The 57,671-nt window shown below is 43.1% G+C and carries 51 protein-coding genes, 3 tRNA genes and 1 pseudogene (2 of these 55 cut by a window edge); 32 read left to right on the forward strand and 23 right to left on the reverse strand.

What is annotated here, in order from left to right:
* Positions 1 to 286, forward strand: partial view of an RNA polymerase-binding protein DksA gene (gene dksA, locus DABAL43B_RS13250; RefSeq protein WP_011514645.1) — the 3' portion only. The gene continues 155 nt to the left of window position 1, outside the view; only the last 286 of its 441 coding nucleotides appear in the window; its start codon lies beyond the left edge, outside the window; the stop codon is at positions 284 to 286.
* Positions 287 to 529: 243 nt separating this feature from the next.
* On the forward strand, positions 530 to 1,543 hold the full coding sequence (gluQRS, locus tag DABAL43B_RS13255) for a tRNA glutamyl-Q(34) synthetase GluQRS (RefSeq protein WP_079692828.1): 1,014 nt from the start codon (positions 530 to 532) through the stop codon (positions 1,541 to 1,543).
* A gap of 75 nt (positions 1,544 to 1,618) precedes the next feature.
* Here the strand turns inward: gluQRS and ftsW are convergent, their stop codons facing one another.
* Both ftsW and murD read right to left on the reverse strand, forming a co-directional pair.
* The gene (gene ftsW, locus DABAL43B_RS13260; RefSeq protein ID WP_227516698.1) at positions 1,619 to 2,815 is read right to left on the reverse strand and encodes a putative lipid II flippase FtsW; all 1,197 of its coding nucleotides are present in this window, start codon (positions 2,813 to 2,815) and stop codon (positions 1,619 to 1,621) included.
* 303 nt (positions 2,816 to 3,118) lie between these two features.
* Entirely contained in the window at positions 3,119 to 4,534 is a 1,416-nt protein-coding gene (murD, locus tag DABAL43B_RS13265) for a UDP-N-acetylmuramoyl-L-alanine--D-glutamate ligase (protein ID WP_079692829.1), read from the reverse strand.
* 927 nt (positions 4,535 to 5,461) lie between these two features.
* On the opposite strand from murD, the gene DABAL43B_RS13270 reads away from it, so the two are divergent.
* The 4 genes from DABAL43B_RS13270 (at position 5,462) to DABAL43B_RS13285 (ending at position 10,087) form a co-directional block, all read left to right on the forward strand.
* Positions 5,462 to 6,961 carry a SulP family inorganic anion transporter gene (locus DABAL43B_RS13270; RefSeq protein WP_079692830.1) on the forward strand — a complete coding sequence of 500 codons (1,500 nt, stop codon included), beginning with the start codon at positions 5,462 to 5,464 and terminating at the stop codon, positions 6,959 to 6,961.
* 149 nt (positions 6,962 to 7,110) lie between these two features.
* Positions 7,111 to 7,965: a universal stress protein gene (locus tag DABAL43B_RS13275; RefSeq protein ID WP_079692831.1), complete on the forward strand. Its 855-nt coding sequence runs from the start codon at positions 7,111 to 7,113 to the stop codon at positions 7,963 to 7,965.
* 430 nt (positions 7,966 to 8,395) lie between these two features.
* The gene (locus DABAL43B_RS13280) at positions 8,396 to 8,734 is read left to right on the forward strand and encodes a P-II family nitrogen regulator (protein WP_011514651.1); all 339 of its coding nucleotides are present in this window, start codon (positions 8,396 to 8,398) and stop codon (positions 8,732 to 8,734) included.
* A 90-nt stretch (positions 8,735 to 8,824) separates the two neighbouring features.
* The gene (locus DABAL43B_RS13285) at positions 8,825 to 10,087 is read left to right on the forward strand and encodes an ammonium transporter (protein ID WP_079692832.1); all 1,263 of its coding nucleotides are present in this window, start codon (positions 8,825 to 8,827) and stop codon (positions 10,085 to 10,087) included.
* Positions 10,088 to 10,240: 153 nt separating this feature from the next.
* Here the strand turns inward: DABAL43B_RS13285 and DABAL43B_RS13290 are convergent, their stop codons facing one another.
* From DABAL43B_RS13290 to DABAL43B_RS13300, 3 genes are all read right to left on the reverse strand, one after another.
* A complete protein-coding gene (locus DABAL43B_RS13290) occupies positions 10,241 to 10,624 on the reverse strand; it encodes a DUF2147 domain-containing protein (RefSeq protein ID WP_079692833.1) in 384 nt (127 codons plus the stop codon).
* A gap of 273 nt (positions 10,625 to 10,897) precedes the next feature.
* The gene (locus DABAL43B_RS13295; protein WP_079692834.1) at positions 10,898 to 11,161 is read right to left on the reverse strand and encodes a hypothetical protein; all 264 of its coding nucleotides are present in this window, start codon (positions 11,159 to 11,161) and stop codon (positions 10,898 to 10,900) included.
* Positions 11,162 to 11,235: 74 nt separating this feature from the next.
* Positions 11,236 to 12,081: a DNA/RNA non-specific endonuclease gene (locus tag DABAL43B_RS13300; RefSeq protein ID WP_227516699.1), complete on the reverse strand. Its 846-nt coding sequence runs from the start codon at positions 12,079 to 12,081 to the stop codon at positions 11,236 to 11,238.
* A gap of 265 nt (positions 12,082 to 12,346) precedes the next feature.
* On the opposite strand from DABAL43B_RS13300, the gene DABAL43B_RS13305 reads away from it, so the two are divergent.
* From DABAL43B_RS13305 to DABAL43B_RS13330, 6 genes and pseudogenes are all read left to right on the forward strand, one after another.
* Positions 12,347 to 12,437: transfer RNA gene (locus DABAL43B_RS13305), tRNA-Ser, on the forward strand.
* 326 nt (positions 12,438 to 12,763) lie between these two features.
* Positions 12,764 to 13,303, forward strand: a complete 540-nt coding sequence (locus tag DABAL43B_RS13310) for a spore coat U domain-containing protein (protein ID WP_079692836.1) — start codon at positions 12,764 to 12,766, stop codon at positions 13,301 to 13,303.
* A gap of 5 nt (positions 13,304 to 13,308) precedes the next feature.
* On the forward strand, positions 13,309 to 14,070 hold the full coding sequence (locus DABAL43B_RS13315; RefSeq protein ID WP_197684660.1) for a molecular chaperone: 762 nt from the start codon (positions 13,309 to 13,311) through the stop codon (positions 14,068 to 14,070).
* Positions 14,021 to 16,522 (forward strand): fimbria/pilus outer membrane usher protein, encoded by a 2,502-nt coding sequence (locus DABAL43B_RS13320; protein WP_079692837.1) that lies wholly within the window; start codon positions 14,021 to 14,023, stop codon positions 16,520 to 16,522. The genes DABAL43B_RS13315 and DABAL43B_RS13320 overlap by 50 nt, the downstream gene beginning before the upstream one ends.
* Positions 16,523 to 16,626: 104 nt before the next feature.
* Positions 16,627 to 17,583 carry a spore coat U domain-containing protein gene (locus DABAL43B_RS13325; protein WP_171996357.1) on the forward strand — a complete coding sequence of 319 codons (957 nt, stop codon included), beginning with the start codon at positions 16,627 to 16,629 and terminating at the stop codon, positions 17,581 to 17,583.
* A gap of 70 nt (positions 17,584 to 17,653) precedes the next feature.
* A pseudogene (locus tag DABAL43B_RS13330) lies at positions 17,654 to 17,806 on the forward strand (IS630 family transposase); the annotation flags it as partial.
* Between the two features lie 194 nt (positions 17,807 to 18,000).
* On the opposite strand, the gene DABAL43B_RS13335 reads toward DABAL43B_RS13330, so the two are convergent.
* Both DABAL43B_RS13335 and DABAL43B_RS13340 read right to left on the reverse strand, forming a co-directional pair.
* Positions 18,001 to 18,861 (reverse strand): sterol desaturase family protein, encoded by an 861-nt coding sequence (locus DABAL43B_RS13335; protein WP_079692839.1) that lies wholly within the window; start codon positions 18,859 to 18,861, stop codon positions 18,001 to 18,003.
* A gap of 190 nt (positions 18,862 to 19,051) precedes the next feature.
* On the reverse strand, positions 19,052 to 20,143 hold the full coding sequence (locus tag DABAL43B_RS13340; RefSeq protein WP_079692840.1) for a hypothetical protein: 1,092 nt from the start codon (positions 20,141 to 20,143) through the stop codon (positions 19,052 to 19,054).
* A 290-nt stretch (positions 20,144 to 20,433) separates the two neighbouring features.
* Between DABAL43B_RS13340 and DABAL43B_RS13345 the strand changes: the two genes are divergently transcribed.
* Together DABAL43B_RS13345 and cls are read left to right on the forward strand one after the other, a co-directional pair.
* Entirely contained in the window at positions 20,434 to 21,228 is a 795-nt protein-coding gene (locus tag DABAL43B_RS13345; protein ID WP_079692841.1) for a YdcF family protein, read from the forward strand.
* A 125-nt stretch (positions 21,229 to 21,353) separates the two neighbouring features.
* Entirely contained in the window at positions 21,354 to 22,793 is a 1,440-nt protein-coding gene (gene cls / locus DABAL43B_RS13350) for a cardiolipin synthase (protein WP_079692842.1), read from the forward strand.
* A 188-nt stretch (positions 22,794 to 22,981) separates the two neighbouring features.
* Here the strand turns inward: cls and DABAL43B_RS13355 are convergent, their stop codons facing one another.
* From DABAL43B_RS13355 to rsmH, 7 genes are all read right to left on the reverse strand, one after another.
* Entirely contained in the window at positions 22,982 to 23,944 is a 963-nt protein-coding gene (locus DABAL43B_RS13355) for a putative RNA methyltransferase (protein ID WP_079692843.1), read from the reverse strand.
* Between the two features lie 303 nt (positions 23,945 to 24,247).
* On the reverse strand, positions 24,248 to 25,366 hold the full coding sequence (gene mraY / locus DABAL43B_RS13360) for a phospho-N-acetylmuramoyl-pentapeptide-transferase (RefSeq protein ID WP_079692844.1): 1,119 nt from the start codon (positions 25,364 to 25,366) through the stop codon (positions 24,248 to 24,250).
* A 3-nt stretch (positions 25,367 to 25,369) separates the two neighbouring features.
* Positions 25,370 to 26,806, reverse strand: coding sequence for a UDP-N-acetylmuramoyl-tripeptide--D-alanyl-D-alanine ligase (locus DABAL43B_RS13365; protein WP_079692845.1), 1,437 nt, complete (start codon positions 26,804 to 26,806; stop codon positions 25,370 to 25,372).
* A gap of 94 nt (positions 26,807 to 26,900) precedes the next feature.
* A complete protein-coding gene (locus DABAL43B_RS13370) occupies positions 26,901 to 28,640 on the reverse strand; it encodes a UDP-N-acetylmuramoyl-L-alanyl-D-glutamate--2,6-diaminopimelate ligase (RefSeq protein ID WP_079692846.1) in 1,740 nt (579 codons plus the stop codon).
* 69 nt (positions 28,641 to 28,709) lie between these two features.
* On the reverse strand, positions 28,710 to 30,818 hold the full coding sequence (locus DABAL43B_RS13375) for a peptidoglycan D,D-transpeptidase FtsI family protein (protein ID WP_079692847.1): 2,109 nt from the start codon (positions 30,816 to 30,818) through the stop codon (positions 28,710 to 28,712).
* On the reverse strand, positions 30,815 to 31,351 hold the full coding sequence (locus DABAL43B_RS13380; protein WP_079692848.1) for a cell division protein FtsL: 537 nt from the start codon (positions 31,349 to 31,351) through the stop codon (positions 30,815 to 30,817). The genes DABAL43B_RS13375 and DABAL43B_RS13380 overlap by 4 nt, the downstream gene beginning before the upstream one ends.
* Positions 31,352 to 31,601: 250 nt before the next feature.
* Entirely contained in the window at positions 31,602 to 32,663 is a 1,062-nt protein-coding gene (gene rsmH, locus DABAL43B_RS13385) for a 16S rRNA (cytosine(1402)-N(4))-methyltransferase RsmH (RefSeq protein ID WP_413771850.1), read from the reverse strand.
* Between the two features lie 380 nt (positions 32,664 to 33,043).
* Here rsmH and gltX point away from each other — a divergent pair, with 380 nt between their 5' ends.
* The 5 genes from gltX to DABAL43B_RS13415 all read left to right on the forward strand — a co-directional run bounded on the left by gltX (position 33,044) and on the right by DABAL43B_RS13415 (position 36,805).
* Positions 33,044 to 34,588, forward strand: coding sequence for a glutamate--tRNA ligase (gltX, locus tag DABAL43B_RS13395; RefSeq protein ID WP_145952575.1), 1,545 nt, complete (start codon positions 33,044 to 33,046; stop codon positions 34,586 to 34,588).
* Positions 34,585 to 35,904 (forward strand): PIN-like domain-containing protein, encoded by a 1,320-nt coding sequence (locus tag DABAL43B_RS13400; protein WP_079692852.1) that lies wholly within the window; start codon positions 34,585 to 34,587, stop codon positions 35,902 to 35,904. Before gltX ends, DABAL43B_RS13400 begins: the two co-directional genes overlap by 4 nt.
* A gap of 103 nt (positions 35,905 to 36,007) precedes the next feature.
* Positions 36,008 to 36,373 (forward strand): hypothetical protein, encoded by a 366-nt coding sequence (locus DABAL43B_RS13405; protein WP_079692853.1) that lies wholly within the window; start codon positions 36,008 to 36,010, stop codon positions 36,371 to 36,373.
* A gap of 122 nt (positions 36,374 to 36,495) precedes the next feature.
* Positions 36,496 to 36,571, forward strand: a tRNA-Ala gene (locus DABAL43B_RS13410).
* A 158-nt stretch (positions 36,572 to 36,729) separates the two neighbouring features.
* Positions 36,730 to 36,805, forward strand: a tRNA-Glu gene (locus DABAL43B_RS13415).
* A gap of 238 nt (positions 36,806 to 37,043) precedes the next feature.
* Here DABAL43B_RS13415 and DABAL43B_RS13420 read toward each other — a convergent pair.
* Together DABAL43B_RS13420 and DABAL43B_RS13425 are read right to left on the reverse strand one after the other, a co-directional pair.
* Complete coding sequence (locus DABAL43B_RS13420) at positions 37,044 to 37,649, reverse strand: hypothetical protein (RefSeq protein ID WP_079692854.1); 606 nt, start codon at positions 37,647 to 37,649, stop codon at positions 37,044 to 37,046.
* Positions 37,650 to 37,731: 82 nt separating this feature from the next.
* Positions 37,732 to 38,031, reverse strand: coding sequence for a peptide-binding protein (locus tag DABAL43B_RS13425; protein WP_079692855.1), 300 nt, complete (start codon positions 38,029 to 38,031; stop codon positions 37,732 to 37,734).
* 318 nt (positions 38,032 to 38,349) lie between these two features.
* Here DABAL43B_RS13425 and DABAL43B_RS13430 point away from each other — a divergent pair, with 318 nt between their 5' ends.
* Together DABAL43B_RS13430 and DABAL43B_RS13435 are read left to right on the forward strand one after the other, a co-directional pair.
* Complete coding sequence (locus DABAL43B_RS13430; protein ID WP_079692856.1) at positions 38,350 to 39,003, forward strand: LysE family translocator; 654 nt, start codon at positions 38,350 to 38,352, stop codon at positions 39,001 to 39,003.
* Between the two features lie 196 nt (positions 39,004 to 39,199).
* A complete protein-coding gene (locus DABAL43B_RS13435) occupies positions 39,200 to 39,493 on the forward strand; it encodes a glutaredoxin family protein (RefSeq protein WP_171996358.1) in 294 nt (97 codons plus the stop codon).
* Positions 39,494 to 39,600: 107 nt separating this feature from the next.
* On the opposite strand, the gene acnA is transcribed toward DABAL43B_RS13435, so the two are convergent.
* Positions 39,601 to 42,408: an aconitate hydratase AcnA gene (acnA, locus tag DABAL43B_RS13440; protein ID WP_079692858.1), complete on the reverse strand. Its 2,808-nt coding sequence runs from the start codon at positions 42,406 to 42,408 to the stop codon at positions 39,601 to 39,603.
* A 294-nt stretch (positions 42,409 to 42,702) separates the two neighbouring features.
* Positions 42,703 to 43,728 carry a DUF3025 domain-containing protein gene (locus DABAL43B_RS13445; protein ID WP_079692859.1) on the reverse strand — a complete coding sequence of 342 codons (1,026 nt, stop codon included), beginning with the start codon at positions 43,726 to 43,728 and terminating at the stop codon, positions 42,703 to 42,705.
* Positions 43,729 to 43,842: 114 nt separating this feature from the next.
* On the opposite strand from DABAL43B_RS13445, the gene DABAL43B_RS13450 reads away from it, so the two are divergent.
* Together DABAL43B_RS13450 and DABAL43B_RS13455 are read left to right on the forward strand one after the other, a co-directional pair.
* Positions 43,843 to 44,568, forward strand: coding sequence for a metal-dependent hydrolase (locus tag DABAL43B_RS13450; RefSeq protein WP_079692860.1), 726 nt, complete (start codon positions 43,843 to 43,845; stop codon positions 44,566 to 44,568).
* A gap of 50 nt (positions 44,569 to 44,618) precedes the next feature.
* Positions 44,619 to 45,179: a YchJ family protein gene (locus DABAL43B_RS13455; RefSeq protein ID WP_079692861.1), complete on the forward strand. Its 561-nt coding sequence runs from the start codon at positions 44,619 to 44,621 to the stop codon at positions 45,177 to 45,179.
* Here the strand turns inward: DABAL43B_RS13455 and DABAL43B_RS13460 are convergent.
* The 5 genes from DABAL43B_RS13460 to DABAL43B_RS13480 form a co-directional block, all read right to left on the reverse strand.
* On the reverse strand, positions 45,176 to 45,640 hold the full coding sequence (locus DABAL43B_RS13460) for a type II toxin-antitoxin system VapC family toxin (RefSeq protein ID WP_079692862.1): 465 nt from the start codon (positions 45,638 to 45,640) through the stop codon (positions 45,176 to 45,178). The genes DABAL43B_RS13455 and DABAL43B_RS13460 overlap by 4 nt on opposite strands.
* Positions 45,641 to 45,642: 2 nt before the next feature.
* Positions 45,643 to 46,809, reverse strand: coding sequence for an AAA family ATPase (locus DABAL43B_RS13465; RefSeq protein WP_079692863.1), 1,167 nt, complete (start codon positions 46,807 to 46,809; stop codon positions 45,643 to 45,645).
* Between the two features lie 73 nt (positions 46,810 to 46,882).
* The gene (locus tag DABAL43B_RS13470) at positions 46,883 to 47,791 is read right to left on the reverse strand and encodes a class II glutamine amidotransferase (protein ID WP_079692864.1); all 909 of its coding nucleotides are present in this window, start codon (positions 47,789 to 47,791) and stop codon (positions 46,883 to 46,885) included.
* Positions 47,792 to 48,052: a DUF2007 domain-containing protein gene (locus DABAL43B_RS13475; protein WP_079692865.1), complete on the reverse strand. Its 261-nt coding sequence runs from the start codon at positions 48,050 to 48,052 to the stop codon at positions 47,792 to 47,794.
* Positions 48,053 to 48,114: 62 nt separating this feature from the next.
* Positions 48,115 to 49,365, reverse strand: a complete 1,251-nt coding sequence (locus tag DABAL43B_RS13480) for a homoserine kinase (protein ID WP_079692866.1) — start codon at positions 49,363 to 49,365, stop codon at positions 48,115 to 48,117.
* Here DABAL43B_RS13480 and DABAL43B_RS14525 point away from each other — a divergent pair.
* From DABAL43B_RS14525 to glmS, 9 genes are all read left to right on the forward strand, one after another.
* Entirely contained in the window at positions 49,364 to 49,492 is a 129-nt protein-coding gene (locus DABAL43B_RS14525) for a hypothetical protein (protein WP_264753824.1), read from the forward strand. The two genes, DABAL43B_RS13480 and DABAL43B_RS14525, sit on opposite strands and share 2 nt — an antisense overlap.
* Before the next feature lie 63 nt (positions 49,493 to 49,555).
* Entirely contained in the window at positions 49,556 to 50,338 is a 783-nt protein-coding gene (gene hisF / locus DABAL43B_RS13485) for an imidazole glycerol phosphate synthase subunit HisF (protein WP_079692867.1), read from the forward strand.
* A 177-nt stretch (positions 50,339 to 50,515) separates the two neighbouring features.
* The gene (gene ribE / locus DABAL43B_RS13490; RefSeq protein ID WP_079692868.1) at positions 50,516 to 51,037 is read left to right on the forward strand and encodes a 6,7-dimethyl-8-ribityllumazine synthase; all 522 of its coding nucleotides are present in this window, start codon (positions 50,516 to 50,518) and stop codon (positions 51,035 to 51,037) included.
* Positions 51,038 to 51,266: 229 nt separating this feature from the next.
* Positions 51,267 to 52,469 carry a transcription antitermination factor NusB gene (gene nusB, locus DABAL43B_RS13495; protein WP_079692869.1) on the forward strand — a complete coding sequence of 401 codons (1,203 nt, stop codon included), beginning with the start codon at positions 51,267 to 51,269 and terminating at the stop codon, positions 52,467 to 52,469.
* A gap of 2 nt (positions 52,470 to 52,471) precedes the next feature.
* A complete protein-coding gene (gene thiL / locus DABAL43B_RS13500; RefSeq protein WP_079692870.1) occupies positions 52,472 to 53,512 on the forward strand; it encodes a thiamine-phosphate kinase in 1,041 nt (346 codons plus the stop codon).
* A 3-nt stretch (positions 53,513 to 53,515) separates the two neighbouring features.
* Complete coding sequence (locus DABAL43B_RS13505; protein WP_079692871.1) at positions 53,516 to 54,106, forward strand: phosphatidylglycerophosphatase A; 591 nt, start codon at positions 53,516 to 53,518, stop codon at positions 54,104 to 54,106.
* 172 nt (positions 54,107 to 54,278) lie between these two features.
* Positions 54,279 to 55,655 carry a bifunctional UDP-N-acetylglucosamine diphosphorylase/glucosamine-1-phosphate N-acetyltransferase GlmU gene (gene glmU, locus DABAL43B_RS13510; protein WP_079692872.1) on the forward strand — a complete coding sequence of 459 codons (1,377 nt, stop codon included), beginning with the start codon at positions 54,279 to 54,281 and terminating at the stop codon, positions 55,653 to 55,655.
* 112 nt (positions 55,656 to 55,767) lie between these two features.
* The gene (locus tag DABAL43B_RS13515; RefSeq protein WP_079692873.1) at positions 55,768 to 56,130 is read left to right on the forward strand and encodes a hypothetical protein; all 363 of its coding nucleotides are present in this window, start codon (positions 55,768 to 55,770) and stop codon (positions 56,128 to 56,130) included.
* Positions 56,131 to 56,284: 154 nt separating this feature from the next.
* On the forward strand, positions 56,285 to 57,671 hold the 5' portion of the coding sequence (gene glmS / locus DABAL43B_RS13520) for a glutamine--fructose-6-phosphate transaminase (isomerizing) (protein ID WP_079692874.1). 458 nt of this gene lie beyond the right edge of the window; the window shows 1,387 of its 1,845 coding nt (coding positions 1–1,387); it begins with the start codon at positions 56,285 to 56,287; its stop codon lies off the right edge, out of view.

Genomic DNA, 57,671 nt, shown 5'->3' on the forward strand with positions numbered 1-57,671 from the left:
GACTTATATCCAAGATGAATCGAGCGCCATGCCAGATATTAATGATCGCGCCACTCAAGAAGAAGAGTTTGCTCTGACTTTGCGTACGCGTGATCGTGAGCGCAAACTCATTCGCAAAATCGACAAGTCTATTTCAGAAATCGAAAATGACGATTATGGTTTTTGCGAGACCTGTGGCGTAGAGATTGGCCTGCGTCGTCTCGAAGCACGCCCAACGGCGACTCAGTGCATCGACTGCAAAACCTTGTCTGAGATCAAAGAACGCCAAAATCAAGGTCATACCTAAACGCGCGCTTACACTAGCTATCAGTAAAACCATAATAAACACGAGCGACCATATATTGGTCGCTCGTTGCGTTTTATAATGGCAATTTCTCATGCCCTTTTATGCTTGTTGACGAGTTACCAACAAAATAGAGCTATTTGATAAATATCTTTTTATCATCATTTTCTTTATTCTATCTATATATCCCTTGGTTCAATAACTGGCTATTCCAAAAACGTCTAACCTCTCTAGATTAAAAACCCTATGCCAAACATCTCTTTGCCAAATACTTCTTTACCAATTAATAAACCTCTACCACAGCCTATCGGTCGTTTTGCGCCTTCACCCACAGGTGAGTTACATCTTGGTTCGTTAACGACAGCGCTTGCCAGCTTTTGTCACATCAAATCTATCGGTGGTAAATGGTTATTACGTATGGAAGACACCGATACGGAACGCTGTGATAGACAATTTACTGAGCAGATTCTTATCGACTTAGAGATGCTTGGGCTAAACTGGGATGGTGATGTTATTTATCAATCTGAGCGCATTGATATTTATAATGATTATGTCTCTTCAGTGCTGCACCCGCTGACTTATGGCTGCCAATGTTCACGTAAGAGCTTGGAACACTACTGGACGCAGCAAGAAGAACAGCACGCAACAGTTATGAACACGGAATTCTTAACAACTGAGTTGCCCTCTATGAAGTCCTGCCAAGTACAACCCAATAGACAGCGCTATCCACGATTCTGTGTTAATGCTGATCTGAGTCATGAACAACATAAGCTACGAATACAGTTACCAGACTATAGCATTGGCTTTAAGGATGGCATTCAAGGCGTACAGTGGGATAATCCACAGCAGACTTTAGGGGATATGGTGGTTCGTCGCCAAGATGGTATGATTAATTATATTTTGGCCGCCAGCCTTGATGATGGCTTACAACAAGTAACCCATATCATGCGCGGTTTGGATATTTTACCAATGACCACGGCTCAAATTAGTATCATGCATGCCGCGCGCTTGCCTGCTATCGAGCATTGGTATCATTTACCGTTGATATGCAATCCTGACGGTCAAAAGCTATCTAAGCAGAATCTTGCCCAGCCTATTGATACGCGTGATCCAAGTAAGCTGATTGCTCATGCTTTACAACTATTACAGCAGCCTGCGGTCGATCATGACACGCCAGTACTCATGCTCAATCAAGCGATTGCACAATGGGATAACGTACCATTACAGGGTATACAATCGTTAAATATGCCTAACATTTAATAAAAAAAGCGCCGCTGCTGCGACGCTTTAATATATTTACTGATTATCAGTTTATGATCAAAATGCTCAAATAGTTTAGTAATAACGACACTGGCTTTTTTCGATCTCAGGGCTTTCTTTGTAAATCTTTAGCAGCACCGCCACCATCACTAAGCTAATCAACATCGATGAACCACCGTAACTAAAGAAAGGCATCGTCAGACCTTTGGTCGGAATCGCACCCATATTCATCGCGGCATTAATAATTGTCTGCGCAATAAACACCACAGCGATACCAAAGGCGGTATAGCTCATGCGCATCTGCCGACGTTTTAGCGCATTATAGCTGATACGCATTGCACTACCGATAATCAACGCCTCAAGCACTAATATCATCGTAACGCCAACAAAGCCCAACTCTTCACCCGTAATCGCTAATAAGAAATCCGTATGCGCCTCTGGTAAATGCGATAATTTTTGTACGCTTTCACCATAACCGACACCAGTAAACTGCCCACGACCAAAGGCAATCAAGCTACGTGCCAGCTGATAATCCGTATCTTGGACATCATCGAAAGGATCCAAAAACGACATCACCCGCACCAATCGGTATTGTACGGTCGCGACCATTAACACCGCCCCACCGACGGCGACCGCACCCAAGGCTATAAATTGCTTGTAGGGTGCACCAGCAATATAGAAGATAGCAAAAACCATTCCAATGATAACCACAAAGGAGCCAAAATCTGGCTGCGCTAACAGCAGTACAGTTATCAGCCCGACCACTAGGGCAATCCTCAAAAAGCCATCCCAACCATTACGAACCTCAAATGAGCGCCGTACCACAAAGTCTGAGACAAACACAATCATCACCAGCTTTGCCAACTCTGCTACCTGAAAGTTAAAACCTCCCAAGCTTAGCCAGCGCTTAGAGCCATTAATGGGCGTACTAAATAAGGTGGCAACCAGCAATGCCCCGGTGATGGCCAATAGCATAAACTGAGTTTCAGTTTTATATAAATTCTTTAGGGACACAACACGATAAGCAATACCTGCGACAGCCAGCCCAATACTCATGTAGAGTAGCTGATTATTGAAGAAATGCAGTTCTGTCATGCCGCGACTGAGCGCAAAAGGAATAGAAGCCGAAGCAACCATCAATAGACTCAGCACCAACATACAGCCGACGCTCGATAATAAAATGGCGCGCGCTGATGGCATAGAAAGAATACCATCTGAACCGGTAGCTTGCTGAGATTGAGAAGATGAACGAAAAATAGAAGAGAGCGCCATAATTTTATATACACTAGCAAACGAAAAAACACGGCGTCTATAGAAACGCCACCGTTTAAAAAATATGAAATAGATTTTATTAAATAACTAACAGTTCAGTATCGACAAATAACACTTTATTCAGTGCTCATAAGCTCACTGGCTGCATTTGTCACAGCCTTCACTGCTTATGTTTGACAGTAGCAGCAATTTATAAGCAAAACAATCATTTATCAAAAAAATGCAGATCGTTGTTACGGTTATAAATTGCGCGTCACATGATGTTGTCATACAGCCTTTTATGATATGACACCTTATATCATCTTACAACACCGCGTCTGATTGTCTGACAAGCTGACTAAAGTGCTCGCCACGATCGACAAATCCACTAAATTGATCAAAGCTGGCACAAGCGGGTGACAATAACACAGCTTGTACTTGCGATAAACTACTTGCAGTCACTTGCTCAATTGTTGCAAAAGCGCCTTCTAATGTCTGGCATTGATGTAGTGTCACATCGTCACTGAGGCCAGCTGCCCGTAAATGCTGCTCAATCTGCCGACTATCCTCACCAATAAAGAGTAATTGACTGACGTATTGATTAATAAAAGGAGCCAATTCGCCAAATTGCTGACCTTTACCTTGACCACCTAAGATTAATAACAGCTTACCGTCTTTTAGGGCATAGACCGCACCTAACCCTTCGACAGCCGCCATGGTTGAGCCAATATTGGTGCCTTTAGAATCATTAAAGTAATCAACACCAGCGACCGTAGCGACGTATTGACAGCGATGCTCAAGCCCTGCGAACTGCTGCAAAGTGTTCAGCATGCTCTCAAGCGGTAAACCTGCGAGCTCACCAAGTGCTAAAGCCGCCTGAGCATTAAGCAAATTATGACGACCTTTAATTCGTAGCTTATCCGCCGATAGTAGACGCTCTGTACCTCGTGCGAGGTAAGTCTGCCCTTCAATATCAGTAATAAGACCATACTGACCTTTATCAGGCGCATGAATACCCGTGCTCAATCGCGGTAAATTATCCGACACCAGTGGACGGGTCAAAGCATCTTCACGATTAATGACCACTGACTTAGCCCCTTGAAAGATACGATGCTTAGCTTGATGATAGCCGAGCATATCACCGTGACGGTCTAAGTGATCAGGCGACATATTAAGAACTGTTGCGACCTGCGCCCCTAAGTTTGTCACAGTCTCTAGCTGAAAACTTGATAGTTCAATAACGGCCAGCTCCATCTCGGTATTCGTCAGCAGACTCAGTGCTGGTACGCCGATATTACCGCCAACTCCCACATTGACACCGGCATCCGCCGCCATTTGACCGACCAATGTAGTCACGGTGCTTTTTGCATTAGAGCCAGTAATCGCGATTATCGGTACGGTACAGGCGTCACAAAACAGCTGAATGTCGCTGACTACCGGAATATTCGCCTCTCTGGCCGCGCTAATGGCTTCGTTATCTAGAGAGATGCCAGGACTGATAATAATCCGTGCCGCTTGTTGCAATAAATCGGTATCTATACCACCGAACTGTCTGATTTCAACAGCGGCAGGCAATTTGTCTGCTAAAGTGGGACTAGCCTGATTATCAGTAATAGCGACTCGATAGCCTTGCTCGGCTAAATAATGTGCTACCGATAACCCCGATTGCCCCAAACCGACCACGACTTGCAAGCCATTACCCTTGTGAATCAAGGTTTCCATTACGGTGTTAGCGGTCATATCTTTTCCTTCTGGTGGACGAGCAAAATGCTATCAAGCAAATAAGCACTGTTTAAGCAGGCATGATATAAACTGCCCTTATGTAAAAACGCACTACATATAGTCAGTTCAAAATAAAAAAGATACGATTGTAATAACGTGCTATTGGCTATAAATTTTTCTTGTTTGCTGTTCGCAAGCGTGACAGAGGCTGCAAAAATTTATAGCCAATAGCACTGTATCGTTTTTAAAATAAATCTACTATACCTTCTGAGTGATACGCGGCAGATGGATAGCATCATAGCGGTATCGCTCAGATTTCGGTACTGGTTTTTCAATACACTTGTTTTTCAATGCACTGGTTTTTCAATGCACTGGTTTTTCAAAACGTTGTGCTATTATGCGCCTGTTTTTATATTGAGTGGCTAATGCTATAATAGCTGGCCTAACAATAACCGCTAATTTGACTGATAATTTAAATCAGCCTTCAATCTAGCATTTTAGTTTAGCATGTTGTCACCCTTATCATGCTATTGTCATCTTTCTTTAGCAACGATTCATATGGTGATAATGGTATGACAGGCAACTACTTGCAGATACTTTTGCGCTTTTGTCTGCCAGATTATTTATCTTCTTCTATCGCAGCACATCATTGCGGGCACGTATTCATCATTTTAAATACTTTTTAGATATTTTCATCATAGTTACTATTGATGATTGTATTTGCGATACCGTTATAAATGTCGCTAGCTATCATTACTACTTATCGGTACTACTTATCGGTACTACTGATTTTTTCGTTTTGAATAACCAATAGCTTTTAATAACTAATGATAACTGTGCCAAGTAGCATTAAAAAATAACCGAGAGCGCTTATCATCGCAACGCAATCATTCTATCACTGAATAATGATTGCTTTTTTTGTCTCTAACCCTATGCAGTTTACTTATGACATCTTTTTTTGGTAGTTTGCGTGAAGAGTGGTTTTCCAATATTCGTGGCGATACATTATCAGGCTTGGTGGTGGCACTGGCTTTGATTCCAGAAGCGATTGCCTTTTCTATCATCGCCGGTGTCGACCCAAAAGTAGGACTGTATGCCTCATTTTGTATCGCCGTTGTGATCAGTTTTGTCGGTGGACGTCCGGGAATGATTTCGGCTGCGACCGGAGCGATGGCACTGGTTATGGTTGATTTGGTCGCCGAGCATGGTCTGCAGTATTTGCTTGCGGCCACCTTATTGTGTGGTGGCATTCAAATCGTTATGGGAATCTTAAAACTCGGTAATTTAATGCGTTTCGTTTCTCGATCCGTAGTCATTGGTTTTGTCAATGCGCTGGCGATTTTGATATTTGCCGCGCAGATACCAGAGCTTAACCCCATGACTGAGCGTGTCGGTATGACTGTCTATATCATGACTGCCGCAGGTTTGGCGATTATCTATTTATTTCCACTGATTCCTAAAATTGGTCGCGTCATTCCTTCACCACTGGTTTGTATTGTGGGATTGACTGCGGTAGCCATGTATATGAATCTTGATATTCGTAACGTGGGTAGCATGGGCGAGCTGCCAGACTCGTTACCGATGTTTTTGTTGCCGGATATTCCGCTTAACTTAAATACTTTGTTTATCATCGCGCCTTATTCCATCGCACTAGCCATTGTAGGTTTATTAGAATCGATGATGACGGCGACCATTGTAGATGAGTTGACCGATACGCCAAGCGATAAAAACCGCGAGTGTCGTGGTCAAGGTATTGCCAACGTGGTCTCAGGATTCTTTGGCGGTATGGCAGGCTGTGCCATGATTGGACAATCGATGATTAACGTCAAGTCTGGTGGGCGTACTCGTTTATCAACGCTCATCGCCGGTGTGGTGCTGCTGATTATGGTGGTATTCTTGAGTGAATGGGTCAGCCTAATACCGATGGCAGCGCTGGTCGCGGTCATGATTATGGTCTCTATCGGTACCTTTAATTGGCAGTCTATTCGTGAATTTAAGACGCATCCAGTGTCATTTAATATCGTTATGCTGGCGACGGTATTAACCACGGTCTTTACCCACAATCTAGCGTACGGCGTCGGTGTTGGTGTGCTGCTATCTGCGTTGGCTTTTGCCAACAAAATCGGTCAATTTTTAACCATATTTAGTGAATATGATGACGATAGCAATACGCGTTACTATTACGTTCAAGGACAAGTATTCTTTGCTTCAACGACACAGTTTTTACAAAGCTTTGATACTAAAGAAGCATTAGACAGCGTGCACATCGATGTCAGCCAAGCGCACTTTTGGGATATCAGTGCGGTTGATACTTTGGACAAATTAGTCATACGTTTGCAGCGCGAAGGTATCGATGTCAAAGTAGTCGGACTCAATAGCGCCAGCCGTACCCTTATTGACCGTTTTTCTATTCATGATCGCCGCGATATTGGGCTACTGGATTAAGAAACGCTGCATTTTGTTATCAAGCTGATATAAACGCCTTGTTTATTGATCAGCAGTTATATTGGTATATAAAATCAGGTCTGATGGTTAAGACAAACGCTTTAACTGTCATCCCTGCATTTTAATTATTGAAATGATGTGATGTCTTTATGAGTAATTTGAAGCCAGATAGCGTGATTGCCTGCTTAGATTGTCCTAATCACGTACAAGCGGTGCTGGATGCGAGTATGTGGGCTTCTATTCGCCTGCAAGCGCCGATTGGACTGCTACATTCAGTACCAAGCTTACAGCAAAAAGCAGCCGTAGATTATTCAGGTTGCCTCAACATTGATGATGAGAACACCTTATTAGATCAATTCACTGCAAAAGAGTACTCCAGTAATTGCGAGCTAAAAGCACAAGGTAAGCTACTTCTGCATCAAGCCACCACCTACTGTGAACAGCAGCGTCATAAACTTAAAACCTATACACTGCATCGGCACGAGAATCTCAATGAAAGCATTGATTACGTCGACGACAAAGCGCAACTAATCGTTATCGGTCATCACGTCACCTGTAAATCGACATTAAGCCAGCTCATACGCTTAAGTCTCTGCCCCATTTTGGTGACTCACGCACCATTTTTGCCCCCTACTAGCGCTTTATTTGCTTTTGATAATAGCCCAACATCGCATAAACTGCTGAATTGGCTTTGTAAAACACCGCTCGTCCGCGCCTTGACGGTTCATATTGTCATGGTCGGCAAAGAGAATTCTGAAAACTGTGATGCGTTACGTGAAGCTTATGCTCGCCTTAAGCAAGCCGGTATCAAATGTAAAAAAACCTTGCTGGACTGCCGCGATGTCACCGCTGCTTTAAACTACTATCAAAGTGAGAACGATATTGGTCTTCTTATGACCGGTGCTTTTGGTCAACCTCGCTTGCTTGAGCTAATTAAAGGTAGTGACACCAAAAAATTACTTGGTAGTACTACCACCCCGTATTTACTCTTTCCTAGAGCCTAAAACCGAGCTTTTATTTCAATACTGAGACCGAATGCTCACTACTATGAATCCCATTTTTCATAGCGGTGAGCATTCGGTCTTTATCTTTTATACCTATTGTATATCCTATAAGCGTTTATCAAATCATCACATGAAATAAAGGCATCGCTGCCCCAAGCGCTTAAAAAGTTGGTTATAATAAAGTTTTCGTTAACACAACGTTAAAGGTTGATTGCCCTTGTTTATGCAGCTTAAGACGAGCTTATCGTTGCCGTATAAACCATATTCTTTGTCATCACCGTGGTTATTTTTGAGCAAACGTGCCCTATCCTACCTCCCCCTTGAGTAGTTTTGGCACAGTTCTTGAATCACTTACGGTAAGCATGACAATAGGATGCTGCATCAAACTGCACCTATTAACCTGCGACATCACCCATATAAGGATTTTTTTATGAAGCTAATCACTGCGATCTTAAAACCATTTAAGCTCGATGATGTGCGTGAAGCGCTTTCTGACATCGGTGTTAAAGGTGTCACCGTCACCGAGGTAAAAGGTTTCGGTCGTCAAAAAGGTCATACCGAGCTCTATCGCGGCGCCGAGTACGTAGTGGACTTTTTACCTAAAGTAAAAGTCGAAGTGGCGGTTATGGATGAGATGGTTGAGCCGGCTATAGAAGCCATTACTCGCATTGCTAGTACCGGAAAAATCGGTGACGGCAAAATATTTGTGACCAATCTTGAGCAAGTCATTCGTATTCGCACGGGTGAGACAGGTCCTGACGCTATCTAAGTGTAAGACCCACCTATAAACGTTGATTTTAAACATCGATCTATAGGTCATATCGATCACTGTATTGCATATATTCAAGGGGGAATAAACATGCAAAATCAAATCTTCGAGCTCCAGTACGCATTAGATACGTTTTATTTCTTAATGTGTGGGGCGCTAATCATGTGGATGGCAGCTGGCTTCACAATGTTAGAGGCAGGGCTGGTTCGCTCAAAAAATACCGTCGAAATCCTAACCAAAAATATCGCCCTCTTTGCCACCGCCTGTACCATGTATATGATATGTGGTTATGCCATTATGTATGATGGCAATCTATTTTTGAGCGGTATTGCAGGTACTGAAACCTTAGTCGCCGACGCTTTAGCAGCCTCAGCCAAAAATGGCTTTGGTGGCGACTCCGTTTACTCAAAAGCATCCGACTTTTTCTTCCAAGTAGTGTTTGTCGCAACCTGTATGTCCATCGTCTCAGGCGCGGTAGCTGAGCGCATGAAGCTGTGGTCTTTCTTAACTTTTGCCGTGGTAATGACGGGAGTTATTTATCCGTTAGAAGGCAGCTGGACGTGGGGCGGCAAAGATGTCTTTGGTTTATTTAATCTAGGCGACTTAGGATTCTCTGATTTTGCTGGCTCAGGTATCGTACACATGGCAGGGGCAACAGCGGCATTGGCAGGAGTACTGCTATTAGGCGCACGTAAGGGTAAATATGGTCCTAAAGGGGAGATACGTGCCATTCCGGGGGCTAACTTACCATTGGCAGCGCTTGGAACATTAATATTATGGATGGGCTGGTTCGGCTTTAACGGTGGATCGGTTCTAAAACTGGCCGATATCACCAGCGCCAACTCCGTTGCCATCGTGTTTTTGAATACCAATGCTGCTGCCGCTGGTGGAGCGATTGGCGCATTGCTCATCGCACGGCTGATTTTTGGTAAAGCTGATTTGACCATGCTCTTAAATGGTGCATTAGCAGGTTTAGTCGCTATTACTGCAGAACCTTTAACCCCCTCAGCGCTGCAAGCCACACTGTTCGGGATGACAGCGGGCGTTATCGTCGTCCTATCGATTCTTATATTAGACAAAATAAAAATCGATGATCCGGTAGGTGCTATTTCTGTCCATGGCGTGGTAGGCTTATTTGGCATACTAATTGTACCATTGACCAATCCAGCGTCGTCCTTAATAGGTCAAATAGCCGGTGCTGCCACCATTTTTACTTGGGTATTTGTGACTAGTTTAATCGTTTGGAGTCTCATCAAATTGGTAATTGGTCTGCGTATCTCTGAAGAAGAGGAATATCAAGGTGCCGATATTACAGAATGTGGCATGGAAGCCTATCCAGAATTTATAAGATAGGCTATTTATATTTTCGCTTTATTAGCTATCAAAGCAGCTGACATAACTAAAAATCCCGCACGACCTTTCGGTCATGCGGGATTTTTTATGCTTTATTAAGGCTGGCTTTTAACTAACAACCAGACTTAATGAGAATACTACATCAACATCAACTTATTTCTTTTTCCACGTTTGGCTACGTGAGAAAGGTCCTAAGTGACCTTTTAGAGCCAAGTTGCTGCCGCTCAAGTTAGCGGTAAGTTTATAAGTTTTGTTTTTTTCAGGATCAGTGATTTTACCACCACTGTATTTACCATTGCCATCAGCTTTTAGACCAGAGATGATTGTCATGCCCACATGCTTCTGACCTTTCTCTGAAACTGTGCTGATTAGCTTACCCGTTAACACACCATTTGACTCAGTGATTTTAACCACGCCTTTTGGTTTGCCTTCATCATAGGTTTGCCAAGTAGTATTGGCTAATGGGTCAGCGGCGAATGCCATGCTTGCTAAACTGATACCAGCGATGGCTAATGTAGTTTTTGCGAATAATTTCATAAATAGACTCCCTTCAATCAATGATTACTAGAAACATTATGTTTCTGATGTCCTATGCTTATCCTTTGCCGACAATCTTTTATTAGAAGCTAAGCTTTTCTTGAGTAATTTTACATTAATTACCACTAGAAGCATTTAGTTACTGATTAGCTTTTCATAAAAAATATAAACAACATAAGCGATGTCTTGACTCATTATAAGCAATTTTAAGAATTTGCCTAGTAATTTTTTTATAGTTTATTATTTCTATAAAATCAAAAGCATATCAAACAGTTACAGGAACGGATTGTCTATAATTTTATCCGATTGGTCATCTTTTTCTTTTGACTTAATGTCTTTATTACTATAAGGACTTCTATTTTCAAATGCTAGCAGAATTTTACTGGTGAGCTCATGCAACTGCTGTGCTTGTTCATATCCAGCATCATCAAATACCAGATTAATGTCACCATAAATAATAATTTTATCTTCTTGGTTTTCGATCACCAGTTCACCGATTTGCATACTTTGGTGATTATTAGCAAATGGGTCAATCATTTAGTTCTCCTATTCATTAACAATGCATTACCTAATTTTTTAAAACAGTGGGAGTTTAGTTACATTTAAACGACTTATGCCTGCAATTGTGCCATAAGCCATTCAAAGATTGCCAATACAAACAACATCCAAGTGGGCTCTTCTTCAGGTGTTTTGGGCGTATCTAGTGCCTCGCCAGCTTTAAGGGGTAAATTAAAAGCTTGGGATTTGGTTTTTGCATCAAGCACCGGTAAAACATCGATACCAATCTTCGCGGTTAACTCGTCAATACTAATGATTTCTATACGCTCTGACTCGTCATTTGGCGCAAAATAAACGCCTGCTTGATTGCTTGCTGGAATATAAACTGCTTTAAAAAAATGACTGGGCACGAGCACACGTTCAGCCAATTGCTTGGTTTTTTTGTCGGTAAATGCTACTCCAGTGACGGTATAAACCTCACCGTATTGTTGGGTCAAATAACGAGTAGCAGATTCAATATTACGCCAAATATAGCGATTATTACGCGGCGATTGTGGGGCGATATTGGCCAAGCTAAAACTATCGTACTGTTGGCTACGATTGGCCATATCGCCATTGGGTGCTAAATGTCCACGGTCATAACCTGAACCTGAATAATCAGATAATTTGGCACGCATAGATTGCGGTAGACGGCTCTCTTCATGAAAGCTGTCTTCGCGATCGATTTGTTTGGCTTGCTGCAAACGTTTACGAGTCAGATATTCCGCTGACCACAGCGGCGTACGCGATACACCAGAATACATGACGGCAAAACCGTCCATACATAGCGCTTGGGTATTGTTACTGAGCTTAGTATTGGTAAATTCGGGATAGACGCCGCCATAAAATGACTGACTACACTGAATAAAGTCATCAGCATGTGCCGATGATATGCTGAGTAAGGCAGTGATTGCCGTCATTGTTATGCTATTTTTAATACTGGATTTACGTTTAAAAATACTGATCATGCAACTTTCAACCATTTATGCCTACTATTATGTATGCGCTATCCTAGCAGGCGTCCACTAATAAAGAAAGATACAGCGCAAGCCGTGACATTCTAAATGGTATCCGCTATACTGAGGCGTTCAAAAATCAGTGTCGTTCAAAAACAGACTAACAGTCAATTATAGCTATTTTCTGGTGAATAATCTGTTCAGTATTAAATCTAGCAGTATCAAAAACGGTGAAGTGGGTGAGTGGCTGAAACCGCACGCCTGGAAAGTGTGTATGCGTTAATAGCGTATCGAGGGTTCGAATCCCTCCTTCACCGCCAATCTTAGTTATCCTCTGTTTGTCCCGCTTTTCCCTAAACCTCCTTCAAACCCTTTAAATATTAAAGCTTATAACTCATATTGGCTTCATATTTTTTCCTAAACTACTTCTTAGTAATCTCCACGATCCATATATTGTGTGGATTTTTTATTCATAAACATAGTGAATAAAATAATCTAATAGACTTAAAGTATTTGAAAAATCAATAATTTACCGCTCATCCCACCAAAAACGTCATTCATCTGTTGATGATAGGTTTGTTAACATCTCTATGTAACCATGTATTCATTAAGTAACAAACATCATTTAGAAACCTAGAGGTATGACATGCTATTTCAAAAATCACTATTGACTGCTACTTTACTTGCCGCTGCTGTTTCTGCTAATGCTGCTGGTACAGCCAACGGTTCTTTTAAGGTAAACCTAAAAATTGATTCGGTCTGTAGTGCTGAAGTCACTAATGATGCTAATGGCGTTAACTTCGGAACTGTTTTAGCGGGTACTAGTGAAGCAACAGTAGGTATAAAGTCATCTGCTACAGCGGTTGTAGTGAAATGTTCGAAAAATGCTCCTTACATTGTTAATCTAACCCCGCTTTCCAATGCCGGTGCTAATACTACTGGTGCTGGTACAATGGCTGGACCGGGAACTGATACTATTAACTACCAGTTGTATTCAAATGCCGGCGCTACTACTGTTTGGGGTAATACTGGAACTCTAGCTGTGGTAGGTAATGGTGTTTCTGGCACAGGAACTGGCTTGTTGGCTATACCCAATACACATACTGTATATTCTAAATTGACCAGCACAACTGATATTCAGCTAGGTAATTACTCTGACACTGTTAAAGTATCTGTAACTTACTAATCCCTATGTCAAATATCTTGTTACGTCGTGTTGCAACATCTGCTGTTATTTCTGGCTTACTACTAGCTAGTAGTAGCGCGATGGCGAGCGGCCTACAGGTCTCTCCCATCTCACTAAGCCTACAAGCTAAAGAAAACGCCAGTGGCTTAACACTGAGTAATACCGGTAACGATGTGGTACATGCGCAAGTACGTGTTTACCAATGGTCGCAGAATGAGCAAGGCGATCAGCTGACTACATCTCGAGGTTTATTGGTCAGTCCGCCAATGCTTGAGCTAAAACCTGGTGAGCAGCAATTGATTCGTGTGATCCGAGCCAAAGCCCCACCACAAGGGGTTGGTGCTGTAGAAGCTAGCTATCGCTTATCAATAGACGAGCTGCCTATCCAATCCCCGACACAAAAGACTGGCCTGCAATTCGCACTGAGCTATTCTTTACCAGTGTTCATCAAACCAGTTGGCGTTACTGAGACTACGCCACGATTGCAATGGCGCTATAGCGCAAAGACAAATGGCGAGCAGATAGACCTGCACGTTAGCAATAATGGCAATGGCCATGCTCAATTGGCATCGCTTAGCTATATCGATGCTGCTGGTAATGATACTGCTATCCACCAAGGCTTGTTGGGGTATGTGTTACCTGGTGCTAGTATGCACTGGACACTGAAAGTTCCACCGTCAGCCTTAATGACGAGCGGTAAAATCAAGGTAATGATCAATGGTACTCAGACTACGCAAGACATCACGTTGGACAACGCCACTCGCTAAGGCACTTTTGCTGCAGAGTTTGGTCGTTTCTAGCAGCCATGCCATTGCTTTAAATGATGTAGCTTCTGAAAACATTACTGCTACGCAAACCGTAGATACTACTTCTAATAACAAACTCTCTCAGCTTGATCTTAATGAAGAAGCGAGCAACACAAGTGGCTTAGACTTATATCTAGACGTTACCCTTAATGGCGCTAGCGCAGGCTTGACGCATTTTGAGTATCGTGACGATCAGCTTTGGGCAAGTGTCACAGTATTGCAGCAGCTAGGTTTTATAGTGCCTCCCGGTACTACAGATCCTGTACCGCTCAATAGTTTCGCTAATATCCAAGTAGACTATAACGCGCGCATGCAGTCTGTTACTATCGTCGCGCCTTTGAGTACCCTCAATTTAACCACTACCGTATTAAATAATCGCGATAGCCGTCGCACTCAAGCCAGCGCATCGCCTGGGGTATTGTTAAATTACAACCTCTATGGCTCAAGGTCGGATAATAACTCAACCAACTTAAGTGCTTTTACAGAACTCCGCGCCTTTAATGCCAAAGGCGTGTTAAGTTCGACCGCGCTAACCACAGGTAACCGATTTTCTAATAACAATGCTAATGCCAGTGCTAATAACGGAGATGACAACCGAGACTGGGACAGTCGTACAGTACGTCTAGATACCAGTTGGAGTCAATCTTTTCCTGATAAGCTCATGACCGTGCGTGCCGGAGATATTCTCACCGGGGCATTGTCATGGACACGCTCTACACGCTTGGGTGGTCTACAGTTTGGTAGCAATTTTGATTTGCAACCTTATATGACTACTACGCCATTACCTTCATTCTTTGGTTCCGCTACCCTGCCTTCAGCGGTAGAGCTTTATGTCAACGGTCTAAAGCAATATAGTGGTGAGGTGCCGGCTGGCCCGTTTGAGCTAAATACCGCCCCTAGCATCAGCGGTGCAGGTAATGCCCAACTGGTATTAACCGATGCATTAGGACAAAGCTCTACGGTTAACTTCTCTCTATATGATACTCATCGCTTACTGCAGCCTGGTCTGGCTGACTGGTCTATAGAACTCGGCACTGTACGTGAAAACTATGGTATAAAATCCTTCGATTACGGTAGCGATATCGCCGTCAGTGGCACTTTACGTTATGGGGTAAATAACCACTTTACCGCAGAAACCCATGCTGAAGCGACTAAAGGTCTTGCTAATGCAGGCGTTGGCGGGACGTGGGTATTAGGCGGTCCAGGCGGTGTCTTATTTGGCTCATTGGCAGGCAGTGAAAGCCAAGGACAAAGCGGTATGCAATATAGTGGCAGCTATTTATGGAATAACAACCGCTTCAATATCGGTCTTAATACCTTAGGTACCAGCGGCAATTATCGTGATGTGGCCACCCAATATGGATCAACCCCCATACGTCAGAGCAATCAAATTTCAACCGGTTATAGCTCCCAGTCTTTAGGTAGTTTCGGATTAAGTTATAATCAGGTGGACTATGCGGAGGAAGATACCGCGCAATTTGCCAGCGCCTATTGGAGCAAATCTTTTGGTCGACGCCTCAGTATAAATGCCAACTATAACCACGATATTAATGACTCGGCGAATAATAGTGCTTCCATTGGTGCCTCGTTTTCACTAGACCGTAATATCTCGTTTAATAGTAGTGTCCAGCATACCGACGATCGCAATGATTTTGTCGCTGATGTTTCACAATCAGCTTCAGGTGCAGGCGGCTTGGGATGGCGCGCACAGGCGCGGCACAGTATCGATAGCAGCATAGATAATAATAACAACAGTGGTGGATTAGCAGAATTAAATTATCTTGGTCGCTACGGTCAGGTACAAGCAGGTCTCAGTAGTTACGATGGCAATTACTCTACCTTTGCCAGTGGCACAGGCTCGCTAGTTATGATGGGCGGCGGCTTATTTGCCGCACGCCAAATCAATGATGGCTTTGCTGTGGTTTCAACTGATGGCGTTGCAGATGTACCAGTGCTGCTACAAAACAATGTTATTGGTACGACTAACAGTCGTGGCTTATTGCTGATATCGCCGTTGAATGCTTACCAAGATAATAAGATTGGTATCGATCCTATGGACTTACCTGCCGACCTGCGTATAGACAAAGTTGCTCTTGAAGCTACACCTACTGACCGAGCTGGTACTTTAGTCAACTTTAAACTCACTCCAGTACGCTCTGCCTCTATTATTTTAACGGACAGCGAAAATCAGCCGATAGAGATTGGTAGTCAAGTGCGTTTGATTACTAAGAAGGATGCGCCGTCGGCTATCGTCGGCTTTGATGGTGAGGTATATTTAGACACGCTTGATGAGCATAATATATTAGAGGTAAGCACCCCTTCTGGTGATATCTGCACTGTTAACTTTGACTATCAAAAGCAGGGCGATGATATTCCACTCATTGGTCCCTTAGTCTGTCAGAAGGTAAAATAATGAAACTATTTCAATGGCATTTTGGCCTTTATTTAATTCCTTTAGTTTTTTTGTTGCCAATAGGTAATGCACAAGCCGAACTTTCTGTAACATGCCAAGCAGGCATGAACACGCCACCGGGAAGTACAGGTATTGTGAACCTCGGTACGCTTACTAATGCAAACGTCAATAATGCAAACGTTACAGGCACACTGAATTATAGTTGCACTAATAGCGGTGAGACTGCTGGATTTGTATCTGTATGCCTAGCGACTGATGGTGGTCAATATGATAATACTGCCGTAGGCGGGCGTTACATGGAGAGACCTGGAAGTTGGTTTGAGTCTAATGCCAGCCGTCGCCTTAATTTTACTATGACCTTACCTGGAGGGACTCTTTGGAGCACTCGTGGGAGGAATGGCTCAGAATACAACTCTGGCTCACTTGCTATCGGCGCCCAGTCGACTGTAACAGGTAGTGTGCCTATTAATATCTCTATGAAAACAGGGAACAACAGGGCCACACAAGGTGCCTATATCAATGACTTTGGAAATGGCAACCATACTGCATTAACCTTTAAAACCAGTGCTATCTCACCCGCTCCGACTGACTGCACAGCAAGTGCAGGCGACCAAGATACAGTTCGCTTTCCGTTTAAAGTTCAGGCTGCAGTTCTGCCTAGCTGTACAATCACCGCTACCTCCAACGTTAACTTAGGACCTCGATCAGCAAGTGAGACCAATATCACCGGCAGTAATAGTAGTGCAATTACAGTCAATTGTACTAATGGTGGCTCTTACTATATTGGTTTAAAACCTTCTAATAACGATCAAAATGGTGAGGGTGTTATGAGCGGACTTACCACTGGCAATACAGACAAGGTACCTTACCAATTGCGTTCTACCAGCGGTATTGCTGGCAAGGTTTGGGGTAACACGGCCACCTCCACCGCAGTAGGAAATGGCGTGGCGGATTTTGGTACTGGCTCAAACAAAACACATGAAGTGTTTGTTACAGTTCCTAATGCCGACTTTAAACCAGACAACTACTCTGACACCGTAACCATCCATGTGAATTATTGAAATAAGCCTGATAACAATTGATGATAAACATTTTTAAAATTTTCCTCATTCAAATACAGCTAGGCACGGTCACAGGCTTTTATTTCTACCACCATACAGTCCTGACTTAAACCCTATCAAGAAAAAATGGGCTCAGGCAAAGTTTCTACGCCAAGGGTGGATGGAGAATAATCTGCCTAAACTATTTTACGATAAGAGTTGTGTCTATTTTATAAAGACTTAAATATAACGATTAACACCCTGTTTATTTGCAGGGTGTTTTTATTTGTGCTTATCTACTACAGCCCACTATTATTATTAAAAAAGCATAAATGACCAACTTGTAAAAGAGTAACAGCAGTCATCGCTAAAGGTATGTTCAAAGGGGATTTTCGTATTGCTACTATGTATCATCACTATAAACTTAGACGCTTTAAATTAGGGAGTAGCTTTATCATGTAGCGTAGCTTTTTTGCGTTGCTTAGCTTGTCGCGCGCTTTGCTCAATCTCTAATGGCGTCAGACCACTTTTCTTCTCTTTAAGATAATTGAGATAAGCGGGTATATGCGTTCCACCTAAATACTTGTCTAAATATGGCAAAAAGCCAGCGTAATTGCCTTTGAACTTGGCATGATGAAAGTCGTGATAGACCGGACCCTCATAGACTGGCAATAAATGTATCGGGTTCCAAGGTATGTCATAACCGATATGACCATCAGCGCCTTCGACCTGACGTAATATCACCCACATATATACGACATAAATATGCGCCCCAATCAGAATCGGACCAACCAAAGTCAATGTCGCAGTCAGCGAATACTCCACCCAATGCATATAGTTGCCATTGATACCGCAGGTATTATGAATGCGATGATGCACACTGTGGATGTGCTTCAATAACCATTTATTCTCATGCATATATCTATGCATCCAGTAATATAAGAAATCATCTAGCAGCACAAAAAAAACCAGTTGTGCGATGATGAGATACCATACCGGCATCTCACCGCTGTGCACACCCGTCAGCTTCAATAGTGGCCAACTGAGCACTAGTAACGATGCTAAAATCACATTATTGACCACGATACGACCAATGGACGGCAGCAGGAACTTTTGCATCTCGAACGGTTTTTGTTGAATCTTATATTTACGTAGTGGCTTAGGATCTAACCAAGCAACGACCGTCCACGGAATAGCAACCACCAAAAAAGCCGCCATGCTAATGGCTAGCGTTGCCATCGGGAACTGCCAAAACCAAGGGTCATTATAGAACCCTTGCCAATATGAGAACACATCCATATGTCACCTCTTCATAGACTATGCGAACGTTTGATTACCCACCCAGTTTACCCAACTGACTGCTAGCGGCCGCATTTGCAGTCTAAGTATCTTTGCCATGAAACCCTGCACCACCAAAAGCTCACGATTTTCCCCACCTTTGAGTATGGTTTTGACGGCGTCACCGATCTTTAGTTCATCTGCGAACTTTTTAAGCGTGGTCCTTGATCAAAGACCCGAACGTTGCCTCACCAATCAAATAGCTTACTTTATGACTGGGTATTAGCCAGTATGGAGTGGCTTCACTACTCGATGCACAATTTGGGAAATCGGGATTCTTGGATGGACCCGCAATAGTTTTTTCTATGATCATAGAAATGTATTGGTCGGTACTGTCTTCCAATGTATTGCCATTTAAGATGACTTCCATACCGGTATCTTTGGCATAGCGGCGAATCGCCTTAACGCTTGAGTTCATAGGTGCATAAGCATCTACACCCACGCCGTTTTCTGAGGTAACGCGGATACCATCAGGTACTCTAGCGACTAGTGAATGGTTGCCTTCAGTGTGACCTGGCGTGTGTACTAGCGCCAAACCTTTACCTAATTGTAAGCTACTCGTAAAAGTGATGACCTTATCAGGATCAACACCATCAATACCGTTCGGACAGTACCATTCCGCTTGTACTGGTAACAGTCCTTGCACGCTTTGCCACTCTTTTTCGTGTACGAGTAATTTGGCATTAGGGAAATATGCCGGTCTATCTGTCGAGTCGGTAGTCGTACCGAGCCATTGGCGCACATCTTGGGTATGGAGGTGGTCGTAACTGATGTAATCGATATCTTCTGGCTTTAGATTTACCTCTTTGAGCGCTTGCGTGACATCACGGGTAATGGGTGCGACCATATTCTCAAGTGGTGACCAGTTTGGCATTCTATCGGTGAGACGCTTAAAAAACGGTGTTTCGCGATCCGCATCGATATCCGAAGGTGAAAACAATAATGTCTTCAACTCTCCTAAGAGGTCATAATATTGAACGATAAAAATTCGATTAAGGATGTGCAGGTAGGGAAATTTATAGGTGCTTTGGGTATAGACACCACTGTAAGCGTACCACGTTGGATAGGGAACTCTGACCATATCCGCACTTTGATAAAACTGTACGCATGGCTCATCCATGAAGCGCTCTCGAAAGGCGGTCGCTTTTGCTCGTGCCGCTTTTAGGCGTTCTTGTGGTAACGGACTTTGACGAACGTCATCAAAATCATGTAAGGCTTTCATGCCCAACTGTTGTAAACTCATAACACACTTCCTTGTGATAGTTATTTAACGTCCATTACATAATGTTACCAACAATATTTTAGAATTGATAGCACAAAGATAAAATATTGCGTTTACTATTGGCGCTGTCAACTAGCGTACTCTATTCGTATTTTCTAACCGTTTTATAAAAAAGGTTAGGTCGATTACGTATCATATTGGCGCTTTGGCTGGTATCGTACTTGTCGGTCCTGAGCTTGGTTTTGATACCACGCATCACAACGAATAGATGCTTATTATCACTATACTTTTACTTAGATTTAGAGCGCTTTATGTTAAAGACTTTAGTCACGGCAGTACGTGTCGTTTTATCCGTTGTCGGTGTGGCTGTAATCGTTGATTGTATTGCTTTGATGACAGTCGGTAAGGTCAACTTTGGTACGGTCGTGCCGCTTTTGATAGGTGTCATCTTCGTCGCCCATGGTATATTTTGGCACGCTATTCGTCACTTTGTGATTCAAAACCGCTGGCTGACACGACTTTGGTATGCCCTGTGGACGATATTTTTTATCTGGCTTATCAGTTTTGGGGTATTTATTTTCTCATTGCAGCAGCAGATTAAACTTAGCAAGCAACCCACGCCTCAAGTCGCTGCCATCATTGTACTAGGTTCAGGTACGGTCGCAGGCAAGCCCACGCCAACACTTGCCAAGCGCTTAGATACAGCCGCGCCGCTTATCGACTCACAGACAGATGCGCTAGTCATAACCAGTGGTGGCGTTGGTTTTGGGCAAACACATAGTGAAGCCAATATTATGGCAACCTATTTGCATGAGACTTATAACATTGCATTCGAGCATATTTTGCAAGAAGGCAAAAGCGCCAGTACAGCAGAGAATCTTATTTATAGCCAAGCGCTATTAGCAGCAAAAGACGTTTCTATGACGGCGCCCATCGCTATCGTGACCAGTGATTTTCATACCATTCGCGCCGCAGCCATTACTCGTCGCCAAGGCTATCAGCAGCCTATCATGCTGGCCAGCCCTACTCCGCTATCTATTCGCTATAACGCTTGGTTTCGAGAGTATTTTGCCTTTGTCAGCGGTTGGCTATTAGGAGAATACTGAATGCCTGTTTTTTCTGTCATATATCAGACATCTGATATTTTATTGATGAAAATGCTTAGTTCAGAATAAGCCAGCATTACCAATAAGCCACATTTGATTTTAAAATAATAATAAAGGACGGCGTTGTGATATTAGATATCTTATTGACCCTACATTTTATCCTGCTGGTACTGATTTCTTTACGGGTCTTATCTCGTCATGATTTGACCTCGCCTGCGAGATTGGCGTGGATTGTCGTCTTATTCGTTTTGCCTTATTTTGGCGTGCTAATTTATTGGATGTTCGGTGAAGTGCATTTGGGTCGTGACTTTACGCAAAAACGTAAAAAAATTATTGATAGGTTAAATGCTCATAACCCAGCAGTTCTGGGTAACGAGATAACATTAGTAAAGGTGATGAAGCCTGAGTATCAAGCGGCTTTTGCCTACTCTGCAAAAGCCACAGGCTTTCAGACCACCGTAGGTAATAACGCTGAGCTAATGGCGGATGCTACTGAGACCCGCAGACGCATGATTGCCGATTTTGACGCAGCGACCGATCATATCCACGTGCTGTATTATATTTGGCTCGTCGATGGCATGGGGATTGATACGGCTCAAGCACTTATCCGAGCTACAAAGCGTGGCGTCACTTGTCGCGCGATGGTCGATGGCATGGGTTCACGTAAGATGGTAGGCTCAAAGATATGGCAGGAAATGATAGACGCTGGCGTACAAGTCAGTGTGGCACTACCGATTAAGAACATTTTTAAAGTATTGTTTTTTAGTCGTATTGACTTGCGTAATCACCGCAAGATTACCGTGATTGATGGCAAGATTGGCTACTCTGGTAGTCGTAATTGTGCCGATCCTGAGTTTCGCGTAAAACCAAAATATGCACCGTGGGTCGATATTATGCTACGCATCGAAGGGCCCATCGTTGGGCAAAATCAGATGCTGTTTGCGAGTGACTGGCTGATTGAAAACCCCGATACCCCACTCGATAGCTTTTTTTACGATAGCACGCCAAAGCTTAATGGCTTTCCCGCCCAAGTTTTTTCAGATGGTCCGACCCAGCGCCACGGTACCACGCCGCAGTTTTTGGGTACATTGATTAGTCAAGCGCAGCACACGCTGATTATCTCTACGCCCTATTTTGTACCGGATTATTCCCTGGTCAGCATCTTATGCGCAACCGCCTATCGCGGGGTTGATGTCACGATGATTTTCCCTCAAAACAACGACTCCTTTATCGTCGCCGCGACCAGTCATAGTTATTATTGGCAATTGCTTGAAGCAGGCGTAAAAATCTATGAGTATAAGCCAGGATTACTACACGCAAAGACCCTCACGGTCGATGGTGAAGTCAGTTTGATTGGCTCGACCAATTTAGATTTGCGTAGCTTTGATTTGAACTATGAAAACAATATTATCTTTAGCGATACCGCGCTCACGGCTGACATTATGCAGCGCCAGTATCAGTATATCGCTGACTCAGATGAAGTCACGCGTGAGGAAGTCAAAAACTGGCCGCTGTCTTATAGGATTTGGAATAACGTCATTGCTACCATGGGGCCAGTTTTATAAACCATGTTTGATAAGTTACAACTTAATGTAGTCAGTCGTAAATAACAGAAACACAAATATTATAACGCACTACTGGGATTCATTTTTCTTGCTTGCTGTGCCTATGCAGACAGAGGCTGCGAATAATTAATCCCAGCAGTGCTGTATTCTTTTAAAAGTGAATCAAATGTAAGATTAGTCTTATGACACTACTTTTTTTGCAAAATATAGACGATAAATCTTGCTTCGGTTACGAATGATTGTGTCGCAACCGTTGTCATTAACGCTTGTCTTTTTTCACTACGCGCGCGATATGCATAAGGCGTCATGGTCAGTAAGTCAGCTAAATCATCCTCTGATAATGTCAGTTCAGTACTGACGCGACAAGTATTTATCAGCGTAAAATATGGGGCTAATTCCTGCAAAAACTTATCAGAATCATGCTCACGGACGTCATCAAATAAAGCGTCACGCATCGTCGCTAAGTGCCCAACATCTGGCTTAGCAATGATTAAATAACCCTCATCGCTTAACACTTCATTAAATGCTTTTGGCAAGATAGGACTAAAAATACTGCTAATCCCCGTCACACTATGCGCGCGTAATGGTAAATTGGCGGCGCTGGTTACTAGGGGATAAATCGCTGCTGTTTTAGAGCTGTCAGCTATTTTAAAGCCATCATGATGTTTTTGCTGATACCAAAGACGAGCTGCTGCTTTGCTGGCTTTGGCAAGCTCTAGCACGGCAGGCTTACTGATGTCTGCAGCAAGGAGGATATCCACGCCAGTTTGTGCCATTGCCTGCGTATAATAGCCTTCCCCGCAACCAATATCTAACCAATGGACAAGCTCTTTATCTTGCTCAGCTATTGGCTCAGTGACCGACTCATTTTGCGCCAGTAATTCAATCATTTTTTGACAAATAAGCGCCTGTAACGGCTGATAATGCGCCGCATTCAAAAAGCGCTTTCGCGCCTCGATGGACGATTGGCTGTCACCGGGGGCTTTGGATTTTTTTTGTTGGACAGGCAGCAGGTTAACATAACCTTGACGTGCTACATCAAATGGATGAGTTGTTTGCTTCGGGTGCAAGCTACCATCACAGCGCCATGTATCTATTGCGGGCTGTAGTGGTGACTGACAAAGGGGACAAATAAATAAGGACACAAGCATCTCAAAGTCATAACAATATGGCTGACATTTTATCAAAGTTCATGCTCAGTAAGTAATAAAAGGCATGAGAAAAGAGAAGATAACATAGCAAACAAAAAAGCCATCTCAATAAATTGAGATGCTTTTTTAATAACCTACCGTCAATTCACTTTAAAAATAAAACAGTGCTGCTGGGATGAATTTTTCGAAGCCTTTGGAACGCTCAGCGTACAGCAAGCGAGGAAGATTTATACCAGCAGAACGCTATTTTAAATGCATCTTTTTTATGTTGAACTGTCTATCATTAATAAGATTCATGCTGTGTTAACGCAGCTTTAACGTCATCAATCCAAGGATAACAAGGATGATGGCGATAATCCAAAACCTTGCGACCACTTGGGTTTCTTTCCAGCCAATCTCTTCAAAGTGGTGATGCAGTGGTGCCATACGAAAGACACGTTTTTTGCGTAGCTTATACGAACCCACTTGTACTATTACCGACAGTGCTTCGGCGACAAAGAGTCCACCCATAATCGCAAAAGCGATTTCTTGACGGGTCATGACAGCAATCGTACCAAGCATCGCGCCTAGTGACAGCGCACCCACATCACCCATAAATACTTGCGCTGGATGAGCATTGAACCATAAGAAGCCAAGCCCTGCGCCAATCATCGCCCCACAGACAATAATTACCTCAGAGTTATAGGCAATATAAGGCACGTGCAAGTAATCAGCAAAGCGTACGTCACCAGAGACATATGCCATCGCGCCTAAACCTGCTGCGACTAAGACCACCGGTAAAATAGCCAAGCCATCCAAGCCATCGGTCAAGTTGACAGCGTTAGAGGCACCATTAATCACAAAATAAGTAAAGATAATAAAACCAATTCCAAACGGTACGGCCGAAAATGGAATCATCCAATCTTTAAAGATAGGTATTAGCAAATCTTGCATTTCGCGAGTCGTAACAATATCCGGCTGTAACGTCGCGATATAATATAAAGAAATGCCGACGAATAATGCGCCCATGGATAGCCAAAAGTATTTTTTGCGAGCGATTAAGCCTTTGGGGTTTTTATATTTAATTTTGAGCCAATCATCCGCCCAGCCTACCGCGCCAAAAATAATCATCACGATGAGCAAAATCCAAACATAAGGATTATTCAAACGTGCCCAGAGTAAGGTCGACACTCCAATCGCACTTAAAATCAGCACCCCACCCATGGTCGGGGTGCCAGTTTTGAGCAAATGCGATTGCGGACCATCATTACGAATCGCCTGACCATACTTTAGCGCTTTCAAGCGCCGAATGACGCGACCACCAAAAATCATACTAAAGGCAAGGGCGGTTATGACCGCCAGCAACGCGCGCAGCGTCAAAGAAGAAACCGCAGAAAACGGGGTATAATACTGACCAAGCCAGCCAAACAACCAAACTAACACCGCCTACTCCTCTACTAGCGCATTGATAAGTGTTTCCATTTCCATGGAACGAGAGCCTTTGAACAACACAGTACAAGGCTGAGCCTGTTGCGCTTGTAAATACGGCTGTAAATACTGTAATAAACTGTCTTTATCAGTAAACGCATGAGCACTGATATCAGAAATCTCTTGCGCACCTGCTACGGTATAAGGTGCATACTCACCCACACAAAGCAGTACATTGATACCCGTGGTAGCGATAGTCCGACCCAAGCTTTGATGCTCGCTAACTGCCGCCTCGCCCAGTTCAGCAATATCGCCTAACACCATCACTTGCGTGCCGGTTTGCGCCGCTAATACTTTAGCAGCCGCGCGTACTGAATGTGGGTTGGCATTATAGGTGTCATCAATCAAGCGATGCATGCCAAGCAGCTGACTATTCAAGCGTCCTTTAGCAGGACGGGCGTTTTCAAGCCCGATGACAATGTCATTAATGTTAATATTTAACGCATGCGCACAAGCAGCAGCCGCCAAGGCGTTATTGACATTATGCTCACCCGCTAATGGCAAATTGATATCATGAACTTGGTTGCCAATATGTAATTTAAACTCACTGCGTTCAGGCTCAACATCTAAATGGCTGGCGCTGACGTCAGTATTACCAAAACCAATCACATGTGAGGTATGCGTTTCTGCAATACGGCGTAACTGATTGGTAAAGTCGTCTTTATCAGGCACAATCGCAAATTGGCTATCATTCAAGGTATGATAAATCTCTGCTTTAGTTTGACAAATACCGTCACGACTACCAAATTCACCCAAATGCGCGGTGCCAATGTTTAGGATACAAGCCACATCAGGTTGGACAATTTCAGCTGTATAAGCAATCTCACCAATATGATTGGCGCCCAATTCCAAGATGGCATAGCGATGATGATCCGATAACTCAAGTAGCATCATCGGCACACCTAAATCATTATTTAAGTTACCACGGGTAATCAATGTCGGTGCCAATCTACCAAAGATGCTACCCAGCATCTCTTTACACGTCGTCTTACCACTTGAGCCGGTGATGGCAATGACCGTTAAGTCTTTATGCTGCTGACGGCGATAAGATGCCAATTGCCCTAACGCTAAGCGCGTATCACTAACGATTAGCTGTGGGATATTAGTAGTGATGGGACGAGAGACGATAGCGGCTATCGCACCTTGTGCGGCGGCCAACTCAATATAATCGTGACCATCGAAATTGTCGCCCGTTAACGCCAAAAAGATATCACCGGGTTTTATCGTACGGGTATCAGTGGCGATGCGAGTGCTCGTAACGTTATTGCTTGATTCTGCTTGCCCTTCACTTAGCTGCCAATGCCCATCAAGTGCCGCTGTTGCTGTGAGCAGATTATCTACCTGCCAAACATACAGCCCTTGCGACTGAATGGCGTTATCCTTATCGGCTGTCATAGTGATTACCTTATATGATGATTGCTTATTTTTTATAATTGAATATCAAAAACTGTTTAGAAACATTAAAAAAACGGCTTATAACCGCTACTATTTATATGCGTTCAGCTTGCGCTAAGGCATTTTGCAAGACAATCCTGTCATCAAAATCATAACGGACATGATTAATCTCTTGATAGGTCTCATGACCCTTGCCAGCGATGACGACGATATCGTCTACGGCTGCTTGACTGACGGCGTATTCGATCGCTGTTTGGCGCGCAGGCTCAATATGGGTGCGTTGATATTGCTCAGCACTCATCCCTGCTTGCATGTCTTGCAATATCATATTTGGGTCTTCAGTACGCGGATTATCCGCTGTCAAAACAACTTTATCCGCGCCTGCCAGCCCCGCTTGTGCCATCAATGGACGCTTGCCGGCATCGCGGTCACCGCCGCAACCAAATACAGCCCAGAGTTGACCTTTACAATGGGTCTTGAGACTGGCAAGGACCTGACTTAAGGCATCTGGCGTATGCGCATAATCCACGATAAAGCAGCCATCATTAGAGGGTACACGCTGCATACGTCCAACCGCACCTTGTAGCTGCGGTACAACGGTGGCAATGCGCTCGATACATTTATAAATATCGCTACCTTTATTGGCATCAAGTGCTACTGCAGCAGCAATAGCCGCCAGCAAATTCGCCACATTAAAGCGCCCAAGTAATGGGCTGATGATATCTAAATTACCCATTCTCTCATTACCAAAATCTGTACGCAGGCTAATTTCAACCCCTTGTAAGCTTGGCGTGATTTCAGCAGCAACAAAGGTCGCGGTTTTCGACGGCTCTAAACTATAGGTCCAAACCGTTAGATCGCTAGCGTGTGCCGTATCAAGCATAATCTGCGCATACTCGTCATCGATATTAATGATGGCGTGGGTCAAATTTGGAAAGTGCGCTTTATCAAACAGTCTAGCTTTGGCCACCGCGTACTCTGCCATATCCGCATGATAATCTAAGTGATCACGACTCAAGTTGGTATAAATCGCTACCAATACTGGCATGCCTTGCAGACGTTGCTGATCCAGACCGTGTGAGCTGGCTTCTAGTGCTAGTAACTGCGCACCTTCTCTACCCATTTGATATAAAAACTGCTGTACCGCTGACGCATCACCAGTGGTATGGCTGGCTTGAACTAAAGCGCCAAGCTTACCATTACCTGCCGTCCCCATCACCGCACTGCTCATGCCGGTTAATTGGGTTAACTGCGCCACCAATTGACTGATGGTCGTTTTGCCATTGGTACCCGTCACCGCCACCACTGTTGGTAATATCGCGGTTTGCTGATACTGCAAACGTGCCTGCACCAAATCGCCCAAAAAATTACGGATATTAGGTACATATAAAACAGGGCAAGAAGGCGATGCAAGCTGCTGATCAGTGGCAAAAGTATTAGTATCGGTCAGGGGAATATTGGCATGTGGTGGTACATTTGCCTTAGCCAGTAAAGCGATAGGATCGATTTCTGATAGGATAAAAGCCGCATTTTTAGCGGCTTGATAAAGATAGTCACGACTTCTTTGACAGTTTGGTGTTTGGCTTTTTAATAAGACAAATACATCGCTCGGCTCTAATTGACGGCTGTCTAAACGGAACTGCTGAAATGGGATTTCGGCAACCAAACTTATGGAGTTTGATGCAGCTAAATTTGATGAATCCTGATTTGATAATTGATTAATAGGTGCTGTTATCATCGCTGCTAAAGCCTGCTGTAGGCTTTGACTGCCACTGGCTTTTAGCTGTTGCAAGGTGACAGTAGTGCTACTTGGCGATGAGGGTGACAGGGTCATTGGCAAATCCTAAACGGTTAAAACAAATCAAATAGTTAAAAACTGAACATTAAAAAAAGACCGCTACGACTACTGAGCTTCGGTTTTTAACGGTTTATCCAAAGGCACATTATATAAACGCAGCGCCTCTTTCATGACATTATGAAAGACGGGTGCCACTGTTAAACCGGCATAAATCTGACCACGTGGGTCTTCGATTAACATAACACCGACTAGCCGTGGATTCGACGCTGGCGCCATACCAGCAAAGACGTTACGATACTGATCGGTATAATAACCACCCTTCGGATTGATACGGCGTGAAGTACCTGTTTTACCGGCAACGCGATAGCCATCAATGGCCGCACCTTTAGCAGTACCACCATTCTCAGTGACACTTTCCATCATCTGGACGATGGCCATTGCCTGTTCGTGCGCCATAATGCGTTTACTTGGCTGCGCTTTGTCATTTTTAGTCAACGTTAGCGGATGCATCACGCCACCTGCCGCCAGCGCTGAGTAAGCTTGCGCTACCTGTGCCAGCGTCACTTGTATACCATAGCCATAACTGACTGTTGCACGTCTTGAGGTTTCTTTTTCTTTTGGTGTGACCACAAGCCCACTACCTTCACCTGGGAACTGCAGCGGTGTTTTTGTCCCAAAGCCAAACTGCTTTTGCATATTGGTAATGCCATCAGGTGGTAGAGACAAAGCAATCTTGGTCGAGGCGACGTTACTAGATTTCTGTAGTAGCGTTGCCATCGTGATCCGCCCGAGATTGTTATGGTCACGAATCGTATAACCACGGACACGGATAGAGCCAGGATTGGTATCGATCAAGGTAGTGGCCGTATATTTCCCTGAATCTAAAGCGGCAGCAACGGTAAATGGCTTCATGACTGAACCGGGTTCAAAGACATCAAGAAGCGCACGGTTACGCTGATTTTCACCGGTCATCTCATTCAGGTTATTGGAGTTAAATGACGGCCATGTCGATAGCGCCAGTACTTCACCGGTTTGTACATCGACCACCATACCCGTTGACCAGCGCGCTTTTTGCAAACGCCCCGCCTTTTCCAGCTCTTTATAAAGCAAATATTGCAGACGTGAATCAATGGTCAACTTCACATCTTTGCCCGGCACTTCTGGCTCAATCTGTTTAATTTCTTTAAGACTGTTTTGTTTGGCATCTTTGAGTACCAAAACTTTACCATCATCGCCCGCCAGCTCTTTTTCATACTGACGTTCGATACCAGCACGCCCCTCGTAACCACCTTCAGGATCGTTGGCATTTTGCCCCATAAAGCCCAGCAGTTGAGAATTGGGTTGCGGCTGCGGATAATAACGCTGAAAGAAGTTTTTCTCATTGACACCAGGAAAATCAAGCGAGCTGACACTTTGGGCAATCTCCGGCGTCACTTTATTCAATAGTGGCAAATAATGCGAGCCTGCACCCGATGGCAGCGCCGCTTTGACCGCTACTTCATCAGTCACATCGATACTATCGTCGATAGCAGTAACTTTTTTTAGCTCAGTAACTGAAATATTGGCAGCAGCAGCTAGGGTGGTCAAATCCATATTATCCAAGCGCTTCTGCATACGTGCGATAAGCTGCGGACTCTCAGGATTGGTAATAATAATGCGCTTAAGCTCATAATACTCGCGGGCATAATCATGCGGGCTAAAAGATACCGTCGCCAGTGGCGCACTGACGGCTAATGGCAGATCGTTGCGATCCGTAATCATGCCACGATAGGAGCTTTGCGTGCGCACACTGGTGATAAGCTCATTGCCCTTATCTTGATAAAACTGAGTGTTGAGAACTTGAATATAGTAAGCACGACCGATGAGCGCTACTAAAATAATAAGCGCTATTGCCCAAATCAGACGAAAGCGGTTTTTATCCTGCTCAACGCCGCCGCGAGAGGAAGCACCAGACGCTTTACCCAAAAACGCTCTTTTACTTTTCAGGTTTTTAACACTGGTATAAGCACCCTGCTCTTCATTGTTTTTTAGGCGACCAAACAGCTTGGCTTTGCGACTGTCGGATGATTTATTATCAGGTTTACTGCTCGTTTGCCCAGACTTTGCAGCACTAGCACGGCGTAGCGGCTTAGTAACCTTGCCGCTGGCTGATTTTTTGCTGGCATTCTTTGCAGCGGTTTTAGCAGTATTGGCGTTGGGCTTTTTATCACTCATTGTCCTGCCTCCGCTAGCTCAGAATCGGTCGCAGAAACCTCAACGGCTACATCACTCGCCGCACCATTAGCAGTATCATTGGCAACATCAGTTTCAATAATATCTGAATCATTGGCTGCTACGACGTCTGAGGTACTGGCATCAGGGTCAACCAGTGCAACAGCGGTTGCAGCACCCGGCTGGATAATCAGCTTGTCTGTGAGGGTTGGTGAAAACATACCCAACTCAGCAACCGCACGACTGGCAATTTGCGGCGTCGCACTAAAAGTCTGCTGCTCAATAAGCAAGCGCTGATGTTCAACTTGTAGCTTGCGCTCTTGTTTTTTCATGTCTTGCAAGGTCTTATAATCCTGATGATATTGCTGAACGCCTTCGGCCGTTTTAATACCACTCCATACAATAGCAGCCGCTAACAATATTAATATGGCCACATAAATATTTGATAACTTAAATTTACGCACAAATAGCTCGCCAACATCGGCATTGGGTGGCGTGGCGGCGCGGCGGCTTGCAGGTTTGTCAGATATTGCCATGACCATCTCAAAAAAGTGAACTACAACATATAAGAAGCGATAACTGGTTATGAGTTCTGTTGTGAGTTATATAAACCTCAGCACTCATCAGCACCATCAATAAAAGTAAAACAATAAAAGTAAAACCAAGCGATAAAATCAGAACCAAAGCAACTGCCGAGCCTAGCAGATAATGCTTACAGCTTTTTAACAGCCGCGTAATCATTAAGACATTCAGTCATATTTAAACCACATAATTTAATAAGGGTTTTTACGATTGAATATCTGTCACATAGTCAATATCTGTACGAGTTGCCATGCGTAACCATGCACTACGCGAGCGTGGGTTATGGCTTATTTCCGATTTACTTGGACCAACGCGCTTTGGCTTACTAAAGTAACGAGGGCGGTTAGGCGGCATCGGCAAATTCTCATCTTCTGGATATTGCCCTTTACTATGACGCTGCAAAAACTGCTTAATACGGCGATCCTCTAACGAATGAAAGCTAATCACTGCCAGCTGTCCGCCTGCTTTTAAAACCGGAATACTTTGCGCTAAAAATTCATCAACATCACCAAGCTCATTATTGATAAAAATTCGCATAGCTTGAAAGCTTTGTGTCGCTGGATGTTTGCCTTTTTGCCATTTTGGATGCGCAACCTTGATTACTTCAGCCAACGCCAAAGTAGAGTCGTAACTGTCCATCTGCTTAATAGCGCGCGCAATACGGCGGCTATGGCGCTCTTCACCAAAATCATAAAGCACATTGGCTAAGGTTTCATCATCAACTGTCTCAAGCCACTGGGCAACCGACTGCCCGCGACTGGTATCCATGCGCATATCAACCGCACCATCGCGCATAAAACTAAAACCACGGCTACCATCGTCAATTTGCGGTGATGAAATACCCAAATCTGCCATCAAACCATCAACTTGCTTAATTCCCATTGCCGCTAAACTGTCGGTCAATGTCGCAAAACTATCATGCACCACTTTTACGCGGCTATCAGTATTTGCTAATTCGCGAGCAACGGCAATCGCTGTCGGATCTTTATCAAAGACAATCAATGTCGCATCATCGGCTAATTGACTAAGTAGCAAGCGGCTATGACCACCGCGCCCAAAAGTTGCATCGACGTAAATACCACTCATTTTTAAGCTATTTTGGCTTTCACTGCTTTGTTCAACATTGTCTGTTTGCTTTGGTAGCGATTTGACACCCAAAACGGCAGCGACTGTTTCTTGCAGTAGCACCGCATCATGGACAAAACTTAATTGATCAGAGGTTGCTTGTTCTGTTACAGACTCTTGAGCAAGCTGATCAACAGACACATTTTCGGCAACAGACGAATGAACCGCTGACTCAGAGTTATCAGTAGCTGAAGAGGCATTTTCTTTAGAATTTGGCGTATTTTTTGGCTTACTATGCGATATGGACACAAACAACTCAGTAAATGACGGTCATTTTGACCGGTAATAGTAAAAAATCAGATGAAAATAAACAAGTTATGACTTACTTGACATTATTATCGCAAGGATACACGGGTAGTCAAGCGCTAGAGGGGCATTTCGTTAAAAATATTCCCGCGCTCTGTTATACTAGCGCTATATTTTACGCTATTTTTCTACTTTGACCGCTATTGTTTCAGTCGTATTTTCATTCATATTTTAATGGTCATTTCCTCTGACAACCACATTCTGAGATTTCTATGATGCAAACCTCCAGCCATAACCAAAATGCTGCAACCAGCAGTCGTCCTGTTCGTACTCGTATCGCGCCTTCACCGACCGGTTTTCCGCACGTTGGCACCGCTTATATCGCCTTATTTAATTTAGCTTTTGCCAAAGCCCATGGCGGCGAATTTATTTTACGTATCGAAGATACTGACCAAACACGCTCAACCGAGCAGTCTGAAAAAATGATTTTGGATGCGCTGCGTTGGGTTGGTCTTGATTGGGCGGAAGGTCCAGATATCGGTGGACCGCACGCGCCTTATCGTCAGAGCGAGCGTAGTGATATTTACAAAAAACACGCCGAACAGCTAATAGATAGCAATCATGCGTTTCGTTGTTTTTGTACTAGCGAAGAATTGGATACGATGCGCGCTGAGCAAATGGCTAATGGCGAAACCCCTCGTTATGATGGTCGCTGTGCTCATTTAGCTGCTGAGAAAACTGAGCAATTAGTCGCTGAAGGGAAACCGCATGTGATTCGTATGCGCGTGCCAACCGAAGGCGTCTGTCAGGTACAAGATATGCTGCGCGGTACGGTCGAGATTCCTTGGACGCAAGTGGATATGCAAGTGCTACTGAAAACCGACGGTATGCCTACTTATCATCTCGCCAACGTCGTCGATGATCACTTAATGGACATCAGCCATGTATTACGCGGTGAAGAGTGGCTGAACTCTGCTCCGAAACATCAGCTACTTTATGAGTATTTTGGGTGGGAGATGCCAGTACTGTGCCATATGCCATTACTGCGTAACCCAGATAAATCAAAACTATCGAAGCGTAAAAACCCAACGTCTATCACCTACTATCGTGATGCTGGCGTACTACCTGAAGCCTTGCTAAATTACCTTGGACGTATGGGCTACTCAATGCCTGACGAAGCTGAAAAGTTTACCTTGGATGAGATGATTGCCAGCTTTGATATTCAGCGTGTATCACTTGGCGGTCCTATCTTTGATATCGAGAAGCTTAATTGGCTCAATGCAGAATGGCTACGTGCGCTAACCCCTGAAGAGCTAAAGAATAAAATCCTCGATTGGGCAAGTAACAGCGATAAATTAACCGCCATCGCCGCCGCTATTCAGCCACGTATTGAGTTGCTGTCTGATGCGGTTAATTGGAGCGGCTTTTATTTTCAAAATCTACCTGATATCAATGCTGAAAGCTTTACGCATAAATCACTAACGGCTGAGCAAATTGTAGAGATGCTACAACTGGCGCTTTGGCAGTTGGAAACCTTACCAACATGGTCGGAAGAAAATATCTACGCCACGCTAAAAGGTCTTGCAGCTCATCTCGATATTAAAATGCGCGACTTTATGGCACCATTCTTTGTCGCTATCGCTGGTAGCACCTCATCAACGCCAGTCATGAACTCTATGGCGATTATCGGTGCAGATATGACACTGATACGTTTGCGTCATGCAATTGATGTATTGGGCGGCTTGGGTAAAAAGAAATTGAAAAAACTAGAGAAACAAGCAGCAGAGTTACCAGATTTTTTGGCTGGTAATAAGCTATGAAAAACATGTTTAGGCAGTATAACTATAGTTTTACAGAGCAAGAATATAGTCATATTTGGGAAAATTCTTTATTTATTTTTGATACAAACATATTACTAAATTTGTATCGATATCAAGACAGTAGCAGAAATGAATTTATAAAAATATTAGAGAGTCTTGAAGACAGAATATGGATACCTCATCATGTGGCACTCGAGTTCAAACGTAACAGATTAATAACGATTAAAAGTAGGACTAATTTACTTATAGAAGCAAAAGAGGCTATAAGTCAGTCACAGAAAACTTTGATCGCAGAATTAAACAAATTACAAATAAAGAAAAAACATTCACCAATTGATGTTGATAACATTAAAGGGAAGTTTAAGATATTGAGCGACGATTTATCAAAAGAGATTGATAATACTATTAGTCAACAACAGAAAATCGACGAACCCGATCCTCTTGAAGAAAAAATAGATACGATTTTTAATAGTAAAGTTGGTAGTGCAAATTATACTCAAGAAAAAATAGATGCTTTATACAAAAATGCTCAAGCTAAATACAAATTAAAAATATCTCCAGGCTATTTGGACGAAAAGAAGGACGAAGTCTGTGTAGACAATCAAATTGTTTACCAGAAAAAATATGCTGACTATCTTATATGGCAACAGATATTAGACCATGTAAAAGAAAAAGAATTAAAGCATATTATCTTTGTAACGGATGATAACAAGGAAGACTGGTGGTTAGAGGTTGCTGTATCTAATAGTAATTCTCAAACGAAGCATCGACAGCCAAAGCCTGAACTCCTTGATGATATGTACAATCATGCCGAAGTCGAAAACTTTCTAATGTATGACGCAGAATTTTTTCTTAAATACTCTAGAGATTACCTAAGAGCAAGTGTTTCAGAAGAAACTTTACAGGAGGCAGGTGAGACAAGACAGCTATTAAACCAAACTATGAACAATCAATTCCAGCGTAATCAAAAAGCAAACTCATATCTGAAAATGCTTCGGGCAAACATTAAGCTTGAACGCTTTAAAGAAAGTCTTGAATTTGAAAATTATGATAGTTTTTCGTCTAATGATAAACACATAATGCACTGTTCAGAGTGTGATAAAAATAGCATGATTCCTGAAGATAAAAGCGATACTGGCTATCAATGTGTTTATTGTCATAATGAATATAGTGAGCTTTTAGAAAGCGATTGTACAATATGTGGTATCACATGGCCTTATGATGATTTACGAAGAGTTGTATGGACTGATGAAGGAGATATCGAGATAATATGTCCACGATGCAGGAGAGATCCTGATTATGTCAAAGATGACTGACTATGTTTAGGTAAAATTATAGTTATAAAAATAGTTCTATTGAAAAAGAAGTATTATGAATTCGATAATCCAAACTACATGAAAATATCTACTGGATGCTAGTATGACCGCCAAAACCGTCACGATAGAAAGTAAAGATTATGTCTTTAACACATTAAAAGAAGCGCAAAGATACTATAATGCAATCGTAAAAGAGCTATACGACGCCAAGCTAACCCTCACGAGCGGTCAAGACTTTGAAGATTTAAAATGGATATATAGCTCTTATTGCAATTATACCAATCATAATTTAGATAAATTAGGCGATTCTGATATCGTTGGCTTTAAAGGTATCAGTACAGTACAACAAAAAGGTGGGCAATATATCCCCACAGAATGTGGTGCCGTTATTTTTTCAGATGGTACTGAAGAAGAATTCTTTACCGATAAAGCCATTAAAGAGATAGCTAGTCAGCAAAACCCACGCTAATTTGGGCTTATTAAGTAACTAAAACAGCTTTAATCACACTTTTTCGCATATTTATGCATTATTTTTAAAATAGCGGTTGACAAGACTGCTGCACTTACATAAAATACGCACACTCTTAGCGAGGGGCTATAGCTCAGTTGGTAGAGCACTTGCATGGCATGCAAGGGGTCAACGGTTCGACTCCGTTTAGCTCCACCATACTATTTATTGCAAAGCTCAGTTCACTGAAACTTTAACATAAATACTCGCTAGTAGGACGATATCAGCACCTAGGCACAGCTTGCTCTATTATTAATAGATAAGCTCTCTGATATTGTGAAGTTCCGTTGTAACCGCTTGGTTATAACACTCTATGCGTCCCCATCGTCTAGAGGCCTAGGACACCGCCCTTTCACGGCGGTAACGGGGGTTCGAATCCCCCTGGGGACGCCACTATTCGGCGTCACTTATTAGCACTTTTGCTTAGCACCTTTAAGCATTAGGTTAGACTAATAAGCGAACAATAAAAAAGCCCAGTCACCATACGGTGACTGGGCTTTTTTATGTCTAGCGTTTCTTATTACAGTCATTTCAATATGATTTGGATGAAAAGAAGGTGAGTTGAAGTACAGCAAGTAGTAGGCTGAGCAAGTCTGCCACCGTATGCAATTTCTATGAAATTAACGATAGACTAACACTGCACCAGAACTCTAATAGCCACTAATTTATCATCTAAGAAGCTTAGGTATAATAAATCATCGCTTGTCTTTTCACGGATTGAATACATCATATTGTAGACTGTTTTTATATCAGTAGACTCAATGCCAACGATATTATCTGAGACCATCACCTTATTTTCATGAATTTCAAACTGTTCAAGGCTTAAGCTTTTAGGATTAAAATTATTGTCGATCAATAATTCATTATATTTAATATGAAGGCCGTTAGGTATACCAATCACTTGCGTGATAGCGCCCTTATTACCTGTGATATCAACCTCCATATTGCCATACTGATAAAAGGCTTCTTCTCCGCTCTCTTCTTCAGTAAAAAAACCACCACACTCAACGTCTCTAAGTTTCTTAAATTCATCGTCGAATGTGGAGATGCTTTTAATCTGCTCTAGACTGAACGCTTTACCAATCTCAATTAGTCTTGTATTTGCGGCAGAAGATTTCTCAGCTTGTATATCACTGTCATGAGTTGTTATATCACTACTACAAGAACAAATTAAGAAGGACATAGCAAACATTAACGTACACTTATTGATCACATTACGACCCTCTAAATCTAACATCCTAAAATCAACCCTTTTGATTACTCAAACATGATACCCCTTACTCTCATCGTTTATATTTGCATCAAAATCAGCCTTGCTGCTAACGATTATAACAAGAAACAAACTCTCTAATGGCCCAACCCCATTGTCTGTACTCTCCTTGATAATACCCTTCTAGATACACCCAGGGGCGGTCTTTATTATCGTAAATGGTTTCTGTGATATAAACTTCACGGTCATTGCGTAGTTTGTTGATAATCTTACCATTAGGTTTATCACGAATATTTAATGGAGTCCCAGTAGGATCCGTTACTTTACAAACCTGCTCGGCATGCGCTACGCCCATTCCCGCAGTGATAGTAAAAATAGATAAGGCAAATATACCAACTAATTGTTTCATCTCAACTTCCTCTTGTCGATAAATGTTCTATACGTTCTTGCTAGAGTAGCAAAAACCCTATGACCTACACTGCATTTTTTACAAGATATTTTAGTTCGATCAACTTCTTATAAAGAGTAAAAGCAAGGTGTGCCTGATGCTTTCTAATATCATTATTGGTGAGATGAGTGACGCGATTATTCATCTCTTCCACTCTTATCCTAATGCTTTTATAAAAACTTAGTGGTGTACTTATCGATTTATAATAATTTTTATTGCAAGGTATAAGTAAACTATAATACGCGAGGTTTTTAACGCTATCACAAGGAAGTATTGGCTATGTTCGGTATTGAGAATTATCTAGGGTTTGTCATGGCGGCTATTTTGTTAAACCTAACACCAGGCACAGATAGCATGTACATCATCACTCGTAGTATGTCCCAAGGACAGACCGCAGGGTTTTATTCAGTACTAGGGATTACTTCAGGTATTTTGGTACATACTTTATTGGCTGCGTTTGGGTTGTCCGTGTTATTAGCCAGCTCGCCACTTGCATTTACGCTAGTGAAATATATTGGTGCGAGCTACTTATGCTATCTAGGCTTTAAGATGCTGACCAGTAAACAGACGCCTTTACTTGCCAGTAATTTACCTGATAAGGAAAAAATGGCGTCTACTCGTCCGTTAGATAGGTGGCAGATATATAAGCAAGGGGTGATCACCAATACCTTCAATCCAAAAGTCGCCTTGTTTTTCTTGGCATTCTTCCCGCAGTTTATCGACCCCAGTTATGCCAATAGTATGCTGTCGTTTTTAGTTCTCGGCCTGACCTTTGCCACAACAGGTTTTATATGGTGCTTGTGTTTGGCATTGTTAGCGTCAAAATTTAGCGAGAACTTACGTAAAAACCCTACTGTGGAAGTGATTTTAAATAAGATAAGTGGAGCGGTGTTTATTGGCTTAGGCATTAAGTTGTTGACTGAAAAGGCTTAATGTTTTCTTACTTGAGCTAAGCTTGTATATAACTCACTTCACTCTATCCTTTTTGAGCAGCGATTAGACTTCATGTTTTAACCCCACTATACTCATTGCCAATGAATCAGCTTAAAAATAGAAATAAATAGGTAGTCCTATGAGTTTTGTGAAAATATTTTCAGGTGTCCTCAGTGTTATTGTATTGATTGGTTGTGTGTATCTCATCAACGCAAGTACCGTAACTCCAGACTCTGTCGCCTGTGACGCCTCTGAAAAAAACGATATTGTTTTGTACGGTGCCGTCTGGTGTGGCTACTGCGAGCAGACAAGACAGTTGCTAGCTTCGAACAATGTCGACTACTGCGAATACGATATTGAACGCTCTGCTGAAGGATTTAGACAATTTGAGAGTCTTGGCGGTGGCGGGGTACCATTGATGTTATTTAATGGCGAATTGATTCAAGGATATAACAAACCTGAGATTGAATTACAGATACGAAATCAGTAATTCGTACCTCATGATTCTAAAGTGACCATTTAAGCACTCATAAAAAAGCCCAATCCCCTATTTCTTACTGGGATTGGGCTTTCTCTTATGCTAAGTCTAATAAGTCATTACGCAGCGTCTTTACTCTCAGCTGCCAATTGACGTAGTACATAGTGCAATACGCCGCCATGACGCACGTATTCGCGCTCTTTTGGTGTCTGTAGCATGACATTAACATCAAAGCTCTCAGTCGAGCCATCGGCGCGTGTCGCAGTGACTTTTGCTGTTTTGCTTTCGCCGTTATCTAAACCAGTGATGCTCAGTACCTCAGAACCGTCTAGTTTGTATGTTTCTGCATTCTCGCCATTTTTAAAGGTCAATGGCAACACACCCATACCAACTAGGTTTGAGCGGTGAATACGCTCAAACGAGCTGGTCAATACCGCTTTTACGCCAAGCAAAATAGTTCCTTTGGCTGCCCAGTCACGGCTAGAGCCAGAGCCATATTCTGCACCGCCAAGTACCACGAGCGGACGCTTGTCTTCTTTATACTTCATTGCCGCGTCATAGATGGCCATTTCTTCGCCATCTTGTAGCGTGGCGCTATCACCATTGAAGTAATAGGTATAACCGCCCTCTTTGCCACCCATCATAGTGTTTTTGATACGGATATTGGCAAAGGTACCGCGAGTCATAACTGCATCGTTACCACGACGTGAGCCATAACTATTGAAATCGGCTTGCATGACGCCGCGCTCTTGCAAGTACTTGCCAGCAGGTGAGGCTGGATCGATGTTACCGGCTGGTGAGATGTGGTCGGTAGTGATTGAGTCACCGAACAGACCTAAGATACGCGCGCCTTCGATATCGAGGATACCTTCTGGCTCCATAGTCATCCCATCAAAGAACGGTGGGTTTTTAATATAAGTAGATTCTTCGCTCCATGGATATAGCTGGCTATCAGCTGAACTAATAGCATTCCATGCTTCACTACCCTTAAACACTTCGCCGTAGTTTTTGCGGAACATATCAGCATCGATGTTATTGGCGATCAACTCATTGATCTCATCCGACGTTGGCCAGATATCTTTTAAGAAGACATCATTACCTTCTTGATCTTGCCCTAACGGATGCGTCGTCAAGTCAATATCGACGGTACCTGCCAGTGCATAAGCGACAACCAATGGTGGTGACGCTAAATAGCTTGCCTTGACATGCGAGTGAATACGACCTTCAAAGTTGCGGTTACCTGACAGTACAGCAGCGGCAACCAGATCACCTTCTTCGATAGCGCCTTCAATCGCTCCTAATAGCGGGCCTGAGTTACCGATACAAGTGGTACAACCATAACCGACTAGATAAAAGCCAATTTTCTCTAGCTCATCCATCAGCTTAGCTTTTTCAAGGTAATCAGTGACAACTTTTGAACCCGGAGCAAGAGAGGTCTTGACCCATGGTTTAGCCGTCAGACCTTTTGCCGCCGCTTTTTTGGCGACTAAGCCTGCGCCAATCATCACTGCTGGGTTTGAGGTATTGGTACAAGAAGTAATGGCGGCGATAACAACGGAACCATCGCGCAATCTATACTCTTCATCTTCAATTTTGACCGTACAATACGTACTGCCTTCAGCACAGAAAGGTTTGGGTTTGGCCGCTAAGGTCTTGGCTTGCTCTTGCTCACCGCCTTCTTGGTCAAAGCGTATTTTTCCAGCAATCTCTGATTTGCGTTCTTTGGTCATTTTCTCTAATGTTTCACCGAATTTTTCATGCATATCAGATAGGTTAATGCGCTGCTGTGGCAAGTTAGGACCAGCAAGCGCTGGCTGAACACAAGACAAATCTAACTCTAGCTTACTTGAGTAGGTCGCAGATGGGGTATCAGCATCGTGCCATAAACCTTGCGCCTTGGCATATTTTTCGACCAGCTCGATTTGGTTTTCTTCACGACCTGATAAGCGCAGATAATCAATCGCCATTCGGTCAATAGGGAAAATACCACAAGTTGCGCCATACTCGGGTGCCATATTAGCAATCGTGGCTCGATCCGCAAGCGGCATGCTGTGTAAGCCTTCGCCATAAAACTCGACAAACTTGCCAACTACGCCATGGGCACGTAGCATCTCAACGACGCGTAATACTAAATCCGTTGCGGTCACACCTTCAGTCAGCTTACCCGTCAGCTCAAAACCAACGACTTGCGGAATCAGCATCGATGATGGTTGACCGAGCATCGCCGCTTCGGCTTCAATACCGCCTACGCCCCAACCGAGGACACCGATACCATTAATCATGGTGGTATGACTATCGGTACCAAATACCGTATCTGGATAAGCCGTTAGCTCACCATCGACATCAGCGGCCATCACAACACGCGCTAAATACTCGAGGTTTACCTGATGCACAATACCGGTCGCTGGTGGTACAACCACGAAGTTTTTAAAGGCATTTTTGCCCCAATGCAAAAACTCATAGCGCTCGTTATTACGCTTAAATTCAATTTTTTCGTTCAGATCCAGCGCATCTTCGCGGCCATAGACGTCAACTTGTACTGAGTGATCGACGACCAATTCACTAGGGATAAATGGATTAATTTGCTCCGCTCTGCCACCAAGCTCAACGACAGCATCACGCATCGCGGCCAAATCGACGACTGAAGGCACGCCTGTAAAATCTTGCAACACCACACGCGCTGGCATAAAGGCAATTTCTTTTGACGCTTCCGCACCAGCATCCCAATTGGCAACGGCTTCGATATGATTTTTACCGACAGACTGACCATCATCTTCGTTACGTAATAGGTTTTCTAAAACGATTTTCATACAGAATGGCAGTTTACTGATGTTCTCATAGGTTTTAGTTAGCGCTGGCAAGCTGTAATAGGCATGTTCCTTGCCATCGACTACAATCGTATCTTTTACATTAAAAATATCACTCATGGTCGCTTCCTTATCGTTGTTATGAATAATTATAAAATTCGTCTTGATAACAGGTGGCTAAATGGGAGCTTTCTTTGGTTATTATAAATTTGATATTTTGTTAACAAGTATTGAATAAAACTAGTGAAAGTAGAATAGTTTGCTTGAATAAGTGGTATAGCATAGACACCGTTAACAATCACTTGCTATAACCATAACAAATAAGCCTAGACTTGTTAACGCTAATTGGTTATTGAATCGTGGCACAATCGTAACCGTAACAATGCTTTAGGCGGTTATTGGCAAGCTATGAGCTTATACTTTCTGACGGCGACCACTACGAAAGACTTGGTTGTCCTCATAAAAGCTAGGATCAGCGTTTTCAGCCCAAAAGTGTGGCACACCCAAAATCGGTAATGGTGACAGTTTGCGCGGCGTCACATCCTCTCGTGATAATAAATCATGCATGTACTCAGCCAGCTGATTATCCAAATATTCTATACGCTCTGACCGCTTTAATTTAAAGAACTCAGCACTGACATAAATAATGACACTGTGAGCGCATAAAGGTTTGCGCGGCTGCAGTAGTTTCTCAAGTAGTGCATGACCGAAAATATAAACTGCTGCCTTAGCATTATTTTTGTCGTCTGCACTTATTTGTTGTGGATTATCCCAAGATGCGCGCGACGTTATCAAGCTTGCTTGCCAGTCGAAACCTATCAGCGCTTCACCGATACTTGGCTCAGCTGTTACCAATATCGCGCCATTTTCATCAAATACAGTAATGGTATCGCGCACGCGCCCACGGCTCGTGCTAATACCTTTTTTAGCAATTTCACACATATGGTAGTAGTTAAGCAGCGCTTTGGTTTTTGGAAAGGTCAGCCAAATGCTACCGTTAAATAAATCATGCAAATTATCACGCGTCGGAATATTGCCAGTGGTCGCGATAAAGCTTTCGTACGCTTCGCCTTCGGGTAGCGCATCTTGGGAGACAAATCTGAGCCTATGTGCGAGATTATTTGGTGTGGGCTTCGTTTGTGATGGCTGTTGTGATTTATTATTTTGCTGCAACATCGCGGTGTTCAGCACCTTGGCGATAATATCAGGCGCAGCAATATCAGCTTGATTATCATGTTCGGCAGCAGTATCTACTTGCTGACATGAGCCACTAAGGCGGCTTATCGTTTTACTGACATAGCTCAATTGATTTAAGTGGCACAACCACGGCGCTTGCCAGTCGATTTTTGCAAAGCTGTCATCAAGTATGCTGTCGCGTACAGACGGACTTACAAGGGAAATTTCAGAATGCAGTGTGGTGGACAAATCAGTGATGGTCATGGGGGCGTTCTCTATTAGACGTAGGGCGTGTCTATGGTATCATGGAGCGCTTTTTTACGGCTAGACAAGCCGCTCGAAATGACGTTTTTACGCGCTATTTATTGATGAGTTTTTATGGCAAATTTTAACACCCACTTAAATGTCGCCTTTATGGTCAGTGGTACGATGAGCCTAACGGTTTATAAAGCGGGATTGATTAATGATTCTGGGTTTTTGATGTGCGTGGCGCTTGGCACCATCGGTGGGCTGTTGCCCGATTTGGATTCTGATAACTCGACGCCCATTAAGCTTGGCTTTAATATTATCTCTTTCATTTTTGCCTTTGGTTTGGTGATGCATTGGCGCAGTGAGCTGAGTTTATTGGCGCTGATAGCATTATGGCTGGCAGGCTATGGCTTTATGCGCTATGTAGTTTTCTCTATTTTTACCAATATGACGGTGCATCGCGGCGTGCTTCACTCCGTACCCTATATGGCGATACTGGGGCTGGGTCTGACCTATATCAGCTATGACGTTTTGCATCTGCCATTAACGGTTAGTTGGTTTTACGGCTTGTTTTTATTTGGTGGCGCGCTGGTGCATTTGGCATTGGATGAGTTATATAGCGTGAATTTATCAAATATGAAAATGAAACGCTCTTCAGGTACAGCGATGAAGTTTTATCAACATAAAGATAAATGGTGGTATCTGCTGCTGTATGCCATCCTTGCGTTATTGGTCTATTTTGCCCCACCTTTTGAGATGTTTTGGGCGCAGCTGCGCGACCCTACGCCGTGGGCACAATTAAAAGTGGGTATATTGCCCGAGATGATAGAAAAAATGCTGTATCAGCCAAAGTAAAATCTCTAAAAATCCAAAGAATACGCTTTAACCGATAAGTAGAGTACTTTATGCAACCTTCTATAAAAACTTGCCCTTGCCAAGTCCATCCGCTATTTACCCCTGTTAGCAGCGCATTGACCTATAGCAATTGCTGTCAGCCATATCATGATAACTTTTATCAGGACGGTACGGATAACAGTGAGGGCGCTCGAGCTGAAAGTGCCGAACGCCTGATGCGCACGCGTTATAGCGCGTTTGTATTGGTAAAGGCAGATTATATCGTAGCGACGACCGTGCCAGCTCAGCAAGCCTTGCTTGATATTGAGGCTATCGAGTCGTGGGCAAAACAGACGGATTGGGCAGGATTAGAAATCGTACGACATACGCCGAAGATAGGTAAGCGTCATGCGCAAGTTGAGTTTAAAGCCTATTTTAATACGCCTGATGGGTTACAGGCGCATCAAGAGTTATCTGCTTTTGTCAAAATAGCAGATAAACCTACTAATAAAAATGCACGCTGGTACTTTCTTGACCCAACAGTAGCGATGACTGTAAGCCAAAAACAACCGTGTATTTGTGGCTCTGGAGAGAAGTTTAAAAGGTGTTGTGGGGTTTATTTAGCTAATTAAAGCGCTTGATAACGCTCGTATAAACCTTCCATTTGATCTATATGTTTGTCGTTAGACAATAACTCAATACCGTTGATTTTGGCGGTAGCAAAGTGAAAAACGTCAAATTTTCGCTTTTCTAAGTTCTTTGGTATGCCTTTACTATCCGCTTCATATTTATCTAAACGGTATAGGTTGGTCGCTAAATCTGTCACGTCTTTACTAATGTCTAACCAAGTAAACTCTTCAACAGCCGCTCTAAATTTATTAAAATCTTCATTTTCATGCTGCCAGCCAAACTTTCTCAAAAACTCATACCTCAGCAATGGCGTGATGACCAGCTCGACATTGTCATCATTGACAAGTGCCAACAAATCAGTCAACCGCTGAATAAGGTCGCTATCATTTTCATCAATGTTTTTACCTTCTAAAAGATAGGTCAAAAAGTTTGAGTCTAGTAACTTCGCAATTTCTGTGTCCATTATTATTGCGTTCCCTGTTTAAGCTCACTAATTCGCTTTTCTAGCAGTTCAGATAGTATTTTTTTTGCGTTTTTTTGCTGCGGTGCGTTATCACGCGACAGCTTCAAACGATTAATATCAATATCAAAGGCATCCTTCAATAAATCTACAAACGCTGCATTATTCGGGTGTTCTATTAGCTCTGTTTTTACTACCCCATCTTCTTTATCGCGATATAGCTCATAGGCTTCACCATGTTGTAATTGGCTAAGTACGATAGCGGAGTGAGTAGTGATATAAAAGGTAGTATTCGGGAATAGACGTTTCAAGGTAGGAATAATAGTCGCTTGCCATTTGGTATGCAGATGACTTTCTATTTCATCGATAAAGACTACGCCTTTGACACGGGCTATATTCTTTTCATTAGTAAAATAGCTATAACCTGCGATGATAGACTGCATGATTTTGAGGATGGAAGCAAAGCCACTTGATAATTCTGACAACTCTGTTTTCTTATTTCTTACATTAATAAAAACGCGATTGCTACCTGATATCTCTAAAAAATCTGGATCAACACGTTCATCTATCTTATTGAGCAGGCTCAATAAAACTGTGATTTCTAATTCTCGATTATCTTCTTTAGCCTGATAAGGATTGGCAGATTGGGCGCGCTGGATAATCCATTCATGAACGTCAATATCCATGTTTGTAGACTGAAAAGCATCTTCACTAACGAATACCCTTTCTAAATACTTATAATACTTTTCTCTTCTCTGTTCATAACTACCAATTTCATTGATACTTCTTCGATCCATATTCATATCGCCGCGCCCTTGAGCACCTATAAATACAGAAGGCATTGTATGATACGGTGTAGATATATCAAAATTCAAACTTGATGCAGAAGAACTTTTATGTATCCAAGGGTTTTTTACTACATTAGATAAATCTAAATCGTATTTATCAGACTTTAACAAGTTGAACAGTTTATTTTCAAAATGAAAATTTGCTATCTCATTTATAAAAAATTCATTATGAATAAACACGGTTGAAAACAAAGCCTCTAGACACTTAGTTTTACCAATGCCATTTTCCCCGATCAGACAATACACTCTTTGCTCAGGCTCAAAGCTAAGATGTACATCACCGACACCTACTAGCTGTTTTATTTGAATGTCATTGCCTAACATGGCTTCACCTAATTTTTATTAAACTATTAATTTCATAGTGGAACAACCAATTTAAAAATACAAGTCAACCATCCTAAACACTCGCCCCAACTGCTCTCGCAACCGCAATCCCTTCCTCAATCGTCAAAAACTTACGCTGGCTTGGGCTGTCTTTAAATAAAATCTCACCATCTTGGAATATCAGGCATTCATTAACGGCTAATTGCTGCCATTTTTCATTTTCAGTCAACGGTACAGTCACTAAGATAGTCACTTTATCTTTATCGGTCGTCACATCGCCAAAGTTAATCGCCAAATCATCATCAGCTAGCTTCGCTTCACCAAATGGCGCTTTACGTGTGAGATAAAACAATAAACTACCAGCGTAAGCCAGCTGCCATTTACCATTCGATATTAGGCAATTAAATAAACCATTAGCCGATAAATAACGGCATTGGGTGGTCAAAAAATTAAACAGCGTTTGGTCATCAGGACGCGTTTTAAAGCTACTTTTAAGACGATTAACCAGATAACAAAAAGCCATTTCAGAGTCGGTTGAGCCAACCGGCTGACAATGTGAGGCGTTACCGTTGTCTTGCAGTCGCTGACAGCGTTTAATAAATTCGCTATTCATCTGCCCATTGTGGGCAAATACCCATTGCTCACCCCATACTTCACGCACAAAAGGATGGGTATTCGCCAAACAGTTTTGCCCTTGGGTCGCTTTACGAATATGGGCAATGACATTCATTGCTTTAATCGGATAATTATTAACCAAATCGGCAACTGGCGATAAATGGCTGGGATGATTGTCATGGAATAAGCGCAGACCGGTTGAGGCGTTCTCTGCTTTGTCATTATTAGTGCATTCACTGCGCTCAAAAAATGCAATGCCAAAGCCATCTTCGTGACTGTCGGTCATGCCGCCACGGCGACGAAAGCCTGCAAAACTAAAGCCGATATCGGTTGGTGTATTACAGTTCATACCTAAGAGTTGACACATTTATAAAGTACCGCCGTTATCGTCGTCTGATTCAGGCAAAATTGCCTCGTCCGTATCAATGCTATCCAAAATACGTTGGGCCTGCGCCAAATCGGTATCTTGTACCCACAGCACAATCCCTGAATTCATACCCGGCATCGCACTCAGCGGCTGTAGAGAAACCGTAATATCATTATTGCGTAGTAGATTGGCATGCAGCTCACCTTGCATATTGGTGTCATAGCGTGCCAGTTTGTGCCAGTTATCAACTTGATCGGTCATGATAAATTCCTTTTAAATAGGTATAAATATAACTCGTTGCTATATTTTTAGTTGTTATATTTCTAATTGCAACCGAATCCTGATGACCAGTTAATTTGGTTTAACGGATAAGCATCGATATGAAATCCGTTTGGATAATCTTTAAAGCCAGGTTGTGATTTTAATTGCTCGATAGCGGCTTGCGCTTTGCGCTCAGTCGCAAATACACCGATTAACTTAAAATCTTCGACATCATTATTCTTATCATCGTCTTTGTAACGCGCATGCTCAAGTACAAATACAGTATTTTGTGCTTTTTCTACATGCGACCAATGATAAGCAGCAAGGCGTTTCATCAGGTCAGGATTTTTGACCATAATATTATCGCCGGTACGCCCTTCGGTACGGTTGTAATGGATAACGTTTAAGCGCAGTAACCAAAAGATGACCGCTGCTTTTGCGAGCATAATAGGTAAAGCGCGTTTTTCATCATCGCCAAGTGGGCGTTTAGACTCATAGCCTTGCAGGAAAGCAGCCATTTTACTGCGATCAAAATTGACTGACTCGCCCTGCTCAGCATCGCCCCACGTGGTACAAAAATCATTAATGGTAATCGCAATATCCATCACATAATGCTCAACACTGACTTCGGTAAAGTCTAATAAACCCGTAAGCCGCTCTTCACCTTTTTGCAGGTTCCATAAGGTGTTGTCGGCAAACATATCTAAATGGCATAAGCCTTTTGGCAAGGTTGCAAGCGGTAAATCTGTGTAAGCACGCCAAATATCGCTCATTAATTTCGCTTCATCACCTGGCATAAACTGCCTTTCACGGTCGCGCACTTCCGCCCACGGATACAAAGGTACGCCGTAATCTTCGGCAGGCTGTAATGCTTGTAACGTTTCATGTAGCATCGCCAACGCTGCGCCAATCTCGTGACACATCGCTTGTGTGGTTTGCTCTGGGTGCGCTCCTGCTAAACAGGGTACAAGCGTAATTGCTTTATTGTCATAATGAATGACATAGCTTTTAGCATTACTATTTTTATCATCTTCTACCGCTTCATCCTCAACCAATGCCAGCGGTGCAGCAACCGGTAATTTACCTTGCAACTGATTTAAAATAACCGCCATCTTTTCGATATCGGCAGGTGGACGCTCTTCAAATAAGGTAAATACATAAGAGTGCGCGCCATCTACATCGCCAGTCGTCTGAATAAACCAGTTTGAGTTTTTGATACCTTGGGTAATCGGAATGGCACGCGCGAACGACACGCCAAAACGTTGGCAAAAGGCGGCAAATTGATCATTGGTTAACTGGGTATAGACGGACATGACATCTCACTTTTGGCAATTGAATAAGAAGTTTATTAGCGTGAATTTAGAGGGTAATGACAATAATGATACTGCGCATGAGCAAACTTTCGCTAAAAACGCATTAATTTGGCGAAAATCTGCCTGATATGCTGGTGATTTTGCTAGACTAGCACCTATAGAATGAATTGATTATAAGGCGAAAGACCCTATGTTAGCAAAGCGTATCATTCCTTGCTTGGATGTTGATAATGGTCGTGTGGTCAAAGGCGTACAGTTTGTCGATATTAAAGACGCTGGCGATCCAGTCGAAGTAGCAAAACGCTATAACGAACAAGGCGCTGATGAAATTACTTTTTTGGACATTACTGCCACCAATGATGAGCGCGATACTACGTATCATACGGTTGAACGTATGGCGGAAACTGTATTTGTGCCATTAACAGTCGGTGGCGGCGTACGTAAAATTGCCGATATTCGTAATTTGCTTAATGCTGGCGCGGATAAAGTGGCGATTAACTCAGCAGCGGTATTTACCCCTGAGTTCGTCGGTGAAGCAGCGCAAAAATTTGGCAACCAATGTATCGTTGTGGCTATCGATGCCAAACGCGTTGGTGATGTCAATGTTGATGGCATTATTATGCCACGTTGGGAGATATTTACTCACGGTGGACGTAAGCCAACGGGTATCGATGCCGTCGCTTGGGCAAGCAAAATGGCGGAGCTTGGCGCAGGTGAATTACTGGTCACTTCGATGGATGGTGATGGCACCAAAAAGGGCTATGATTTAGCATTAATGAAGCAGATTACCAGCCGAGTGAATGTACCCGTTATCGCCTCAGGTGGCGTCGGTAATTTACAGCATTTAGCCGAAGGTGTATTAGAGGGTGGCGTCGATGCAGTACTCGCTGCCAGTATATTTCACTTTGGTGAGTATACCGTTCAGGAAGCCAAAGCGTACATGGCAGCCCAAGGCATACAAATGCGTTTGTAAGACGTTGGTAAAATACAAATGCATCGGCAAAAAATGTTATCATAGCGCTAACTACTTATTATCACTTGGTTTTCGTTCATTTAAAACATAAACAATTTATAAAATGGACCAAAACAAATCATTTAGCTTAATTAATAATGCCTTAATAACCTTTCAATTAGAATAAAGGACCTTTTTATGTCGAATTTACAACAGCAACGCAATGATGTGACTCATATCGATGGCAATTTACATCAAAACGAAGACGTTCGTATTGGTATCGTGGTCGGTCGTTTTAACGGTTTTGTCGTTGAATCATTGGTTGATGGTGCGATTGATGCGCTGCTGCGTCATGGTGTATTAGGTAGTAACATTACCGTCATTCGCGTACCTGGTGCTTTTGAATTACCACTCGTTGCCCAGCGTGCTGCTGAATCTGACCGCTTTGACGCTATTGTTGCCTTAGGCGCGATTATCCGTGGTAGCACACCACATTTTGACTTTGTCGCAAGCGAGTCAGCAAAAGGCTTAAGCGCTGTAGCTATGGACTATAATATCCCTGTTGCCAATGGCGTTTTGACCACCGACAGTATCGAGCAAGCGATTGAGCGTGCAGGAACCAAAGCCGGTAACAAAGGCTCAGAAGCAGCCATGGTTGTCCTAGAAATGCTTGCTGTACTATCACAGCTAGATATTGAAGACGACAGCACTGACGCGTAGTTTTATTAACTGCTAGATAGTGTTTATTAGCTTTTAATTATTATTTAATTGCTATTTCTGCATCATTTTTATTAAGTTAATTGGGGCTATGGTTATTATCATAGCCCTCAGTATGTAATGTTAGTATTTAACACAATATCCAAAACTGACTGGCGAAACTTGCCAGCCGACTACTATTTAACATCTTATTTCAAAACTTATTATCTTAAAAATTAGGTATAGACCCCTTATGACTGACCAACTCAAGCGCGCTATTAGCGCTGCGAAAACCGCACAAACCAATGATAGAGAAGCGGAAGTCACGCGTATCGCGAGCAGCAGTGCGGGTGATCAAACCTTCGATATGAGTGAGTCTTCTTACAAGACCAGTCACACCGCTATCCGTAAGGCGCGGCGCTTTGCCATGCAAGGTCTATATGAATGGCTCGTCACTGACCGCCGCTTTGATATCGATGGCAAGCTTGGCTGGAAGGCCAATGCGCCACATGATATCGCTGCCCGTACACGTGCCACCAATGCCATGCATACCGTACATATCGGCTATTACCATGAAATGATGCGCGATATTCCAGAACAGATTGAGGCGCTAGACGCCCTTATCAGTCAGCATCTTGACCGTGAAATCGATAAACTGGACACCGTTGAACACGCCATCTTGTTAATCGGTAGCTATGAGCTACAAAATCGCCTAGAGATACCCTATAAAGTGGTGCTTGATGAAGCGATGAAATTGAATAATCATTTTGGTGCCACTGATGCGCATAAACTGATTAATGCGGTTCTGGATAGAATGGCGATTGAGCTACGCGATATCGAAGTACAAGCCGATAGCAAAGCCAATCTACGTACCTCTCAAAAATCGGCTATTAAGCAAGCTGCTGTACCTACTGCTACTCAAGTAGAAACAACTGAAAATGCTATCGATACTGATAATGACAGTCAACCAACTGCTTCAAGTAAAAAACGTATCAGTGCCAATAATGCCAGCGTTAAACGTAATAGCGCCAGTAAAGCCATGGCAAATATTAGTGATTATAAAGCCAGTAAACAGAGCGACGCTCAAAGCACGGTTGAAGAAACTACTATTAAATCAGCCAGCATTGAACCAGTTATCGCAGATAAAGCGAATGAGATTGCAGCTAGTGCCGAAAACGTCGTCAATGATAAGCCTGTAGAAGAAAATATAGTTGACAGCAATGACAGCAATGACAGCAATGACAGCAATGACAGCAATGACAGCAATGACAGCAATGACAGCAATGACAGCAATGATAATGTTACAGCAGAGGTCGACTTACTTGACTCGAATAGCGCTAGTATTGATATAAAAAATGTTGATATAAAAGGCGTTGATATAAAAAGTGTTGATACAAAACAAGCTGAATCAGATAGCATCGAATTAAACGATGCTGATGCAAAAAGCCAAGACTAGCCATGAATGAATTTGAGCTGATTGAGCGTATATTTGCACAGATGCAATCTGCACAGTCATTGCCCAATAATGTCGAAAAAGGCATCGGTGATGATGCGGCAGTGATGGTATTGCCTGTAGGGGCGCGCTTAGTCAGCTGCATTGATACGTTGGTTCAAGGTCGACACTTTAGCGCCGATTGGGAACAAATTAATGAGCTGGCATTTGCGATTGGTTATAAAGCAGTAGCCGTTAATGTCTCAGACATTGCAGCGATGGGCGCAACACCACATAGTATTTTGCTAGCGTTAGCGTTACCTGAACGCCTTGCCAACGAGCAATGGCTCACTGAATTTGCCAAGGGCTTATTTCATGCCTGTCAGTTATTTGGCGTGACCCTTATCGGTGGCGATACTACGCGCAGTGAGAGCTTGATACTGAGTGTCAGCGCACAAGGGCTGCTAGCTGCAGACACGCCAGCCGTTTATCGCTCAGGCGCGCAAGTCGGTGATAAAATATATGTCTCAGGTACGCTTGGGGATGCTGCTTATGCGCTAAAGCACCCTGAAAATGCTGTCGGTATCGAACTAGCGCATCGTCTACATATGCCAACCCCACGTATTGCATTAGGCGCAGCATTGGCAAAAGTTGGTGCAACTTCAATGATAGATATCTCTGATGGTCTCTATCAAGATCTTGGACATATCTGCCAACAAAGCCGCGTGTCTATGCGCTTGAATCTTGAGCAGCTACCTACTAGCAAGCCATTAGCCAGCGTTGATTTATCTGAGCGCTTGTTATATCAGCTGGCTGGTGGTGATGATTATGAGCTGGCTTTTACTTTGCCTGCTGATATCGAGCCGCCTGTTAGTAATAATAGCAATACGTCTGTGACCTATATTGGTGACGTTATTGCCTTGATAGATAATACAGATAGCAGCACAGATAATGTGACGTATCGACGTCCTGAGCTTTATTATCAAGGACAGCCGGTAACACCGACCCATCCAGCACCGTTTTCTATTTGGCCTAATCTTACTGGTTACCAACATTTTGCAGGTTAACCCATGACTGATCACAACCTAGTTAAGCCCGATATCCGTAAAGCCAATGATTGCCCTCCTCTGCCAGTCAATGCCAGTATGTTTGACCACGCGGTTTATTGGCTCGGTATCGGCTTGGGCAGTGGTTTACCGCGCCGTGCGCCCGGTACTTGGGGCACCGTTGGTGGCTTAATCGTCGCGATACCCCTGCTGAGCTTGGGTTTTGTGCCGTTTTTGATTATCACACTTTTATCCTGCATCGTTGGCATCTGGATATGTGGTCGTACCTCAGATCTGATGGGTGGTCATGATGATCCCCACATTGTCTGGGATGAGTGGGCAGGTATGTGGATTACCCTATTGCCTTTGTCTTATATGGGCATTGCTAATGTTAATTTTTGGCAAAATATCTCGCAACCCTTTTCTATCGCTGCTCTGATTATTGCTTTTATACTCTTTCGCTTTTTTGACATCATTAAGCCACCACCGATTGGCTGGGCGGATAAAAAAGTCGCTGGCGGTCTTGGTATCATGCTGGACGATATTATCGCAGGTATTATGGCGGCGGCAGTTTGGGTTATTATTTATAATATAATCTTTTACTTTGCAGATTAGCAGCGCATTTGTTTTATTTTTTAACCAGATAATTTTAACCAAACCGTTTTCATCATTTAGTATTGCTGTTAGCGATAGCTTAATTACAAAGAGGTCACGACATAGCATTTTGGTTAAATGACAATTTACGCTATAATTCCAAATTATATTTTGTTACATTTGTAGGGCTATTATGACATCTCCTCTTTCGGTAATTATCCTCGCTGCTGGTAAAGGCACGCGTATGCAGTCGGCCAAGCCAAAAGTGCTACAGACACTAGCTGGCAAGTCATTGCTCGGTCACGTATTAGACACTTGCCATCAATTGACGGTTGATGACACCATCATTGTTTATGGTTTTGGCGGCGAGCAAGTACAAGATCATATTGCTCATCAATACGCACATCTGCCCATTACTTGGGTCGCCCAAACTGAGCAGTTAGGTACCGGACATGCGGTCAAAGTGACTCTATCTGAACTACCGAAAGACGGACAAAGCCTCATTCTATACGGCGACGTGCCATTGGTTAGCTGTCAAACTTTAGCGACACTACAGGCTGCCAATACTGACGGTATGTCTATGTTGACGCTAACGGTAAACAATCCATTTGGACTCGGTCGTATTAAACGTGACCAAGCGGGTAATATTGAAGCCATTGTCGAGCAAAAAGATGCCACTAGCGATGAGCAGCAGATACAAGAAATTAATAGCGGTATTTACTGCGTAGACAATGCTCTGCTACACAAGTTTTTGCCCAAGCTATCTAATGATAATGCGCAACAAGAGTATTATCTGACTGATATTGTCAAAATGGCGGTTGCTGATGGTATCACTATTGCGGCGATTGAGCCTGAGCACACTTTTGAGATTGAAGGCGTCAATAACCGCCAACAACTTGCCAGCTTAGAACGTACATGGCAGGGTAAACTGGTCGCCGATTTACAAGAAGCGGGTGTCCAGTTTGCTGATCCCACTCGTGTTGATATCCGTGGTACATTGAGCGCAGGTCAGGACGTGTTTGTCGATGTCGGTGTGGTGTTCGAAGGTAACTGCACCTTGGGTGACAACGTTTATATCGAAGCTGGCTGCATCATTAAAAATGCCCAGATTGGCAACGCTTGTCATATCAAACCTTATTGTGTGATTGATAAAGCGACAGTCGGTGCAGGCGTAGATATTGGTCCTTTTGCGCATTTGCGTCCTGAAACCATATTATCTGACAACAGCAAAGTCGGTAATTTTGTTGAGATTAAAAAATCAACTATCGGTCACGGTAGCAAGGTTAATCATCTAAGCTACATTGGTGATGCAACGATTGGTACTGGTGTCAACGTTGGTGCTGGTGTGATTACTTGCAATTACGATGGTGTCAATAAATCACAAACTATCATTGAAGATAATGCCTTTATCGGCTCTAACTCAAGTTTAGTGGCGCCGGTAACTATTGGGGATACCGCTACTGTGGCAGCCGGTTCAGTGATTACTAAAGACGTCGATGCTAATGCACTAGCCTTTGGTCGCGCTCGTCAAACACAGAAAGATGACTTTCAGCGTCCGACTAAAAAGTAATGAGTTTATTCATAGTTAAGTCGCTAATATCAAGGTTTGAGCAAACATAAGCAGCATGATAATTTTTATGATGCTGCTTATTTTAATATAGCTTTTATTAGGGAGCACTATTATGAAAACTATCTTATCTACTGCTTTGCTACTATCAACAGCTATGATGTCATTTTCAATAGCATCAGCTAGTACTACGCTAGAGTATGATGCAGAGTGCAAATACTATAATACTAATAAAGTATTAAAATATTCAGGTAAGTGCCATTTTAATTGGGGCGTTGGTATGGGAGTTGGTGATAGTACCTACCAGCGTTATATCATGACCTACCCTAATGGCAATGAAGTTTGGATATTTATCAATGATGATGACTCTGCTACTGTAAACGATATCCCAGCTATGTCATTAAAAGCAAAAAGAGGCTTTGAAAAAGTCATAACAAATCAAGGTGAAGTTTTTGAATTTACTAAAGGCTCAGAATAAATCTGAAACCATATAAGCCTGACAATGTAAAAAATGAGCAGTACCGCAATGATTTGCAGTGCTGCTTATTCATATTTATAAATTCACTAAATATCACCCTATAGCAAAACATTTAAGTATTACAGTATAAAAACATCGAATTTAAGGAATAGTTATGTGTGGAATCGTTGGAGCAGTAGCTGAGCGTAATATCGCCAATATCTTACTTGAGGGACTCAAGCGTCTGGAATATCGAGGTTATGATTCTGCCGGTCTGACTGTCATTCGTGATGGCGAGCTCCATCGTGAGCGCCAAGTGGGTAAAGTTCAGGCGTTAGTCGATGCCGTCGCAGTAAACCCAGAGTTTTTTGATGGTCACATTGGTATTGCGCATACGCGTTGGGCGACTCACGGAGAACCTGCTCAGCGTAACGCGCATCCGCATGTATCCGGCAAAATCGCGGTGGTACATAATGGTATCGTAGAGAACTATGCCGAGCTGAAAGAAGATTTGATTGCCAAAGGTTACGTGTTTACCTCGCAAACCGACACTGAAGTCGTCGCTCATCTGATTAACGATATCTATAAAGAGACGCCTGACTTACTAGAAGCCGTTCGCGCTGTCATTCCCCTATTACATGGTGCCTTTGCGCTTGGTGTTATCCATGTTGATTGCCCAGAAGAGCTCATTACTGTACGTTTAGGCTCGCCTTTGGTGATTGGTGTAGGTATCGGTGAGAATTTTATTGCCTCCGATCAATTAGCACTGTTACCAGTCACCAATCGCTTTATGTATCTTGAAGAAGGCGATATTGCCAAATTGACGCGTAATCGTATTCAGATTTATGCTGATGGTGTCGAGGTTACACGTCAAATACATGAAATTGACGCGGCACAGCACAATGCTGATAAAGGCGAGTTTAAGCATTATATGCTCAAGGAAATTTATGAGCAGCCAGATGCGGTCGCTCGTACTATAGAGATGGCATTAGATCGCAATGAGCCTTCTAAACTGCGCGATGACTTTTTGCAACGTCATGAAGCACAATTAAAAGATATTAAGCACGTACAAGTGATCGCTTGTGGTACCAGCTATCATTCAGGTCTGGTCGCAAAATACTGGTTTGAAAGTCTTATCCGTGTACCTTGTTCAGTTGAAGTTGCCAGTGAGTTCCGTTATCGCAATCCAGTCGTGATCGATAACTCCTTAGTGATTTGTATTTCTCAATCGGGCGAGACTGCTGACACTTTATCTGCGCTACGTGATATTCAAAAACAGTCGCCTGTTGGGCTGGTTAGTTTGGCATTGTGTAATGTGCCGACCTCATCATTGGTACGTGAAACAGATATCTTTTTACCAACGCTTGCGGGTCCCGAGATCGGCGTGGCGTCTACTAAAGCCTTTACCACTCAGCTTGCTGCCTTGATGTTATTGCTATTAAAGGTAGGCGTCATCCAACAGCGCATGACTGACGAAAACTTGAGTACGCTGATTGGTGAGTTACAACAGCTACCCGGTCAGCTTCATGCCAGCTTACGCTTAGACGCGCCTATCAAGGTCA

The sequence above is a fragment of the Psychrobacter sp. DAB_AL43B genome, from assembly GCF_900168255.1.
Lineage (GTDB): Bacteria > Pseudomonadota > Gammaproteobacteria > Pseudomonadales > Moraxellaceae > Psychrobacter.

What these genes read in the sequence shown, in the direction of transcription:
- nusB (WP_079692869.1), top strand. Translation starts at nt 51,267, where the DNA reads ATGACTGACCAACTCAAGCGCGCTATTAGCGCTGCGAAAACCGCACAA.
- DABAL43B_RS13425 (WP_079692855.1), bottom strand. Translation starts at nt 38,031, where the DNA reads ATGAAACAATTAGTTGGTATATTTGCCTTATCTATTTTTACTATCACT.
- DABAL43B_RS13295 (WP_079692834.1), bottom strand. Translation starts at nt 11,161, where the DNA reads ATGATTGACCCATTTGCTAATAATCACCAAAGTATGCAAATCGGTGAA.
- DABAL43B_RS14525 (WP_264753824.1), top strand. Translation starts at nt 49,364, where the DNA reads ATGACATCTCACTTTTGGCAATTGAATAAGAAGTTTATTAGCGTGAAT.
- DABAL43B_RS13420 (WP_079692854.1), bottom strand. Translation starts at nt 37,649, where the DNA reads ATGTTAGATTTAGAGGGTCGTAATGTGATCAATAAGTGTACGTTAATG.
- DABAL43B_RS13445 (WP_079692859.1), bottom strand. Translation starts at nt 43,728, where the DNA reads ATGACCATCACTGATTTGTCCACCACACTGCATTCTGAAATTTCCCTT.
- DABAL43B_RS13465 (WP_079692863.1), bottom strand. Translation starts at nt 46,809, where the DNA reads ATGTTAGGCAATGACATTCAAATAAAACAGCTAGTAGGTGTCGGTGAT.
- DABAL43B_RS13370 (WP_079692846.1), bottom strand. Translation starts at nt 28,640, where the DNA reads ATGACCCTGTCACCCTCATCGCCAAGTAGCACTACTGTCACCTTGCAA.
- murD (WP_079692829.1), bottom strand. Translation starts at nt 4,534, where the DNA reads ATGACCGCTAACACCGTAATGGAAACCTTGATTCACAAGGGTAATGGC.
- DABAL43B_RS13315 (WP_197684660.1), top strand. Translation starts at nt 13,309, where the DNA reads ATGTCAAATATCTTGTTACGTCGTGTTGCAACATCTGCTGTTATTTCT.
- DABAL43B_RS13460 (WP_079692862.1), bottom strand. Translation starts at nt 45,640, where the DNA reads ATGGACACAGAAATTGCGAAGTTACTAGACTCAAACTTTTTGACCTAT.
- DABAL43B_RS13355 (WP_079692843.1), bottom strand. Translation starts at nt 23,944, where the DNA reads ATGCTTGTGTCCTTATTTATTTGTCCCCTTTGTCAGTCACCACTACAG.
- glmU (WP_079692872.1), top strand. Translation starts at nt 54,279, where the DNA reads ATGACATCTCCTCTTTCGGTAATTATCCTCGCTGCTGGTAAAGGCACG.
- hisF (WP_079692867.1), top strand. Translation starts at nt 49,556, where the DNA reads ATGTTAGCAAAGCGTATCATTCCTTGCTTGGATGTTGATAATGGTCGT.
- DABAL43B_RS13345 (WP_079692841.1), top strand. Translation starts at nt 20,434, where the DNA reads ATGTTAAAGACTTTAGTCACGGCAGTACGTGTCGTTTTATCCGTTGTC.
- DABAL43B_RS13325 (WP_171996357.1), top strand. Translation starts at nt 16,627, where the DNA reads ATGAACACGCCACCGGGAAGTACAGGTATTGTGAACCTCGGTACGCTT.
- DABAL43B_RS13400 (WP_079692852.1), top strand. Translation starts at nt 34,585, where the DNA reads ATGAAAAACATGTTTAGGCAGTATAACTATAGTTTTACAGAGCAAGAA.
- DABAL43B_RS13475 (WP_079692865.1), bottom strand. Translation starts at nt 48,052, where the DNA reads ATGACCGATCAAGTTGATAACTGGCACAAACTGGCACGCTATGACACC.
- DABAL43B_RS13320 (WP_079692837.1), top strand. Translation starts at nt 14,021, where the DNA reads ATGGTACTCAGACTACGCAAGACATCACGTTGGACAACGCCACTCGCT.
- DABAL43B_RS13280 (WP_011514651.1), top strand. Translation starts at nt 8,396, where the DNA reads ATGAAGCTAATCACTGCGATCTTAAAACCATTTAAGCTCGATGATGTG.
- DABAL43B_RS13285 (WP_079692832.1), top strand. Translation starts at nt 8,825, where the DNA reads ATGCAAAATCAAATCTTCGAGCTCCAGTACGCATTAGATACGTTTTAT.
- thiL (WP_079692870.1), top strand. Translation starts at nt 52,472, where the DNA reads ATGAATGAATTTGAGCTGATTGAGCGTATATTTGCACAGATGCAATCT.
- DABAL43B_RS13430 (WP_079692856.1), top strand. Translation starts at nt 38,350, where the DNA reads ATGTTCGGTATTGAGAATTATCTAGGGTTTGTCATGGCGGCTATTTTG.
- DABAL43B_RS13515 (WP_079692873.1), top strand. Translation starts at nt 55,768, where the DNA reads ATGAAAACTATCTTATCTACTGCTTTGCTACTATCAACAGCTATGATG.
- DABAL43B_RS13455 (WP_079692861.1), top strand. Translation starts at nt 44,619, where the DNA reads ATGCAACCTTCTATAAAAACTTGCCCTTGCCAAGTCCATCCGCTATTT.
- ftsW (WP_227516698.1), bottom strand. Translation starts at nt 2,815, where the DNA reads ATGGCGCTCTCTTCTATTTTTCGTTCATCTTCTCAATCTCAGCAAGCT.
- ribE (WP_079692868.1), top strand. Translation starts at nt 50,516, where the DNA reads ATGTCGAATTTACAACAGCAACGCAATGATGTGACTCATATCGATGGC.
- DABAL43B_RS13290 (WP_079692833.1), bottom strand. Translation starts at nt 10,624, where the DNA reads ATGAAATTATTCGCAAAAACTACATTAGCCATCGCTGGTATCAGTTTA.
- DABAL43B_RS13335 (WP_079692839.1), bottom strand. Translation starts at nt 18,861, where the DNA reads ATGGATGTGTTCTCATATTGGCAAGGGTTCTATAATGACCCTTGGTTT.
- DABAL43B_RS13375 (WP_079692847.1), bottom strand. Translation starts at nt 30,818, where the DNA reads ATGAGTGATAAAAAGCCCAACGCCAATACTGCTAAAACCGCTGCAAAG.
- DABAL43B_RS13480 (WP_079692866.1), bottom strand. Translation starts at nt 49,365, where the DNA reads ATGTCCGTCTATACCCAGTTAACCAATGATCAATTTGCCGCCTTTTGC.
- DABAL43B_RS13380 (WP_079692848.1), bottom strand. Translation starts at nt 31,351, where the DNA reads ATGGCAATATCTGACAAACCTGCAAGCCGCCGCGCCGCCACGCCACCC.
- gltX (WP_145952575.1), top strand. Translation starts at nt 33,044, where the DNA reads ATGCAAACCTCCAGCCATAACCAAAATGCTGCAACCAGCAGTCGTCCT.
- DABAL43B_RS13340 (WP_079692840.1), bottom strand. Translation starts at nt 20,143, where the DNA reads ATGAGTTTACAACAGTTGGGCATGAAAGCCTTACATGATTTTGATGAC.
- DABAL43B_RS13405 (WP_079692853.1), top strand. Translation starts at nt 36,008, where the DNA reads ATGACCGCCAAAACCGTCACGATAGAAAGTAAAGATTATGTCTTTAAC.
- DABAL43B_RS13310 (WP_079692836.1), top strand. Translation starts at nt 12,764, where the DNA reads ATGCTATTTCAAAAATCACTATTGACTGCTACTTTACTTGCCGCTGCT.
- DABAL43B_RS13300 (WP_227516699.1), bottom strand. Translation starts at nt 12,081, where the DNA reads ATGACGGCAATCACTGCCTTACTCAGCATATCATCGGCACATGCTGAT.
- DABAL43B_RS13365 (WP_079692845.1), bottom strand. Translation starts at nt 26,806, where the DNA reads ATGACAGCCGATAAGGATAACGCCATTCAGTCGCAAGGGCTGTATGTT.
- DABAL43B_RS13275 (WP_079692831.1), top strand. Translation starts at nt 7,111, where the DNA reads ATGAGTAATTTGAAGCCAGATAGCGTGATTGCCTGCTTAGATTGTCCT.
- DABAL43B_RS13505 (WP_079692871.1), top strand. Translation starts at nt 53,516, where the DNA reads ATGACTGATCACAACCTAGTTAAGCCCGATATCCGTAAAGCCAATGAT.
- DABAL43B_RS13450 (WP_079692860.1), top strand. Translation starts at nt 43,843, where the DNA reads ATGGCAAATTTTAACACCCACTTAAATGTCGCCTTTATGGTCAGTGGT.
- DABAL43B_RS13270 (WP_079692830.1), top strand. Translation starts at nt 5,462, where the DNA reads ATGACATCTTTTTTTGGTAGTTTGCGTGAAGAGTGGTTTTCCAATATT.
- acnA (WP_079692858.1), bottom strand. Translation starts at nt 42,408, where the DNA reads ATGAGTGATATTTTTAATGTAAAAGATACGATTGTAGTCGATGGCAAG.
- DABAL43B_RS13470 (WP_079692864.1), bottom strand. Translation starts at nt 47,791, where the DNA reads ATGTGTCAACTCTTAGGTATGAACTGTAATACACCAACCGATATCGGC.
- gluQRS (WP_079692828.1), top strand. Translation starts at nt 530, where the DNA reads ATGCCAAACATCTCTTTGCCAAATACTTCTTTACCAATTAATAAACCT.